Below are 57671 nucleotides of genomic sequence, written 5' to 3'. Positions count from 1 at the left end.
ATCGCCGCCCCGCGACCGCGCTCCAGCGGCCGCCCCGGGTTCGGCGGCTTCCTGCGCACGGTGTGGATGCAGGCGATCGACGCCGCGACCTGGCGGGCGATCGCCCACCTGGCGATCGCGACGATCCTCGGCTGGGTCGTGGTGGCGCTTGCCGGAATCCTCGTGTCGGGCATCGTGCTCGCCTTCGCGCCGCTCTTCGCCGACGCCCCGTCGGCCACGCTCGCTCGCACCGGCATCGCGGTGCCGATCTCGTGGGCGGTGCCGGTGGGCATCCTCTCGGTCATGATCGCGGCGGCGGGCCTCATCGGCCTCGGTGTGCTGCACGGCATCATCGCGCGGGCCATCATGGTGCCCTCGCGCGAGGCGCAGCTGGCGGCCGCCGCGCGGACGTCGAGCCTCCAGCACGCGGGCGCCGTGCGCGCCGCCGATGTGGAGCGCACGCGCATCGAGCGCGACCTCCACGACGGCGTGCAGCCGCGCCTCGTCTCCGTCGGCATGACGCTGGGTCTCGCGCAGCAGAAGATCGACTCCGATCCCGACGCCGCCCGGGAACTCATCGCCGAGGCCCACACCTCGACCAAGGCGGCCATCACCGAGCTGCGGCAGCTGGCCCGCGGCATCCACACCTCCGTGCTGGACGACCGTGGCCTCGACGCGGCCCTGTCGGCCCTGATCGCCCGCTCGGTCGTCCCGGTGCACACCGACGTCCGGCTGGACGGACGCTGCAGTCGCGACACCGAGGCCGCCGCGTACTTCGTGATCGCCGAGGCGCTCACGAACGCGGCGAAGCACTCGCGGGCCACCGAGGTGCGCGTCGTCGTCCGGCTGCGCGAGCCGGGGACGCTCTGGGCCCGCGTCGAAGACAACGGCGTCGGCGGCGCGCGGGTCGTGCCCGGCGGGGGTCTCGACGGCATCGTCAACCGCGTGCTCGCCGCCGGCGGCGAAGCCCGCATCGACAGCCCCGCCGGCGGACCGACGAGCGTGGAGGTGAGCATCCCGTGCGCATCCTGATCTGCGAGGACTCGGCACTCCTGCGGGCGGGCCTGGTGCGCGTGCTGGAGGATGCCGGCCACGAGGTGGTCGCCGCCCTCCCCGACGCCGGCCGGCTCGACGAGACCGTCGACCGCACCGCGCCCGAGCTCTGCATCCTCGACGTGCGGCTGCCGCCGACCTGGACCGAGGAGGGCATCCGCGCCGCGCTCTCGCTGCGGGCGCGCCTGCCGCACCTGGCCGTGCTGGTGCTGTCGCAGTACGTCGAGGAGCGGTACGCCGCCGACCTCATCGCGTCCAGCGGCGGTGCGCTCGGCTATCTGCTCAAGGATCGCGTGGCCGATGTCACCGACTTCCTCGAGGCGATCCAGCGCATCGCGGCCGGAGCCACGGTGCTCGACCCGGAGGTCGTGGCGCAGCTGCTCAGCCGGCGCACGCGCGACGAGCGCATGATGCGGCTCACCGAGCGCGAGTCCGCGGTGCTCGCGCTCATCGCCGAGGGGCGGTCGAACCAGGCCATCGCCAGGACCCTGCACGTCACCGAGGGCAGCGTCGAGAAGCACATCACCGCCGTCTTCCAGAAGCTCGACCTCGAACCCGACGAATCGGGCAACCGCCGCGTCCTCGCCGCGCTCGCCCACCTCGAACACGGCGGCACCACCCCGCCCGCACCGACATCGAGCGGCCGCGCGCCGCAGACAGGAACGAACCGATGAGCACGACCCTGACCCCTCCGCCGCCCTCGGCCGCGTCCGACCGGACGCCCGATGCGCCGCCGCCCTCGGGCGGATCCCGCGTCGTCGCCATCATCGTGATCGTGCTCGGCGGGCTCGTGCTGCTGGGTGCGATGACCTCGGCGGCCATCGCGACGTTCGCCTCGGCATCCGTCTCCACCTCCACGCGCACGCTCGACGCCGCAGGCGTCGACGACCTCCAGATCGACGCATCGGCCGGCACGCTGCGCGTCGAGTTCACCGACGTGTCGGAGGCGGAGCTCGAGGTCACCAGCTCGTGGGGCGCCGACAGCTGGCGGTTCGACCGCGAGGGCGAGACGCTCGTGGTCGCCTCGACCGACCGGTTCGGCTGGTTCGGCTGGCGCGGATGGTTCGGTGACGAGCGGACGGATGCCGTGCTCCGGCTGCCGTCGTCGCTCGAGGGCCTCGACGCCGACGTGTCGCTGTCGGCCGGCGAGTTCGTGACCGAGGGCGAGTTCGGCGAGCTCCGGCTGTCGCTCGCAGCCGGCTCGTTCGACGTCTCGGGCTCGGCGGAGACGCTGACCGCCGAGATGAGCGCCGGCCGCGGGACGCTGGACCTCGAGGACGTGCGGACGGCCGGCCTCTCGGTGAGCGCAGGGTCCCTCGAGGCGAGCCTGACCGGAACCCAGCCCGATGCCGTGGACCTCGACGTGAGCGCCGGGTCGCTGCGCCTCACGGTGCCCGAGGGCGAGTACGACGTGACCTCGGAGGTGTCGGCGGGAGGCTTCGACAACCGCATCGGCTCCACGCCGGGCGCGTCGAGCACTGTCACCGTGCAGGTCTCGGCCGGCGAGGCGGTGCTCTCCGCCGGGCGCTGAACCCGTCACGCCTCGTCCGGTGCGGGCGCGTCGCCAGGCGACGCGCCCGCGCTTCGTGGTCGTCGTGTGCGCCTGCCGTGCCGCGCTTTCGCGTGAGGCGCACTCCCGCTTGCGCTTCGCAGATCGAGCGTGATAATCGATCACCGCGTTTCCGGACTGGGACGCGTGAGGCCCGATGCTCGCCCCGACGGCCCCCGCGAGGAGACGCAGAAGGGAGTGGGGAGGCGAGGATCTGGGGAACCTCGCTCGCGGCGGCGATGACCGACCGGCGCCGCGTGCCACACGTCGACGCCGAGGCTTACGGACCCGAAACGTAGGCCTCGGCGTCGGCATCCCTTCCCGCCGAGCGACCGTCCGCGTACCCCTGCGCGTACGCCTCGTCGGCACCCAGGCGGAACATGTCGCGCTCCAGCGGACGCACGATCGAGCGGGCGCCTGCGAGGTCGAGCGACCCCACGAGGTCGGCTCGCCCCCGGACCACCGCGACCGGGCGCCGCGCCGCCTTGCCCTTGACGAGGTCGGCCGCGGCGGCCAGCTCGTCGGCGACGCACGGCATGGTCACGACGAGCGGGCGGCCCTCGGCATCCGTCCCCCCGCGCAGATCCTCGAAGACCTGCACGCCGCCGGCGCCGATCGCGTGATCGGTCTGGCCTTCTCGCCAGGCGCGGCCGAGGGTGTCGGACACGATGACGCCCACCTCGACGTCGAGCCGGGCGCGCAGGCCGGCCGCCATCGCGCGCGCCGAGGCGTCGGGGTCGACGGGGAGGAGCAGCACGGTGCCCTCGGGCGTGTTCGACGCGTCCACGCCCGCGGCGGCCGACACCATGCCCAGGCGGTTCTGCACGATGCGCGTGGTCGCGCCCGTGGGCGACGTGCGCGAGGCCACCACGCGCACGGTCTCGCCGGTGATGGCGTCTTCGCGATCGTCTGCGACGACGAAGCGGTCCTCGGCCTTCGAGACGATCTTCGAGGTGACGACGAGGATGTCGCCGTCGGCGAGGCTGCCGTCCGCCGCCTGCGCGATGATCTCGACGAGGTCGGCGCCCGCCTCGATCTCGGGGATCCCTTCGAGGGACCAGACGGTGAGCGCGGTGGGAGACGGCATGGGTCCAGTCTTGCGGATGCGCGCGACTCCGGTGGTCGTGAGGCCACGCCGAGCCGCCGCCGCAAACGCCGAGGGGGCGGGCCCGGCGAACCGGACACGCCCCCTCGGCGAAAGCGGATCAGCGCACGAAGCGCACCTCGGTGAGCGTCTCGCCGAGGAACGGCTCGGTGTGCGTCGCGCCGTCGAGCGTGAAGCCGTTGCGCGTGTAGAAGCGGTGCGCGCGCGGGTTGTCGTCGGCGACCCAGAGGTACAGGCCCTCCGCCTGCTCGACCACCGAGTCGAAGAGCTTCTGGCCGATGCCGGTGCCGTGGAACTGGTCGAGCAGGTAGATGAAGTAGAGCTCGCGGAAGCGCGGGGCGTCCTTGTCGCGGGCGGGACCCGACCCGGCGAACCCGACGATCTCGCCGCCGACGAGGGCGGCGTACATCTTGAACTCGGGACCCTGGACGGCCCAGTGCGTCCACAGCTCGGCGAGGCGCTTGGGTGAGACCGCCTCGAGGGCGGCCTTCGAGATGAGGTGGTCGTACGTCTCGTGCCAGCACGTCGCGTGGACGCGTCCGAGGGCCTCGGCGTCGACGTCGCGGACCGGACGGACGACGATGTCGGTCTGGGTTTCGGCTTCCATGGGCGAGACTCTACGCGCGTCGGGCCGAGACCCGAAATCCGCTGGACAGCGGGTGAACGGGGGTTGACAAGCGGATGCCGCGACCCGCGGTGATCCGATCCGCAGCGGCCCGGGTGGCGCGCGGGCGGCGGGGTGCGGGGCTGTCGCGATCCCACAACCGAATGGGTGGTCGCGTCGAGGATCGCTACCATCGCACCTCGTGAACGTGGTGTGGCGAACCCTGATGGTGATGCTGAGCGCGCGCAAGCGCCTTCGTCGGAGCGGGCACCTGGCCCCGACGGGCGTCAGCCGCGTCCGGCTCACCACGCTTCCGACCGACATCGACCTGCTGCGGCACATGAACAACGGCCGCTACCTGTCGCTGTTCGACCTCGGGCGCTGGGACCTCCTGGTGCGCACGGGGCTGTGGGACGTGATGCGCGGCCACGGCTGGTACGCCGTCGTCTCCAGCGAGACGGTGACGTTCCGCAAGTCGCTGAACCTGTGGCAGCGCTTCGACGTCGAGTCCCGCATGATCGGGCACGACGACAAGGCCGTGTACCTCGAGCACCGGGCCGTCGTCGACGGCGAGGTCTACGCCCGGGCGATCATCCGCGCCCGCATGATGAAGCGCACCGGCGGCACGCTGTCGCACGACGAGCTGTTCGCCGCCGTGGGCCGACCGGAGGGCATCCCCGAGGTCGATGAATGGGTGCACGACTGGGCTGCGGCATCCGCTCTTCCGCCCACGCGCGCGGCGGCGCCGAGCGTCTGGAACTGAAGGCCCGCCGTCCGGGAGGGGCGCCGGGGAAGCGGGTCAGCGGAGGATCGCGGTGGCGACGAGCGAGATCGCCGCGACGATGCCGACGTTGATCGTCGTGAGAGCGAGGGTCCAGAAGCGCCCCGGCTGGAGTGTGGTGAGCGAGCGGTGGTCGATCGCGTCCAGTGCCGCGTCGAGCGATCGGTACGTGCCCACGGTGCGGCGACCCCGGGTGGCGACATAGCCGGCGGCGTCGCGTCTGACCTCGCCGACGGCGCGGCCGTTGCGGTCCGCGGTCCACTCGCCACGCCCGGGGTGCGTCCAGTGGACGGTCGAACCCGTGCCGATGTCGTCGACGCGCTGTGTCATGGCCTCGACGGTAGGTCGAGCTCACATCTGCCCGCCGGGTCTTGACAGTCCTGGCGTCGGCGGCTATCCCGCGTTCGCGCCGCCCGGGGAGCCGGTCGGCGCATCCGGCTCGGGCACGAGCGTCAGTCCGCCCGGCGAGTTCGCCGACTTCGTCAGCGCTTCGACCCAGCCCGGGTTGAGCCGCGGCTGCCGGCCGCCGAAGTACTCGAAGGTGAGCGAGACGCTGGGGCTCAGCCAGATCGAGGTGCGGCCCAGGCCGCTGCGCATCGGGTCGGTCCAGGTGAAGGGGAACGACTCGCCTCGTCTCAGCTTGGACCAGATGACCGACTGGAGGTGCGCCAGAACGCGGTCGTCGAACGATGCGGTGACCCGGGAGTCATAGGTGAGCGTGCCCATCGTCTCTACAGTAGTCCGCCGAGCCGCGATCCCCCACGGTCGATCCCGCGCGGGAGCCCGGGACGGCGGCGATCTCGGCGGCCGCGATGCGGCGTGACGCGCATTATACGCATTTCGCGTCGGTCTGTCTGGTGTTGCGGTCGCGGGTACCCTCGTCGACTCTGGTGGCATGCTCAGTACGACCCAGCTCACCCGTGACCTGCGCTCCGCGCTCTCGGCGGGCGAGCTGACCATCGCCTTCCAGGGGCAGTACGACCTGGTCACCGCCGTGCCGACCGACGCGGTGACGCCGGCCGCACCCGTCGCCGTCGAGGCGCTGTGCCGCTGGCAGCACGCCCAGCTCGGCGCGGTGCCGCCCGACCGGTTCATCCCGCTGGCGGAGCAGGGCGAGTTCCTCGACGACATCGACGCGCACGTGTTCGCGCGCGCCGCGGCACAGGTCGCGGCGTGGCGCGACGAGGGCCATGTCGTGGGCCTGGCCGTCAACGCGTCGCCGGCGCACTTCTCGTCCCACTACGCCGACACGATCGTGGCGAGCCTGGACGCGCTCGGACTCGACCCGGCGATCGTGACGATCGAGATCACCGAGGCGCCTCTGCCGCAGCTGCGGCCGGGCATGCTCTCGGCGATCGAGGCGCTGCACGCGATCGGCACCGCCATCTCGGTCGACGACTTCGCCGCCGGCGACACCACCGTGCAGATGCTCGAGGTGCTGCCGATCGACGAGGTCAAGATCGATCGGTCGCTCACGCAGCGGACGGATGCCGCCGCCGACGATGTGATCGCCGCCGTGGTCGAGATCAGCACGGGCCACGGCTGGCGCGTGGTGGCCGAGGGGATCGAGACCCTCGACGACCTGGAACGGGCGCGCACCCGCGGCTGCCACCGCGGGCAGGGCTACCTGTGGGGCATGCCGCTGCCGGCGGAGCAGATGGATCCGCTGCTGGCGTGGGCGTGAGCGGGCGTCAGAGCGCGTCGTCACTCGGGTGAGCGGGCGTCAGAGCGCGTCGTCGCTCGGGTGAGCGGGTGTCAGAGCCCGTGGTCGCTCGGGTGAGCGGGTGTCAGAGCCCGTAGTCGCCGGCGTCGTCGGCCGAGTCATCGGCCGGGGCGGTCGAGTCGCCGACCTCGAACTGCGACCACGTGACGGGCATGCCGGGGGAGAAGAGGATGTCGACGCCGGGGCCGCCGCGCAGCGGCGGGACGTTGACGTAGCCGCCGCCCGCCTTGATCGCCTCGAGGATCTTGCCCTTGAGCTCGGTGACGGGGTCGGGGAGGAAGTAGTCGCGTCCATCGACGGTCAGTCGGTTCACGGTGGCCATGGCCTCAGCGTAACCCAGGCCCGCGCGCCGTAGGATCGAGGGGTGGGCACACTTCACTACGGCTCCCCGCCGGCCTCGTTCAGCATCGACGACCGGACGCTGGCGCACGTCGAACTCGTCATCATGGCCAAGCTGCGCCGTCGCGAGAACCTGTCGTTCGCCCTGGTCGACGAGAAGACGTCGCTGAGGCAGGCGCTGTGGATCTCGTCCGTGACCCCGCTGCGCTTCGAGTACGACGCGCCGATGCCCGAGATCAACCGGCTCTGGCTGCACGAGCTGGTCGACACCGCCAACTCGTCCAGCGGACTGCGTATCGTCCCCGAGCCCGAGCCTCCCGCCCGCTGACACCGCCCGTCGCTCGGGCGGATCACGAGGAGTCACACCGAGACGCGACCTCCGCCGTCGCGCTTGGCGCGGTACATCGCGGCGTCGGCCGCGTCGAGGAGCTCTGCGGGGGTGGTGCCCCGTTCGGCCGCCACGATGCCGGCGGACGCCTTGAGCGTGATCTCCGTGTCGCGCACCACGATCGGCTCGGTGATCGCGGCCAGCGCCCGCCCGGCGATCGCCGCAGCCTCGGCGGCACCGGCATCCACGCACACCACCACGAATTCGTCGCCCCCCAGTCGCACCACGGCGTCGGAGCTTCGCGCGACGCCGCTGAGGCGCCGGCCGACCGCGGCCAGCACCGCATCGCCCATCTCGTGGCCGTAGGTGTCGTTGACGAGCTTGAAGTCGTCGAGATCGAGGAACACCACAGACACCGATCGCTCGGAAGCCTGCAGCAGGTCGTCCAGGCGGTCGTCGAGGTAGCGGCGGTTGTGCAGCCCGGTCAGGGCGTCGCGCAGCGCCAGCTCGGCGAGCTCGGCCTGGGTGCGCGCCGCCATCGCTGCGCGGATCTCCTCGCCCAGGGCGAAGGCATCCTGGGCATGCTCGCCCCACGGCAGGCTGCGGCCGGTCACGCTCTCGCGCCAGGCCGAGAACGACCGGCGGGGGGAGAGCGGGCTGTCGCGGTTCTCCGGCCGCTGATCGCCGAGCCAGTCCACCGACCGCGAGACCTCGCTGCGCACGAAGACCAGCACGTCGCCGTCGGCGCCGAGCGGCACCGTGAGCAGCCCGGTGACGCCGGGCACCTCGATGGCGAGCTCGGGCCGCTCCAGCGGCAGCGCCTCCCACACGAACCGGCCGGCGCCGAGCTCGTCGAGCACACCGAACAGGCGGTCGGGCGCCGGGACGACGCCCACGGTGTGCACGGCGTCGCCGAGGCGCAGCAGCGCGCCGTCGGCCGGCACCACGTCGAGCACGGTGCGCTCGCCGCTCATCAGCACGGGGCCGACGTCGGCACGGCCGTAGAGCGGCGCGATGATCGAGATCCGCCGCTCGCGGGCCTCGAGCTGGCGGCGCAGCCGGCGGATCTGCTCGGCGGCGGCCAGCTGCGCGCCCACCTGGGCGGCCAGCACCTCGATCGCGCGGCGCAGGAGCACCGGGATGCGCCGGGGCGTGCGGTGCGCGCACGTGAACATCCCGACGAGGCGGTCGTCGATGACGATGCCGAACGACACGGTCGAGGCCTGCCCCATGTTCCGCATGAACTGCAGGTGGTGCGGCGAGACCGCGCGCAGCTCGGTCGGCCCGAGATCGATCGGCGCCTCCTCGGGGAGGAGCGTGTGCAGCGCCAGGCCCGGGTCGTCGGTGTGCGCGATGACGCGCGAGCGCTTCTCGATGTAGAGCGCGCGCGCCTGGACCGGGATGTCGGATGCCGGGAAGTGAAGCCCGAAGTAGGGCTCCATGTCGCTCTCGCGCTCGTCCGCGACGATCTGCCCATGCCCGTCGTCGTGGAACTGGTAGCACATCACCCGGTCGTAGCCGGTGATGGCCTTGATCTCGCGGGCCGCCTGCTGCCGGAGCTCGTCGGGGTCGGAGAGTCCCGCCAGACGCTGGATCGCCCCCACCACACCCGAGCGGACGTAGTCGAGCTCGGGGATCACCGGCTCGAGCTCGAGGAGGAGCGGCGACGTGCCACGGTGGGCGATGACGTCGTACTCGATCCCTTCGAACTCGGCCCGGACGGGATCCACGGCGTCGCCGTGGCCGATCGCCCAGGTCAGCATCTCGCTGCCGGCGTCGCGGAGGTCGCGGCCCAGCCAGTGCTCGACGTTCTCGCTGGCGACCACCACCAGGCCGGTGGTCGCGTCGACCCCGAGCAGGGCGCCGTGCGACTGGATGCGCCCGATGATGCGGATCTGCTCTGCGGCGCATTCCTGCAGCCGCAGGAGCTCGGCGTCGTCGCGGGGACGATCGCCGTCGAACGTCAGAGAGGGGACATCGGTCAACGCGTGTCCGTTCGTTGCAAGAGGGGCGGGGGGTCTGCGCTCGCGGGAATCTTCATCCTATGCGCGCAGCCGCCGGGCCGGTGAGGAATGCGCCACAGGCGCCGGAACGAGCCTCTGCGCGCACGAAAGAGCCTCTCGGCGAAACGGGCACGCTGCCTCGGCGTGCCACGCGCGGCTAGCGCACCTGTCCGGGGTGCGCAATGGGTTTGCGCCAGACGGGCCGGCGCGATTGCCTGCTGGGGGTGGCGCCGCACCTGCCGGCGCCGGAGGGAGAAGGAGGAGCCGTGGACACGACCACCCTCATCTGGATCATCGTCGGCATCGTCGTCGTGCTGATCATCGTCGTGGTCGCGTTGCTGCTGACCGCGCGAGGACGCCGCACCCGTCGCCTGGAGCAGCAGCACCAGCGTGCGGAGAAGATGCGCGCAGAGGCGCGCGAGACCGAGCTGCAGGCGCGGGAGCACGAGGCCGAGGCGGCACGGGCTCGCGCGGATGCCGCGCAGGCCGCGGCGACGGCAGAGGCGGCGAAGGCCCGTGCGGCCGAGGCGGCCATCGACGCCGAGCGCCGCGCCGACACCATCGACGAGCACCGCAGCGAGGCCGAGACCCTCCGGGCGCAGCAGGCCGAGACCCTGCGCAAGGCGGACGACGTCGACCCCTACACCGGCGACGACGCGCGCGACGCCTCCGACGCCCGGCGCACCGGCGACGACCGTGCGACGACGCACGACGCGGACGCGGTGGACGACCGCCGCACCGTGGACGGCCGTGCGACGGTGCGAGACACCGATGCCGTCGACGACCGCCGCGCCGCGCGGGAAGCGAACACGACGGACGACCGGGCCACCGTGCGCGACACCGACCGCGACGGCGTGCCGGACGAGCAGATCACGCGGCCGCCGGCACCACCGCGCACCGACCGCGCCTGACCCGCGCCACGACGAAGAGCGCGGCGGTCACGCACGCCCGATAGCGTGAGTGCGTGACTGCCGTGCTCGATGTGCTCCGGACGACGGGCCGCCTGCTGTGGCGGCACTGGCCGGCGCTGCTCGCGTGGTACGCCGCCGGCCTCCTCGGCCGCTACGTCGTGATCGAGGTGGCCGGCTTCGTGGGCGCCTACAACGCCGTCCTCGGCTCCCTCCTCCTGCCCCTCGCGATCCTGTCCCGCCTGGTCGCCCTCGTGGCCATGCTGCTGGTGGTGCGCGACGGGATGCGTGAGTTCGACGCGATCAGCTCGTCGCCCGGCGATGCCGCCGACCGACGCCGGCAGTTCGGCGCCGCGCTGATGGCCGGCATCCTCCCGTTCTTCGCGTTCTACGCCGCGTGGGGGTACCTCCGCGAAGATGCCGCCGCGTACTCGGCGCGGGTCCTCGAGGTGACGTCGGACCTCAACTGGACAGCGATCGTCGACGAGACCGAACAGGCGGGAGACGGCCTCGCGGGCGCATTGACGATCACCCCGATCACGGTCGGGATCCTGGTGCTCGCCTTCGTGCTCCGCTGGCTGCTCAAGCGCTTCCGCGAACGCCTGCCGCGGTGGTCCGGCGTCGTCGCCGCCTACCTCGAAGCGCTGTGGGTGTACTTCGCCGCGCTCGTGCTGACCGACATGATCGCGGTCGTCTCGGAGTGGGTCCAGACGCGGCAGGCGATGGCGTGGCTCGACGACGTCCGCGCGACCATCACGGCCGTCTTGGTTCCGCTGGCCTGGGTCTGGGAGGCCGTCGAGTGGTTCCTGGGCGAAGCCGGCGGCATCATCCTGCTCCCGCTCGCCTGGCTCACGATCGCCGGCGTCGTGTACGGCCAGGCCGTCGCCCCGACTCCCGTGTCGACCGAGGGCCTCGGTGGAGAGGTCGGGGCACGCGTGCGCAGCCGGTACCGGTCGCTCCCGGCACGGCTGCGTGCTCGCCTGGCGGACATCTGGGCGGACCTGGTGTCGCGCTTCACCCCGATCGGCAACGCCATCGTGCTGATGTGGCGGGCCGGTCCGGTGCTCATCGGCGGCTTCGTGCTGCTGTACACCGTGCTGCTGGCCGTCCAAAGGCTGGGCGGAGTGGGGCTTCCTGCGCCTGATCGGCCCGCACGACGTCCAGGATTTCTGGCTGGTGTGGGACCAGGCGCTGTTCCTCGTCGTGCCCCTGCTCATCGAGCCCATCCGCATCGCGCTCGTCGCCGGCGGCTACGACGCGGTCGTCGGCCGCCTGGTCTCGCGGCTGCACGCGCGGGGGAAGACGGCGGACGAGTCGACGGATGCCGCGACCGCCGGCCCGGGTGACGCGCCCGCGTGATCAGGGCTCGACGACGAAGCGCAGGTTCTCGGGCGCGAGCTCGAACGACACGACGTCGACCGCGAACGGGCCGGTGGCGTCGAGCGGCAGCACCCAGCGGGCGTCCAGCGTGTAAGGGGCGGTCGCATCGGACGGACACGATCCCGGGAACTGCGGGTCCCAGTCGGTGCTGAGCTCATCCGTGTCGGCCAGCCACTCGCGCTGGGCGCCGTCGAGCTCGCGCAGGACGGGCTCGCCGCACCCGAATCCAGGGTCGCCCGGTTCGACCGCGATCCGCACGCGGAGCACCTGAGCGTCGGGCGGCGCCAGCGGGTCGTCGATGAACTCCGCCTCGGCCGGCCCCAGCAGTGCATCGCCGTACGGCGCGTCGTCGCCCGGCTCGACGACGACGGGCGCGTCCAGGGCGCCGGCGCTGGACTGGCTCCATTCGTTCCAGACGACCGTCGCCCCGAGTGCGGGCACGAGGAGCGCGAGCGCGCCGAGGGCTACCGCGTTCTGCCGCCACCAACCGGTCACAGTTTCGCCCACCGCGTGTCGGCCAGCTCGTCGCTCTGGGTCGCCGGCACCGAGCCGAAGTCGAATGGCACCACGATCATCGAGTCCAAGCGGCTGTCGGGCTTCAGGGCCAGTTCGAGGGTCGCCTCGCCCGAGTCGAGCTCGGCGGGAAGCTCGAACGCTACGCCTCCCGCGCGGGGAACGCCCGCGGTCAGCTGCTCGTCCAGTAGCGACTCGGGGCGCTCGCTGGCTCCGTAGCGGACGCCGTCGACGATCAGCTCGGCGTGACGCAAACGCACTGCATCCTCCGAAGCCACGGCCGCGACCTCGAGGTCGACGACGACCCAGTTCCCCTCGGCTGACCAGCCTCCGGCGTGCAGCTCGGCAGCGCGACGGATGTCGGTGATGGTGATGACGAGGTTCCGACCCTCCGCCTCTTCGCCGACGGGGACCGTGACCGCCAGTGGAGCTTGGATGGTCTCCTCGTCGGGTGTCCCGAGGGCGACGAACCACGCCGCCACCACCAGCCCGCCACCGAGGACCCATGCCGCCCATCGGTGGACCGCCCGCTCAGCCCTCGGCATCCGTCTCCTCCGCGTCGGCCCCCGCGCCCACGTCCTCGACCTCGACGATCACGACGGCATCGGGTGCCGGGTCCTCCCACGTCTGCCCCTGCGTCACGAACGAGCCGGTGTAAAGCGATCGCTCGTACAGCGTCACGCCGACCTCGTCGCCCTCGGCGAAGAGATCGTCAGGCACCGCCCAGGCGAAGACGATCTGCGCCGGAACGCCCGGCTGCAGCCAGGGGTCTGCCGTGGCATCGTCCAGACGGGCCGCGCCCTCGGCGCTGACAGCGTCGGTTCCTGCGATCGACAGGGTCTCGCCGATCCCCTTGGAGCCGGCGCTCAAGGGGCGGTCCCAGAGGTTCTCGACTTCGGCGACGATCACGAGCACCCGCTCGCCGTCATCGGGCAGGACACGCGTGTCGGGCAGCTCGTCGATGAGCACCGCGCGCTGGACGGCCAGCGAGCGCTCGGCGGTGACGTGCGCCTCGCCCGGCTCGAGCGTCGCGAGCTCGGGCGGTGCGGCCGTCGCCAGACCGCCGAACGCCGCCGTCGCGAGGAGGAACGCACCCGTCGCGATCCCGGCGAACCACCTCGTCGGCACCCGATCGCCCGCGGCGCGCAGCCACGCGAATCGCCGCTTCGGCGCGCGGACGGCGTCGGGCGACTCGGACACGAGCCCAGCCTAGGGGGAGCGCCGGCGACCGACAGAAATCGGGGCTGGCGGTCGCGCCGGGGCGTTTCGTCTCGCGCAGCGGATCCTGAGTAGGCGAGGCACGAGCCGTATGGAAGGGCGCTCAACGAGCGGGCGTCGGGAACGCGTCGCGCAGCGCCCGCCGCACCGCGAGGATGCCGGCGCGCGTGCCCGACGACACGCGCTGCGCCGTGAAGATCTCGCGTGTCGGGCGCCCCGGCAGATCGAGCAGCGACACCGGAGCCGGCGCCCCCGCCCACAGCAGGTCGGGGAGCACCGCCACCGCCTGCCCCGCCGCCACCAGTCGCGCGTGCGCCGACAGGTCGGCGAGCTCGTAGCGCACATCGGGCTCGAAGCCCGCGGCGCGGCACTGCTGCACCGCCCACAGGCGCGCGGCGGTGCCGGCAGGCTCCATGACCCACGGCCGCTCCCGCAGGTCGTCGAGTGCGCGCGCGGGATCGGCGGATGCCACGGCCAGGTGGATCGGGTCGGTTCCGAGCGTCTCGCGCTCGAGGCCGTCGGCGTGTGCGCGCGTGTGACCGGGATACTGCTCGGCGATCACGAGGTCGACCCCGCGCGCCGCGAGCTCGAAGAGCCCGCGCTCGGGCGGCATCTCGACGAGCTCCACCCGCAGGTCGGGCGAGCGCTCGGCGAGCAGCCCGAGCGCGACGGGGACGATGGCGAGGGCCGCGGTCTGCATGACCGCGACGCGCACCGGCGCGAGCGCCCGCGCGCCGGCGCGCACCGACTCGAGCTCGCCGCGCGCCTGCTCGTCGAGGTCGAGCGCGCGCGCCGCGTGCGCGGCGAGGATCCGGCCCTGCTCGGTGAGCCGGACGCGCCGCCCGTCCGGTGCGAGAAGCGCGACACCGGCGTCCTTCTCCAGCTGCGCGAGCTGCTGGGAGATCGTGGACGGGCTGAACGAGAGCGCCTCCGCGACCGCGGCCAGCGTGCCCCGCAGCGCGAGCTCGTGGAGCAGGCGGAGTCGTCGCAGCTCGAACACCGGCATCCCATCGACGATCGTGAACGTTACTGATCATAGATCGTCGCTTTTCACGAATGAACGGATGCCGCACCCTGGACTTCATGACGAGCATCGAGCCCTTTCCGCACATCGAGGTGCAGTCTGGAAGCACACCGTCCACCGACGTGACGACTGGAGTGCCGATGGAAGCCCGATCCGAGCAGCGCCTGGCCGAGGACGCGGTCGCGCTGGCGCAGCGGTGGATCGCCGAGGCCGCCGAGGTGCAGGCCGATCCCGCCGCCGAGCGGCTGGCCGGTGTGCTGAAGGATCCGAACGGCCTGCCGTTCACGATCGGCTTCGTCGACGGCGTCATGCGGCCCGAGAGCCTCTCGGCCGCGGCATCCCATCTGCATCGCGTCGCGCCGCTCGTGCCGGAGTTCCTGCCCTGGTACCTCCGGGGCGCCGTGCGGGTGGGCGGCGCCATCGCACCCGTGCTGCCGTCGCCCGTCGTGCCCATCGCGCGACGCGTGCTGCGCGAGATGGTCGGCCACCTCGTGGTCGACGCGCGCCCCGACAAGCTCGGACCGGCCATCGCGAAGCTGCGCGAGAGCGGCGCGCGGCTCAACCTCAACCTGCTCGGCGAGGCGGTCCTCGGCGAGCAGGAGGCGCTGCGGCGCCTCGACGGCATCCACGAGCTGATCCGCCGGCCGGAGGTCGACTACGTCTCGGTCAAGGTGTCGGCGATCGCGAGCCACATCTCGATGTGGGCGTTCGACGAGGTCGTCGACAAGGTCGTCGAGCGACTGCTGCCGCTGTATCTGACGGCGGCGGGCGCGCCCGGAGGCGGTGCCGCTCCGACGTTCATCAACCTCGACATGGAGGAGTACCGCGATCTCGACCTGACGATCGCCGTGTTCACGCGGCTGCTCGAGGACCCGCGGCTCCGCGCCCTCGAGGCGGGCATCGTGCTGCAGGCGTACCTGCCCGACGCCCTGCCGGCCCTCGAACGCCTCACCGCGTGGGCGCAGCAGCGCGTGTCCGCGGGCGGCGCACCCATCAAGGTGCGCCTGGTGAAGGGCGCGAACCTCGCCATGGAGCGGGTGGATGCCGTCATGCACGGCTGGACGCTCGCCACGTACGACGCGAAGGTCGACTCCGACGCGAACTACCTCCGGTGCCTGCGCTTCGCGCTGCGCCCCGAGCGCACCGCCGCGGTGCGCATCGGCGTCGCCGGCCACAACCTCTTCGACATCGCCTACGCCTGGCTGCTCGCCGGCGAGGCCGGCGTGCGCGACCGGATCGAGTTCGAGATGCTGCTCGGCATGGCGCAGGGCCAGGTCGAGGCCGTCACGCGCGAGGTCGGCCATGTGCTGCTGTACGTGCCCGTGGTGCGGCCCGACGAGTTCGACGTCGCCATCAGCTACCTCGTGCGGCGCCTGGAGGAGAACGCGTCGAGTGAGAACTTCCTCTCGGCCGCGTTCGACCTCGCCGACGACCCCGCGATGTTCGCCCGCGAGCGCGACCGCTTCCTCGCCTCGCTCGAGCGCGCCGACGATCCGCAGCTCGCGACCGGGCCGAAGCGCGAGCAGGACCGCGCGGCGGAGGCCGCGGCGGCGGCATCCCCCGAGGCCGGGGAGCAGCCCGTGACCCGCGCGCGCCTGCGCCGCGCGGCCGGCCCGGGCGACGAGGCGGGGCTCACCCAGGCCGTGATCGGCATCGCCCGCTCCGCCGTCCCCGGCGACACCAGCCCGCTCGAGCGCTCGGTGCCCGAGCAGGTGTTCGGCGCCGACGCGTTCGTCGAGACGGCCGTGTTCGCACCGCGCGAGTCCGGCGCCCCGGCGGCGGGCGCCCCCGGATTCCGGAACGCCCCCGACAGCGATCCGGCGCTGCCGGGCAACCGGGCCTGGGCCCGCGGCATCCTCTCCCGCATCGAGACCTCACGCGCCGGCGACGCGACCGTCGCCGCCGCGCGCGTGACCGACGAGGCGACCCTGCAGGGCATCGTGGCGACGGTACGGGATGCCGCAGCCGCGTGGGGTGCGCTGCCCGCGGCCGATCGCGCGGCCGTGCTGACGGCGGCGGGTCGCGCGCTCGAGGCGCGCCGCGGTGAGCTCATCGAGGTCGCCGCCTCCGAGACGGGGAAGGTGTTCGCCGAGGCCGACGTCGAGGTGAGCGAGGCCGTCGACTTCGCGAACTACTACGCGTCGACGGCGCGCGAGCTCGACCGCGTGAGCGGTGCCGTGTTCGAGCCCGCGCGGCTCACCGTCGTCACGCCGCCGTGGAACTTCCCGGTGGCGATCCCGGCCGGCGGAGTGCTCGCCGCGCTCGCCGCAGGGTCGGGCGTCGTGTTCAAGCCGGCGCCGCAGGCGCGCCGCTGCGCCGCCGTCGTCGCCGAGGCGCTGTGGGAGGCCGGCGTGCCCCGCGAGGTGCTGGCCCTCGTCGACATCGACGAGGGCGGCCTCGGGCAGGCGCTCGTGTCGCACCCCGACGTGGATCGCGTCATCCTCACGGGCTCGTGGGAGACGGCGGCGCTGTTCCGCTCCTGGCGCCCCGAGCTGCCCCTCCTGGCAGAGACGAGCGGCAAGAACGCGATGATCGTCATGCCGACCGCCGACCTCGACCTCGCGGCATCCGATCTCGTCAAGAGCGCGTTCGGGCACGCGGGGCAGAAGTGCTCGGCGGCGTCACTCGCGATCCTCGTCGGCCCGGTCGGCCACTCGCAGCGCTTCGCCCGCCAGCTGGTCGACGCCGCCCGGTCGCTGCGCGTGGGTCCGCCGTCCGATCCGCTCAGCGAGGTGGGGCCCGTCGTCGAGGTGCCCCGGGGCAAGCTCGAGTGGGCGCTCACGACGCTCGAGGAGGGCGAGTCGTGGCTCGTCGAGCCGCGGCCCGTCGACACCAGCCCCGAGTACGCGGGGCGGCTGTGGACCCCGGGCATCCGCACCGGCGTGCAGCCGGGTTCGCGCTTCCACCGCGAGGAGTTCTTCGGCCCCGTGCTCGGCGTCATGCACGCGACGTCGCTGTCGCACGCCATCGAGCTGCAGAACGCCGTGGCCTACGGCCTCACCGCGGGTCTGTACACCCAGCACCCCGACGACCTCGCGCGATGGCTCGACCGGGTCGAGGCGGGCAACCTCTACGTCAACCGGGGCATCACCGGTGCCATCGTGCAGCGGCAGCCGTTCGGCGGCTGGAAGCGGTCGTCCGTCGGCGCCGGAGCCAAGGCCGGCGGACCGAACTACCTCGTCGGCCTCGGTCGCTGGCGCGCGAGCGCCGGCGCGACCGCCTCGGCGACGCTCCACCTGCGCGGTCTCGACACCCGCATCGCGGCGCTCATCGAAGCCGCCCAGCCGTCGCTGGACTACGAGGCCTTCGAATGGCTGCGCCGCGGTGCGCTGTCGGACGCGATCGCGTGGGACCGCGAGTTCGGCCAGGTGAAGGACGTCTCGGGGCTCGGGATCGAGCGCAACCTGTTCCGGTACCGTCCGATTCCGTCTGTCGCGCTGCGGGCGACGGCGGATGCCTCGTGGCAGGCGGTGCTGCGCGTGGTCGTGGCGGGCCTGCGCTCGGGGTCGCGGCTGACGCTCAGCGCGCCCGTCGGGCTTCCCGCCGCCGTGCGGCGCGTGCTGTCGGACGAGGACGTCCCGGTCTACGTCGAGACCGACGACGAGTGGCTGCAGCGCCTCACCGCGGAGCCCGACCTGGTGGCCGCGGCCGCCGACGCCGAGCCCGACCCGCGGCCCTCGCGCGTGCGGCTCATCGGTCAAGCGGATGCCGTGGCCGCGCTGCACCGCCGCATCGCGCAGGCGGTCGACGGCGATCCGGACCTCGCGATCTACGACAACGAGGTCACCACCGCCGGCCGCCTCGAGCTGCTGCCGTTCCTGCACGAGCAGTCCGTGACGATCACGGCGCACCGCTTCGGCAATCCCGACCCCTGGTCGCAGGCCGTCATCTGAGACGCGGGAGCCCGGCGTCGTCGCCGCCGCCCGGGCGCGGCGATCGACACCGGGCTTCCGGTTTCTCGTCACACTTCTACAACGTTGGAACTTTCTCACCGGTTCGGCTTGACATCGGATCGGATGCCGTCGCACACTGTCTTCACCGAACAGTTCCAACGTTGTAAATCAACGAAGGTCAACTCGGTCAGCGGCGATCGATCCACGGGTCCTCCTCCTGCTGACCACACAGCACTACGAGAGGAAACGTGATGAGGAAGTCACGGAAGTCGGTCGTCGCGGCTGCAGCGACGCTCGCGGTCGGCGGCCTGCTGCTTTCCGGCTGCGCCGGTGGCTCGGGCGGCGGCGGCGAAGAGCAGCTGACGTTCATGTTCCGCGGCAGCGACGCCGAGAAGGCGGCCTACACCGCCGCGATCGAGCAGTTCGAGAAAGACAACGACGTCGACGTCAAGATCATCATGACGACGGCCGACGAGTACAGCACCAAGCTCAAGGCGGCGATCACGGGCAAGCAGGTCCCCGACGTCTTCTACATCGACCCGGGCAGCGTCCAGGCCTACGTCAAGACCGGCATCATCAAGGACATCACCGAGTACGTCGAGGGCGACGAAGACCTCGACCTCGACAACGTCTGGCAGTACGGCGTCGACAGCTACCGCTTCGACGGCGAGCTCATGGGCCAGGGCGCGATCTACGCGATGCCCAAGGACGTCGGGCCCTTCTCGTTCGGCTACAACCGGACGATGTTCGAGAAGGCCGGCATCCCGCTCCCGAGCCCCGACGAGCCCTACACGTGGGACCAGTTCGTCGACGTGGCGAAGCAGCTCACGCAGGACACCAACGGCGACGGCACGCTCGACCAGTGGGGCACCGGCCTGAACGTGCAGTGGAACCTGCAGCCGTTCGTGTGGTCCAACGGCGGCGACTGGCTCAACGAGGACCGCACCGAGGTCACCGTCGACAGCCCCGAGTTCGCCGAGGCGCTGCAGTGGTTCGCCGACCTGTCGACCGTCGAGGGCGTCACGCCGTCGACCACCGACGCCCAGACGCTCGACACCTACCAGCGCTGGATGCAGGGCCAGATCGGCTTCTTCCCCGTCGGCCCGTGGGACGTGCCGGTCTACGAGACGCTCGACTTCGACTGGGACCTCATCCCCTACCCGGTCGGCGCGACCGGTGAGACCGCCACCTGGACCGGAACCCTCGGCATCGCCGTCAGCGAGAGCACGAAGGACCCCGACATGGCCGCGAAGCTCGCGATCTACCTCTCGACCGACCCGACCGCGCAGCAGTCGCTCGTCGACGCGGGCGTGCAGATCCCGAACCTCATCGACATGGCCGACGAGTGGGTCGCGTCCTCGACGCTCCCGCCAGACAACAAGCAGGAGTTCCTCGACATCGTGCAGGACTACGGTCGCGCACTGCCGGCGAACACCACGTACAGCCCCGAGTGGTACGACGAGCTGTTCAAGAACATCCAGCCCGTGCTGGACGGCGAGCAGACGGCCGCGGACTACCTGAAGGAAGTCCAGCCGCGCATGCAGGAGATGCTCGACAAGGCCAACGCCGACGCCGGGATCGGCTGAGCCGGCCCACGCCTGATCGAGGACGGATGCCGCGGCCCCGGCGGTCCGCACGCCGCGGTCCGCGGCATCCGTCCCCTCCCCGAAGCTCTCTCGAATCGAGGTCCTCCATGTCGACGACGACACCCGTCCGCCGCTCCCGGCTCCACCGCCGCGAGCACCGCGTGGCGCTGGCGCTGGTCGCGATCCCGGTCGTCGGGTTCCTGATCTTCACCGGCTACCCGCTCGTGTTCTCGGTCTACGCGTCGTTCACGAGCTGGAACGGACTCAGCGAGCCGACGTTCAACGGTCTCGACAACTTCGTCGAGATGGTGGGCGACCGGTACTTCTGGCAGTCGATGGGCAACACGATCTTCTACATGATCGGCATCCCGATCGGCCTGGTCCTGTCGCTGCTGCTCGCCCTCGCGCTCAACCGCAAGATGCGCGGCACCACCTTCTTCCGCACGGTCTACTACGTGCCGGTCATCTCGTCGCTCGCGGCGGTCGCGATCCTCTGGCAGTGGGCCTACAACGGCGACTTCGGACTCGTGAACCAGGTGCTGGCGCTGTTCGGCATCGAGGGCCCCAACTGGCTGCAGAACCCCGAGACCGTGAAGCCCGCGATCATCATCATGTCGGTGTGGAAGGGCCTCGGCTACTCGATGCTGCTCTACCTCGCCGCCCTCCAGTCGGTGCCGCGCCACCTCTACGAGGCCGCCGCGCTCGACGGCGCCGGCGCGTGGGGCCAGTTCCGCCACATCACCGTGCCGCTCCTCAGCCCCGTCACGTTCTTCCTCGTGGTCACGAGCATCATCGGCGGCGCGCAGATCTTCATCGAGATCAACATCATGACCCCCACCGGCGGTCCGGAGTTCAGCTCCGCCTCGATCGTCTGGTACATCTGGCAGAAGGCGTTCAACTACCTGCAGATGGGCTACGCGACGGCGATGTCGGTGGTCCTCGGCCTGCTCGTCTTCGTCGTGACCGCGATCCAGTTCCGGCTCAACCGCCGCTTCCAGTTCTCGATCGACTGAGGCACATCATGACGCTCACCACGCCCGACACCCTGTCCGCCCTCGACGCCGAGGCGAACGGCACCACCCGCCGGCTGCCGAAGCGACGCCTGGGCCGCCCGACCGGCAACCACGCCGGCACCCCGCGGCGCTCGCCGCGATCGCGCAGGATCGTCAACATCGTCCTCACGCTCGTGCTCGCGATCGGCGGCATCGTGATGATCGCGCCGCTGCTGTGGACCTTCAGCACCTCGCTCAAGACCCGCGAGGCCGTCTTCGCGCTGCCGCCGCAGTGGATCCCCGACCCTGTCGTGTGGGAGAACTACGTGCGGGTGTGGTCGGCCGGCCCGCTGCTCTCGGGCATCGTGAACTCGGTCATCGTGTCGGCGACGGTGACGATCATCGGCACGGTCACCTCAATGCTCGCGGCCTTCGCGTTCGCGAAGCTGCGCCTGCCGGCGAAGAACGTGCTCTTCCTGCTGCTGCTGTCGGCGATCATGATCCCGTTCCCGACGATCATGATCCCGCAGTTCAAGCTGTTCGCCGACCTCGGCATGGTCGACACCCTGTGGCCCCTGATCCTCCCGGGCGTCTTCGGCAACATCGTGATGATCTTCTTCATCCGCCAGTACCTCGACTCGGTGCCCGACTCGATCATCGAGGCCGCCAAGATCGACGGCGCCGGCTACCTGCGGATCTTCTTCACGCTGATCTTCCCCGCCATCCGCCCGGCGATCGCGGCGCAGTTCATCCTCTGGTTCATGGCCGTGTGGAACGACTATCTCGCGCCGATCATCTACCTCAACTCGCCCGAGAAGCAGACGCTGCAGCTCGTCATCGCGAGCTTCAACGCGACCTACGCGAGCCAGACCGACTACCCGCTCATCATGGCGGCGTCGTTCATCGCGCTGATCCCGGTGCTCGCCGTGTTCGTCATCTTCCAGCGGCAGATCATCGAGTCGGTCGCCCTCACGGGAGCGAAGGGCTGAGCATGTCGCTTCCCACCGCCCACGCCGCCGCCGACCCCTCGACCTGGGGCGCCCGCAACGCGCACGATCCCACGGTCGTCCGCGGCGACGACGGCCTCTGGTACATGTTCTCGACGGATGCCGCCGCCGGCGTCGACGACATCCCCGCCGGTGTGCACGTGCGTACGTCGCCCGACCTCGTCGAGTGGACGTTCGCCGGCACGGCTCTCGACGGTGTGCCCGCGCGGGCGCGGGCGCACACCGGGGCGCAGGGCCTGTGGGCGCCGGAGGTGGTCCGCTGGCCGAGCGCCGACGGCGCACCGCGCTGGCACATGTACTACTCCGCGTCGACGTTCGGATCGCGCACGTCGGTGATCGGCCTCGCGACCGCCGCGTCGCCGGCAGGGCCGTGGACGGATGCCGGACCCGTCGTCACCACGACCCATGAGAGCGATGCGCACAACGCCATCGACGCCGCGGTCGTGTTCGACCGCGACGGGCGCCCGTGGCTGACCTACGGCTCGTTCTTCGGCGGCATCCACATCCTCCCGCTCGACCCGGCGAGCGGGTTCGCCGAGAAGCCGGGCGAGGTCGGCTCGCTCATCGCCCGGCGCCCGGCGAGCGTCGACGGCGCGGTCGAGGGCCCGTACATCGTGTACCGGCCCGAAGAGGACCGGTTCGTGCTGTTCGTCTCGTACGACTCGCTGTTCGACAGCTACAGCGTGCGCGTCGCGGTGGCCGACGATGTCACCGGGCCCTACCTCGACGTCAACGGCCGCGCCCTGACCGACATCGATCACGAGACTCCGGATGCCGTGGGCACGAAGATCCTCGGCGGCCACCGGTTCCCCGGCGGCACGGCGTGGAGCGCACCGGGTCACAACTCGGTGTTCCGCGACGGCTCGCGGCTCTTCCTCGTGCACCACGTGCGCCGCGCCGACGACCCGGCCCGCCACGAGGCGCAGATCCGGCGCGTGCACGTCACCGCGTCGGGCTGGCCGCTGGTCTCGCCGCACCCGTTCGCCGGCGCCGACCGCGAGCGCCTGGCGCAGGCGGAGGGCGTCGACGGCGAGTGGCACGTCGTGCAGCTGGATCCCGCACGCCGCGGGGTCGAGGCATCCGTCCCGCTCCGCGTGCTCGGCGCCGCCCACACCGACGGCCAGCCGGTGACCACGCCGCTCATCGTGCGGTCGCCGCAGGGCGACGTGGTGCTGGACGCCGTGGTGTTCGGGGCGTGGGATCCGGTGGCCGAGCAGCCGGTGCTCGCGTTCGCGGGACTCGACCCCGAGGGCGTCGTGTGGACCGGCTCGAAGGCGGTGGCGTCGTGATCGCGGAGTACGGCTGGACCGGCCGCGTGATGGCGTGGCTGCGGGTCGTCTCGGCCCTCATCGTCGTCAACCTGCTGTTCGTGGCGGGCACGCTCGTCGGCCTGGTGGTGCTGGGCGCCGCCCCGGCGGCGCTCGCGGCGACGGCGTGCCTGACGCGCCTGCGCGACGGCGTCGAGACGGGGCTCGTGCGCGAGTTCGCCGCGGTGTACCGCGCGCAGTTCTGGCGCGCGAACCTCATCGGGCTGCCCTTCGCCCTGGTCGCCGTGCTGCTGGCCGCCGACACGATGGTGCTCCCGGCGCTCGACGGACTCGCGGCCGCCGCGCTCGCCGGATTCACGTGGGTCGCCGGCGCTGCGGCGCTCCTCGTCTTCGCCTGCGCACTGACCGTGGCGGTGCGCTACGACGAGATCGTCGGCGCCGTGCTGCGGTACTCCGTGGTGCTGCCGTTCCTCTCGCCCGTGATGAGCCTCGCGATGCTCGTCACCCTCGGTGTCGTCGGTGTCGCGCTCACCCTGCTGCCGATGCTCGTGCCGCTCGTCGGGTTCGCCGTCGTGCTGTTCGTCGCGGGCTGGTTCGTCGACCACCGCCTCGCCGCCCTCGACCCGGAGCACCCGCGGGCGGGCGATCGGCACGCCGCCGATGCGAGCGCCGCCATCGACCCCGACACGACCCCCGCCGGAGCGCCCGCCGTCCGCTGAGCGCCCGCCACCGTCCACCCGCTTGCGGCGCACCCGCGCCGGAGAAGTCCTGCCGTGCTGTCCGCAGCCGGCCCGCCCTTGGAGGAGAGAACCATGACCATCTCGCTCGATCCCGTCCGCACCGCGACCGCCCGCGTCGCCGTCGACCGCGATGCGGTCGTCGCCCAGATCGACCGCCGGATCTTCGGCTCGTTCGTCGAGCACCTCGGCCGCTGCGTCTACAACGGCATCTACGAGCCCGAGCACCCCACGGCCAACGAGGACGGCTTCCGTCTCGACGTCGTCGACCTCGTGCGCGAGCTCGGCTCGACCACCATCCGCTACCCCGGCGGCAACTTCGTGTCGGGATTCCGCTGGGAGGACAGCGTCGGCCCGCGCGACCAGCGACCGGTCCGCCGCGACCTCGCGTGGCACTCGCTCGAGACCAACCAGGTCGGCGTCGACGAGTTCCAGCGGTGGCTCGACCTCACGGGCTCCGAGCTGATGATGGCGGTGAACCTCGGCACCCGCGGCATCGAGGCGGCTCTCGATCTGCTGGAGTACTGCAACCACCCGTCGGGCACCACCCTCAGCGACCAGCGCATCGCCAACGGCACCGAGAAGCCCCACGACATCCGCATGTGGTGCCTCGGCAACGAGATGGACGGCCCCTGGCAGACCGGCTACATGACCGCCGACGACTACGGCAAGCTCGCCGCGCGCACGGCGCAGGCGATGAAGGCGGCCGACAAGGACCTCGAGCTCGTCGTCTGCGGCTCGTCGGGGTCGTCGATGCCGACGTTCGGCGACTGGGAGCGCACGGTGCTCGAGCACTCGTACGAGCACGTCGACTTCATCTCGTGCCACGCCTACTACCAGGAGCGCGGCGGCGACCTGGCGTCGTACCTCGCCTCGTCGATCGACATGCAGTACTTCATCGAAACCGTCGTCGCGACGGCCGACCATGTCGGCAACAAGCTGAAGTCGTCGAAGAAGATCAAGCTCTCATTCGACGAGTGGAACATCTGGTACCTCGATGAGCACCGCGAGTCCGACGAGGTCAACCACGAGTGGCGCTACGCCCCGCGCCAGCTCGAGGACGTCTACTCGGTCGCCGACGCCGTCGTGCTCGGCAACCTCATGATCACCCTGCTGAAGAACCACGACCGGGTCGCCTCGGCCTCCCTCGCGCAGCTCGTGAACGTGATCGCGCCGATCATGACCGAGCCGGGCGGGGCAGCGTGGCGCCAGACGACGTTCTTCCCGTTCTCGGTGACGTCGCGCCTCGCGCGCGGCGAGGTGCTGAAGCCCCGCATCGACGCCGGCACGTACTCGACCGCGGTCTACGGCGACGCACCGCTCATCGACTCCGTCGTCACGACCGACGGCAGCGACGCGGCGGTGTTCCTGGTGAACCGCAGCCAGACCGAGGCGATCGAGGTCACGGTGAACGTCTCCGAGCTGGGGGTCGCATCGGTCACCGAGGCCGTGACGCTGTGGGACGACGACGTGTACGCGAAGAACACGCTCGCCGACCAGGAGCGCGTCGGCCTCAAGGCCCTCGAGGGCGTCGTCCTCGACGGCGGCACGCTCACGGTGACGCTGCCGCCGGTGTCGTGGTCGGCCATCGCCCTCGCGTGACGCGCCTGCGGCACTCGCGGGCCGTGGCCGCGGCATCCGCTCTCCTCGTCGTCCTGATGACGGCGGGCGGATGCGCGGCCGCGCCCGCGGCGCCCGAGCTGAGCGGCGACACCCTCGTGCACGACCCGGCGTTCGTCGCGGGGGAGGAGGGCGAGCCGTCGTTCCTGTACTCCACCGGGGACGGGCGGATCGGCGACGGGAACATCCAGATCCGCCGCTCGGACGACGGCGCGGAGTGGGAGGACGCGGGCACCGTCTGGGACGAGAAGCCCGCGTGGCTCGTCGAGGCGGTGCCGGGCGTCGACAACCTCTGGGCGCCCGAACTCTACGAGCACGACGGCACCTGGTACCTGTACTACTCGGCCTCGACGTTCGGCAAGAACTCGTCGCTCATCGCCCTCGCGACCAACACCACGCTCGACCCCGACGATCCCGACTACGAGTGGGTCGACCAGGGCGTCGTCATCGAGTCGGCGGGCACGGACTTCAACGCGATCGACCCCGGCATCGTCGAGGACGAGCACGGCGAGCCGTGGATGGCGTTCGGGTCGTTCTGGAGCGGCATCCGCATGGTGCCGCTGGAGTGGCCGAGCGGCCTGCGCGCCGACGACACGGAGCCCCTGCTCGTGGCCGACCGGCAGCTGCCCCCCAACGCGATCGAGGCGCCGTTCATCCTGCCCCACGACGGCTTGTACTACCTGTTCGTCTCGAAGGACTTCTGCTGCCAGGGCGTCGACAGCACGTACTCGATCGCGGTCGGGCGCTCCGAGTCGGTCACCGGCCCCTACGTCGACGCCGACGGCGTGCCGCTCCTCGAGGACGGCGGCACGCCCGTGCTCGCGACGGACGGTGCGCGGGTGGGCCCGGGCGGCCAGTCCGTGTCGGGAGGCCTCCTCGCCTTCCACTACTACGACGCCGACCTCGACGGCCAGTTCCGGCTCGGCCTGCTGCCGCTCGCGTGGCGCGACGGGTGGCCCCACGTGGCGTGGCCGCCCGCAGCCTGACGCCGCGGCTCCTGCGGTTCCCGGCCGCTGCCGGACCGCCGGCCTCTCCGCGGATGCTGCCCGGGATGCGCGGAGCCGCGGGCGCCGCCGGAGAGCGTCAGCGGGCGACGCCGGGCGCCGACTCGCGCTGCACGATCGCGAAGTCGGCGAGCAGCAGACGCGGAGCCCCGTCGAGCCCCTCGATGCGCTCGCGGAGGGTCGAGACCGCCGTGCGGGCGATCCACTCGCGGCCGGGATCGACGGTCGTCAGCGACGGGATGGAGTACTGCGCCTCGTCGATGTCGTCGAAGCCCATCACCGCGACGTCGTCGGGCACGCGCAGACCGGCCTCCTGCAGGGCACGCATCGCACCGAAGGCGAGCGTGTCGTTGAGGGCGAAGACGGCGTCGAAGTCGACGCCGCGCTCGATGATGTCGCGCATCGACCGCGCACCGTTGGCGCGGTGCCACTCGATCGAACCGCCGATGAGCCGGCCGTCGAACGGGATGCCCCGGGCCTCGAGCGCTTCGCGGTAGCCCTGCAGTCGCAGTGCGGCCGAACCGATCAGCTCGCCCTCGTGGGCGCCGACGATCGCGATGCGCCGGCGGCCGGCGTCGATGAGGTATTCGGTGGCCGCGCGCGCCGCCTCGACGTTGCGCATCGTGAGGTGGTCGTTCGGGCCGTCGAAGATGCGCTCGCCGAGCAGCACCAGCGGATAGTCGACGTCGAGGTGGGCGACGTCGTCCTGGCTCATCTCGAGCGGGCTGAAGATGAGGCCGTCGCTCATCTTGCGGCGCGGGCTGGTCAGCAGATCGAGTTCGCGCTGGCGGCCGCCGCTGCCGGTCTGCTCGATGGTGACGACGAGCCCGGATGCCTCGGCCGCCGCGATGACGGATGCCGCGAGCTCGGCGAAGTAGGCCAGTGCGAGGTCGGGCACGGCCAGCGCGATCGAGCCGGTGCGGCCGGAGCGGAGGCTGCGAGCGGTGAGGTTCGGGGTGTACCCGAGCTCGGCGATCGCGAGCTCGACCCGCTCCTTCGTCGTGGCGCGGATGTGGGGGTAGTCGTTGATGACGTTCGACACGGTCTTGATCGACACGCCCGCGAGGCGCGCGACGTCGTGCAGTGTGGCTGCCATCGCCTCCCCCTCCGGTCGTCACCGCCGACCGCTGCCGACGTGCTCCGAGCCTACAACGTTGTAAGAGGCGCAGGGCTCGGCGCTCCTCATTGTGGAGGAGAGGCGGTCCGGGAAGCAATGTAAAAAATCCTTGACACTGCGATGCGCCTGGTTCTACGGTCGATGTGTCAAACATTCTTTACTCGCTGGGAGAAGCCATGGTCTACGAGGAGCGGAACATCTGGGCGAGCCTCATCGTCAGCGTGATCGGTGTCGCCGTGTACACGGCGCTCGTACTCGCGCAGGCGGACGGCGGCCCGCTCGCCGACGTCGACTGGGTGCCGCTGATGCTGTGGACGATCGGCGGCACCATCGTCGTCGCGATCCTCGTCAGCATCGTGTGGGGCATCCTCGCCGGCATGCGCGACCCCGACGGTGTCGGCAAGAGCGATCAGCGCGACCGCGACATCGCGCACATGTCGACGAGGGTCGGGCAGGCGTTCCTCGTGATCGCGGGACTCGGCGTGATCGTCCTGTGCGCGTTCCAGGCCGACTGGTTCTGGATCGCGAACACCATGTTCTTCGGCTTCGCGCTGTCGTCGATCGTGGGCGGCATCGCCAGCGTCATCGCGTACCGCCGCGGGCTCGTCTGATGGTCAAGCCTACGCGCGTCACCAACTCGATCCGCGCCGTCCGCGAGGCGGCGGGCATGACCCAGGCCGAGCTCGCGCGCCGCGTGGGGGTCACGCGCCAGACCCTCATCGCCATCGAGCAGGGCCGCTACTCGCCCACCCTCGAGCTCGCCTTCCAGCTCGCCCGCGCCTTCGGCGTCGGGCTCGACGACCTCTTCGACTACCCGGAGGAATGACATGTCCGACAACGCCCTTCCGACGCCCGCGGGGCTCCGCACCGACACGATGGCGGCCTGGCGGCAGCACCGCTACGGCGAAGCCGACGCCGTCGCCCTCGAGACCGCGGAGGTCCCCGCGCCGCGCCGCGGCGAGGTGCTGCTGCGCGTGCGCGCCACCGCTCTGAACAACGGCGACGTGCGGGTGATGCGCGGCGAGCCGCTCCTGGTGCGCGCCGCGTTCGGTCTCCGGCGCCCGAAGCAGCCGGTGAGGGGGATGGATGCCGCGGCCACCGTGATCGCGCTCGGCCCGGACGTGGCGGGACTCTCGGTGGGGGACGAGGTCGTCGGCGAGCTGCCCGGCGGCGGCGGGCTCGCGACGTACGCGGTGTGCCCGGCATCCCGCCTCCAGCGCCGGCCGCCGGCTCTGGACGTGGTGACGGCGGTGACACTGCCGCTCGCCGGCGGAACGGCGTGGCAGGCGCTCGAACGCGGGGGCGCGGCATCCGGTCATCGCGTGCTGGTGATCGGAGCCTCGGGGGGAGTGGGCACGTTCGCCGTGCAGCTCGCGGCCCTGCGCGGCGCCGAGGTCTGGGCGCTGTGCGGCGAGCGCAACCGCGAGCTGGTCGAGAGGCTGGGTGCGGCGCGCACGTTCGACTACCGCACCGTGCAGCCGGGGTCGCCCGAACTGGAGCCGGGCTCGTTCGACGTGGTGATCGACATCGCGGGCACGGCGCCGCTCCGGACGCTGCAGGGCCTCGTGCGCGACGGCGGCAGCGTCGTGCTCGTGTCGGGCGAGGGCGGGCGCGTGCTCGGACCGATGGGACGGATCCTGCACGCCGAGCTGCGCTCGATCGGCTCGAAGCGACCGCTGCGTCCGCTCGCCGCGGTCGCGAAGCGCGACGTCCTCGCGGAGCTGCTGGCGCTCGCCGCCGACGGCCGGCTGCGCCCCGTGATCGAGCGGAGGTTCGCGTTCGCCGAGGCGCACGACGCCCTCGCGCACGTCGCCGCGGGGCATGTGGCCGGCAAGGTGGTCGTGCTGGCGGAGTGAGCGGATGCCGCGACCCGGCGTGTCGCGCGACCGCCCCGTGCTCTCCGGTTCCCAGGTCGCTGCCAGGGTCCGTGAGACAATGGACGCGGCGTGCCCGGTTGCCGGCTTCTGCAGCCCCGCCGGGCCTCTGGACAGCGTCCGCCGCGCCTCTACAGGAGCATGATGTCCACGCAGCACACCGCGCCCGCCACCGCATCGGTCACCGCATCCGCCCCCGAGGACGGCCGGATCCAGCAGATCCGCCGGTACCTCATGTGCCGTCCCGAGCACTTCACGGTCAGCTACACGATCAACCCCTGGATGGTCCCGACCAATCCGACCGACACCGCACTGGCCGTGCGTCAGTGGCAGGCGCTCTACGACACCTACGTCGCGCTCGGGCACGAGGTGCACCTCATCGACCCGATCGAGGGCCTGCCCGACATGGTCTACACCGCCAACGGCGGGTTCGTCATCGACAACGTCGCCTACGGCGCCAAGTTCCGCTTCGCGGAGCGGGTGCCCGAGGGGCCGGCGTTCATGGACTGGTTCCGCGCCAACGGCTTCGAGGTCGCCGAGCCCGCCGAGGTCAATGAGGGCGAGGGCGACTTCCTGCTGGTGGGGGACACGATCCTCGCGGGCACCGGGTTCCGCTCGACCGGCGACAGCCACCGCGAGCTCGGCGAGGTCTTCGGCAAGGAGGTCGTGAGTCTGAACCTCGTCGACCCGCGGTTCTACCACCTCGACACCGCGATCTCGGTGCTCGACCCGGTGCAGGGGCCGGGCGGCGTCGAGAAGGCCAACATCGCCTACCTCGAGCAGGCGTTCGACGAGCGCAGCCAGGCGATCCTCGCCGAACGCTACCCCGACGCGATCAAGGTCGCCGACGCGGACGGCGCGGTGTTCGGCTTGAACTCGGCCAGTGACGGCCGGAACGTCATCATCTCGCCGCGCGCCACGGGCTTCGAGGCCCAGCTGCGCGAGCGCGGCTACAACCCGGTGCTCGTCGACCTCTCCGAGCTGCTGCTCGGCGGCGGCGGCATCAAGTGCTGCACGCTCGAGCTGCGTCGCTGACCGAGACAAGGAGAGGACGCCCATGACCACCACCTCCCCCTCGCCCGACGCCACGATGGCCGCCGTCATCGCCGGTGAAGAGGAGCACGTCGCGCACAACTACCACCCGCTGCCGGTGGTGATCGCCCGCGGCGAGGGCGCGTGGGTGACAGACGTCGAGGGCAAGCGCTACCTCGACCTGCTGTCGGCCTACTCGGCGCTGAACTTCGGTCACGGGCACCCGGCGATCGTGGCCGCGGCGCAGGAGCAGCTGACGCGCCTCACCCTGACCAGCCGCGCGTACCACAACGACCGGCTCGGCCCCTTCGCCGCCGCGCTCGCCGAGCTGTGCGGCAAAGACCTCGTGCTGCCGATGAACACCGGCGCCGAGGCGGTCGAGACGGGCATCAAGGTCGCCCGGGCATGGGGCTATCGCGTGAAAGGCGTGAAGCCCGACGCGGCGCGCATCATCGTCGCGCACGGCAACTTCCACGGCCGCACCACCACGATCGTGGGCTTCAGCGACGACCCCGACGCGCGCGGCGACTTCGGGCCGTTCACGCCCGGCTTCGTCTCGGTGCCGTTCGGCGACGCCGCGGTGATCGACGCCGCCATCACCGCCGACACGGTCGCGGTGCTCATCGAGCCCATCCAGGGCGAAGCGGGCGTCATCGTCCCGCCCGAGGGCTATCTGCGGACGGTGCGCGAGATCTGCACCCGCCGCGGCGTGCTGCTGATCGCCGACGAGATCCAGTCGGGGCTCGGCCGCGTGGGAGAGACCTTCGCGTGCGACCGCGAGGGGGTCGTGCCCGACGTGTATCTGCTCGGCAAGGCGCTGGGCGGCGGCATCCTTCCGCTCTCCGCGGTGGTGGCGGATCGCGACGTGCTGGGCGTCATCCGCCCCGGTGAGCACGGCTCGACCTTCGGCGGCAACCCGCTGGCGGCGGCCGTCGGCCTGCGCGTCGTCGAGATGCTGCAGACCGGTGAGTTCCAGGGGCGCGCGAAGCTGCTGGGCGAGCACCTCGCGACGAAGCTCGAGGAGCTCGTCGGCCACGGCGTGACCGGATCCCGCATCGCCGGGCTGTGGGCGGGGATCGACATCGACCCCGCCGTCGGCACCGGGCGCGAGATCGCCGAGAAGCTCATCGCGCGCGGGGTTCTCGCCAAGGACACGCACGGACAGACGATCCGCATCGCGCCGCCGCTCGTGGTGCGGGGCACCGAGCTCGACTGGGCCGTCGAGCAGCTGCGGGTGGTTCTCGCGGGCTGACACCTCGCTGCGCGGCATCCGTCAGTCGAAGACCGAGACGGTGCGCCAGTGCCAGCCGGTCGCGCCGTCGGGGGCGGGAGGAGCGGTCTGCGACGTCTGCACCTCGCCATCCTTGCCGGTTGCACGGCACTCGATGACGTGGTCTCCGGATGTCGCGTTCCACGGCAGGCTCCACTGCACCCAGGTGTCGTCGGAGATCGCGGCGGCGAGGGCCGCCGGCATCCATTCGCCCTCGTCGATCCGCACCTCGACGCCGGCGATGCCCACGCCCTGGTGCCATGCGACGCCGGCGATCACCACGTCACCGGCCTTCAGACCCTGGCTCTTGCGGGGCACGTCGATGCGGGACTGCAGCTTGATCGGGCCGCGCTCCGACCAGCCCCGGGTCGTCCAGTACGCCGTCGCGCGGTCGAAGCGGGTGACCTCGAGGTCGGTGACCCACTTCGTCGCCGACACGTAGCCGTAGAGCCCCGGCACCACCATGCGCACCGGGAAGCCGTGCTCGAGCGGCAGCGGCTCGCCGTTCATCCCCACGGCGAGGATCGCGTTGCGGTCGTCCGTCAGCGCTTCGAGGGGAGTGGATGCCGTGAACCCGTCGACCGACCGCGACAGCACCATGTCGGCCTCGGCGTCGGGCCGGGCGCGCGCCAGCAGCTCGCGGATCGGGTAGCCGAGCCACCGGGCGTTGCCGACGAGCGTGCCGCCCACCTCGTTCGACACGCACGTCAGCGTCGTCCATGACTCCTCGAGCGGCAGCGCGAGCAGCTCGTCCCACGTGAGCTCGAACTCCTCGGCCACCATGCCGTGGACGCGCAGCCGCCAGTCGGCCGGGTCGACCTCGGGCACGATGAGCGCGGTGTCGATCCGGTAGAACTGCTCGTTCGGCGTGACCACGCTCGCCAGTCCCGGCAGGTCGAGCTCGGCACCGGAGGGGACGACGGATGCCGCGACCGCCGCCGCCGGCAGCCGCAGCGCGCGCCGCACCGCCGCCACGCCGGCCGACGCCGTGGAGCGCACGCCGCCGATCGCGATCGCCAGCACGCCGACGCCCGCGGCCACGCCCGCCCACGCGAAGAACGCCCGCCGGCTCGGCGGCGGCGACGGAGAGCGTTTCGTCTCGCTTCGCTCGCTCGACGACCGGTCCTCCGGTTCCCGGCCGTCAGACTCCCGGTCGTTGAGCGAGCGAGGAACGGGCGAGACGAAACGCTCCCGAGCCCCCTCGACGCCAGGCCCGGGTTGCCCAATCGTGGAGGGAGCTTCCGGGCGTGTCGAGATCATCCGTGCCAGCAGCCACAGCGCGACCGCACCGGAGGCGCCCGCGACGACGGCGGGCATCCACGCCATCGAGCCGGCCCCGGGCCGTGTGGCGGCGACGACCGCGCCCGCGACGCCGAACGCCGCGACGAGCACGATGCCCCACGGCGGGAACCGCACCTGGAGCCACCCGGCCAGTACGGCGAGCACGAGCATGATCAGGGCGATGCCGGCGAGGAGCGCGAGCTTGTCGGCGGTGCCGAAGAGCGCGATCGCGGTGTCTTTGGCCCACGACGGGGCGACGTCGATGAGGGCCGAGCCGACCGCGGCGACGGGGCTCGAGGAGGGTCCCACGACGGCGGCCGTCAGCTCGCCCAGCCCCACGCCGAGGAGAACGGCGGCGAGTCCCGCCACCCACGTCAAGGGCGCCGGGATCCTGCGTCCCTCCCGCGGATCCGCCACGAAGCAAGGGTACGTCCGCGGGACCGGGCGGGGCGCGGCGGCGGGCCAGTCCCGGCGCGCATCTCCGCCGCGTCCGGGGCCCGCGTGACCGGTGCCGAGGGTCGCGGCCGGGTCGCGGCATCCGTCGACCACCATCGCCGATGCCGGAAACACGAGCGCAACGAACACCGCATTAGGCTCTTCGCATGGGTGATCTGTTCGACGGCTACGGCTCCACGCTGGCGCCGCGCAAGACGCCCTCGGGGGTTCCCGCGTTCGACGAGATGTTCGGCAGCCCGGCGCATCCGGGCGCTGCGGCCGAGTCGCGCGAGGCCTATCGAGAGCTCTACCAGGCGCTGGCGCAGATGACCCAGGAGGAGCTGCGCGGCCGCACCGATTCGCTCGCGAGCTCGTACCTCGCGCAGGGCGTCACGTTCGACTTCGCGGGCGAGGAGCGACCCTTCCCGCTGGATGCCGTGCCCCGCGTGATCACGTACGACGAGTGGTCGCGCATCGAGGCCGGTGTGAAGCAGCGGGTGCGGGCGCTCGAGGCGTTCCTCGACGACGCGTACGGGCACCAGCACTGCGTGCGCGACGAGGTGCTGCCGGCCGGGCTCATCGCAAGCTCGCAGTACTTCTATCGCCAGGCCGCCGGCATCCACTCGGCCAACGGGGTGCGCATCCAGGTGTCGGGGATCGACCTGATCCGCGACGAGCACGGCGAGATGCGCGTGCTCGAAGACAACGTGCGCGTGCCGTCGGGCGTCTCGTACGTGATCTCGAACCGCCGTGTGATGGCGCAGACGCTCCCCGAGCTGTTCGTCTCGATGCGCGTGCGCCCGGTCGGCGACTATCCCAACAAGCTGCTCGCGGCGCTGCGCGCCTCGGCGCCCGCCGGCATCGAAGACCCCAACGTCGTGGTGCTGACCCCAGGCGTCTACAACTCCGCGTACTTCGAGCACACGCTGCTCGCCCGCCTCATGGGTGTCGAGCTCGTCGAGGGCCGCGACCTGCTGTGCGTCGGCGGCAAGGTCTTCATGCGCACCACCCGCGGCCCCAAGCGCGTCGACGTCATCTACCGCCGGGTCGACGACGACTTCCTCGACCCGCTGCAGTTCCGGGCCGACTCGATGCTGGGCGCGCCCGGGCTCATGCTCGCCGCGCGCCTGGGCAACGTCACGATCGCCAACGCGGTGGGCAACGGCGTGGCCGACGACAAGCTGCTGTACACGTACGTGCCCGATCTCATCCGGTACTACCTCGCCGAGGAGCCGATCCTCAAGAACGTCGACACTTGGCGTCTGGAGGATCCGAACGCGCTCGAAGAGGTGCTCGACCGGCTCGACGAGCTCGTGGTGAAGCCGGTCGACGGCTCGGGCGGCAAGGGCTTGGTCGTGGGGCCGGATGCCTCGCCCGCCGAGCTCGAGAAGCTGCGGCAGCGGCTGCTCGCCGATCCGCGCGGCTGGATCGCGCAGCCCGTCGTGATGCTCTCGACCATCCCCACCCTCGTGGAGGACGGCATGCGCCCCCGCCACGCCGACCTCCGCCCCTTCGCCGTCAACGACGGCGAAGACGTGTGGGTGCTCCCCGGCGGCCTGACCCGCGTCGCGCTGCCCGAGGGGCAGCTGGTCGTGAACTCGAGCCAGGGCGGCGGCTCGAAGGACACCTGGGTCATCGGCGGCTCTGCCCCCTCCCACGTCGAGTACGGCCAGGGCCAGGGCGTGTCGGGGCTCGTCGCCGACCAGGCGGCGACCGTCACCGCGGCGATCCCGATCATCTACGACGGCCAGCCCGAGCCGGCGCACTCGCCCCGCGACCCGGGTCGCGGCGACCGTGCCCAGGCCGAGCAGCAGCAGCAGGAGCACTCGCGGCCCGTGCCCCGCGGTGCGCAGGCCGAACAGCAGCAGCAGGCGGCATCGGTTCGACCTTCTGATCCCGATGTCCCACTTTCAAGCCTGCATGTCCCACTTTCGTTCGCACCGGCGCCCCCGGAGCGACCGAAATCGGGACATGCGGGGCTGAGCGCGGAGGGTGGTGCGCCGTGCTGAGCCGCATCGCTGAAAGCCTGTTCTGGATCGGGCGCTACATCGAGCGCAGCGACGGCACCGCGCGCATCCTCGACGTGCACCTGCAGCTCCTCCTCGAAGACCCGTGGATCGATGAGGACACGGCGTGCCGGTCGCTCCTCAGCGTCATGGGGTCGCTGCCGCCTGAGGGCGTCGACCAGGTGCGCCGGGAGGACGTTCTGGCGCGGCTCGCCGTCGACCGCATGAATCCGTCGAGCATCGCGTACGCGCTCACCGCCGCGCGCGAGAACGCCCGCCGCGCGCGCGAGATCGTCTCGACCGAGCTGTGGGAGACCCTCAACACCACGAACGCGCGGATGCCGCGTCGCCTGCAGGCCGACCGCGTGCACGAGTTCTTCCAGTGGGTGCGCGAGCGCGCGGCGCTGGCCGTCGGCATCGTGGATTCGTCGACGAGCCGCGACGAGGCATGGCAGTTCTTCACGCTCGGCCGCAGCATCGAACGCACCGACATGACCGCACGCCTGCTGGCCACGCGGTCGCTGACCGAGGCATCCGGTCCTTCCTGGACGACCATCCTGCGCTCGTGCGGGGCCTACGAGGCGTACCTGCGCACCTACCGGGGCATGCCCAGCGCGCGCAACGCAGCGGAGTTCCTGCTGCTCGACCGCCTCTTCCCGCGCTCGATCATCTACTCGATCCAGCGCGCCGAGGAGTGCATGAGCGCCATCGACCCGCGTGCCGACCGCGTGGGTCACTCCAACACCGTGCTGCGGGCGCTCGGCCAGATCCGCAACGACCTCGAGTACCGGCCGATCTCCGAGATCCTCGGCGAGCTGCCGGGTCACATGGACCGCGTGCAGCAGGTCACGCGCGAGGCATCCGAAGCCATCCGCGGCCGCTTCTTCCCGACGCAGGCCGAGCCCAGCTGGATCGGAGAGATCTCGTGAAACGACTCCGCATCGAGCACCAGACCGGGTTCAGCTACCAGGGCGACGTGACCGCGTCGTACAACGAGGCGCGCATGCTGCCCGGCTCCACCGACAGCCAGTTCGTGCTCAACTCGTCGCTCGACATCGAGCCGTCGACCTCGGTCAACCAGTACGTCGACTACTTCGGCACGCGCGTCGCCGCCTTCGACGTGCTGTCGCCGCACTCGTCGCTGACCATCACCGCCCGATCGCTGGTGGAGGTGCGCCCGCGCCCGCTCGAGCACATCGACATCACCTGGGACGCCCTCGCGCGCGAGGCGAGCCGCTCACTCGAGACGGTGGAGCAGCTGACGCAGACCGGACGCACCCGCCCCCATGCCGAGGTCGCCGAGCTCGCGCGGTCCATCGCCGCTCAGCACGATCACCCCGGTCGCGCGGCGCACGCCATCGCGGTCGCGATCGGCGACGCCGTCGAGTACATGTACGGCATCACCGGCGTGCACTCGACCGCCGCCGAGGCGTGGGAGGCCCGCAAGGGCGTCTGCCAGGACATGGCCCACATCGCCCTCGGCGCCCTCCGCGAGGTCGGGATCCCGGCCCGCTACGTGTCGGGCTACCTGCACCCGCGCCCGTCGGCCGAGGTCGGCGTCGCCGTGACGGGCGAGTCGCACGCGTGGATCGAGTGGTTCGCGGGGGAGTGGCAGGGCTTCGACCCCACCAACAACATCGAGATCGGCGACCGCCATGTGCTCGTCGGACGCGGCCGCGACTACGGCGACGTGCCGCCGCTGCGCGGCGTGTACGCCGGCCCCTTCAAGAGCAACCTCCACGTGAAGGTCACGATCACCCGCGAGGCGTAGGCCCGTCTGTCGCCGCTGCGCTCGTTGACGGTGTCGGGGGGTCGGTGGTCGGCAGGTTCGGCGCCACCGGGTCGGAGATATCCGCTCAGTCGGCGGTCTGGTGGCGGGAATCTCCGAGTCGGGGGAGATCTCCGACTTCGTGGCGCGGACGTCGGTGGCGGACGGATGCCCCAGCCCGGGCGGGTCTCGTGGCCTCGACCGCTGGGGCCGCCGACGGGTCGCGCCACGGGGTCGGTGATATGCCGTCGGTCGGTCGTCTGGTGGCGGGGATCTGCGAGCGGGGGGAGATCTCCGACGTCGTGGCGCGGATGCCGGTGGCGGGACGGATGCCGCAGCCCGGACGGTCGCGTGACTGCTGGGGTCGACCGGTCGGCGCCATTGTGTCGGCACCAAGGGGTCGGTGATATCTCGTCGGTCGGCGGTCTGGTGGCGCGAAGCTCCGAGCGGGGGGGAGATCTCCGACTTCGTGGCGCGGATGCCGGTGGCGGGACGGATGCCGCAGCCCGGACGGTCGCGTGACTGCTGGGGTCGACCGGTCGGCGCCATTGTGTCGGCACCACGGGGTCGGTGATATCTCGTCGGTCGGCGGTCTGGTGGCGCGAAGCTCCGAGCGGGGGGGAGATCTCCGACTTCGTGGCGCGGATGCCGGTGGCGGGACGGATGCCGCAGCCCCCGGCGGGTCGCGTGGCCTCGACCGCTGGGTTGACCGGTCGGCGCCACGGGGTCGGTGATATCTCGGCGGTCGGCGGTCTGGTGGCGCGAGGCTCCGAGCTAGGCGAGATCTCCGACGTCGTGGCGCGGATGCCGGTGGCGGGACGGATGCCGCAGCCCGGAGGTCGCGTGGCTGCTGGGGTCGACCGGTCGGCGCCATTGTGTCGGCACCACGGGGTCGGTGATATTTCGTCGGTCGGCGGTCTGGTGGCGCGAAGCTCCGAGCGGGGGGAGATCTCCGACTTCGTGGCGCGGACGTCGATGGCGGGACGGATGCCGCAGCCCCCGGCGGGTCGCGTGGCCTCGACCGCTGGGTCGACCGGTCGGCGCCACGGGGTCGGTGATATCTCGTCGGTCGGCGGTCTGGTGGCGCGAGGCTCCGAGCTAGGGGAGATCTCCGACGTCGTGGCGCGGATGCCGGTGGCGGGACGGATGCCGCAGCCCCCGGCGGGTCGCGTGGCCTCGACCGCTGGGTCGAACGGGCGGCGCCACGGGGTCGGTGATATCTCGTCGGTCGGCGGTCTGGTGGCGCGAGGCTCCGAGCTAGGGGAGATCTCCGACGTCGTGGCGCGGATGCCGGTGGCGGACGGATGCCGCAGCCCCGGCGGGCTCTGCCGCCTCCACCTCGGCGGGCTCGTCGCGGCGCGAGCCGTTGCCCAGCGACAGGGTCGCGAGCAGGCCGAGGGTGAGGAAGCCGGCGGCGGCGAAGCTCGCGTACTTGGTGCCCTCGGAGAACGCGGCCTTCGCGTCGTCGGCGAGGGGCGCGGTCTGGGGCGACGCCGCGAGCCCCGCGATCGCGCCGCCGGCGCTGTCGACGACCGACGACACCACCTGGTCGCGCTCGTCGGCCGGGAGCCCGCGATCGTCGAGCTTGGCGGTGAGCGACGTCGCCGTCGTGGAGAACAGGATCGTGCCGAGGATCGCGATGCCGAGCGCCGCGCCGAGCTGCCGCGCGGTCGACTGGGTGCCCGAGGCCTGGCCGCCCTCCGCCGTCGGTACGTCGGCCAGGACGACGCCGGTGAGCTGCGCGGTCGCGAGGCCCACGCCGAGCCCGTAGACGAAGAGCGCGGGGATCAGCGGCAGCCACGAGGCATCCGGTCCGATCACGAACCCGACCGCCGCCACGCCGATGATCTCGGCCACGATGCCGGCACGGACGATCCACACCGGGGCGACACGCCCGCTCAGGGCTCCCGCGACCCCGCTCGCGACGAACGAGCCGATCGCCAGGGCGAGGAGGATCAGCCCGGTCTGGACCGCCTGGAAGCCGAGCACGAACTGCAGCCACAGCGGCAGCGCCAGGATGAGCCCGAACTCGCCGAGCGCCACCACCATCGCTGCGATGTTGCCGTTGCGGAACGACGGGATGCGGAAGAGGCCGAACGCGAGGATGGTGGGCTTGCCGGCACGGCGCCGGTGCAGACCCCAGGCGATGAACGCCGCGAGACCCACCGCGGCGATGACGAAGGCCACGGCGACCGGGGAGACGTCCCACGGCCAGGTCCAGTCGCCGATGGTGAGGTGCTTCTCGGTCGTCAGCCAGCCGTACGTGCGGCCCTCGATGAGGCCGAAGACGAGCGCCCCCACCGTGATGACCGACAGCAGCGCGCCGACGACGTCGATCGACTGAGCGTCGCCGCGCGACTCGTCGACGGTGAGCAGCACGCCGATGACGATGAGGATGCCGAGCGGCACGTTGATGAGGAACGCCCAATGCCACGAGAACTCGGTCGTGAGCCAGCCGCCGAGCAGCGGGCCGACCGCGGCCATGCCGCCGATCGTGGAGCCCCACACCGCGAAGGCGATCGCGCGCTCTCGACCGCGGAAGGTGGCGTTGAGGAGCGAGAGTGTCGTCGGCAGTATCATGGCCCCGCCCACGCCCTGGACGAAGCGGGCGGCGATCAGCAGACCGCCCGAGGACGCCAGTGCCGCCCCGACGGAGGCGAGCGTGAAGACGACCACGCCGATGAGCAGCATCCGTCGTCGTCCCACCCGGTCGGCGAGGCTGCCGAACACGAGCAGCAGCGACGCGAAGACCAGGGTGTAGGCCTCCTGCACCCACTGGACCTCGCTCGAGGTTATGCCGAGGTCTTCGACGATCGCCGGGATCGCCACATTGATGATCGTCGAGTCGACGATGATCAGCGCGACGGCGACGCTGATGAAGACCAATCCCGCCCAGCGGCGGCGCGCACTCGACATCATTTCGCTAGCTTATCTAGCGATTTGCGGACCGCAACCACTCTGGAGGGGCGGGGCCGGGCCGCACCCCGTGAAGGAATCACGCGGGCGGGTTGTCGGGGTCCAGCGTCTCGAGGGTGTCCTGCTCGACGGCGTTGTCGGCCTCGAGCTGCTCCTCGGTGGTCTCGTCACCGCCCACGGGATGCTCGTCGCCCGCGGTGGGCGTGCCGGAGGTCTCTTCGTCGCTGCGCCGTTCGTCCATGGGCACACGCTAACCCCGGGACGGATGCCTCGGCACGGGGCTTGACGGATCGTGCGGCGACGACTCGGCCCGCACCGTCCGCCACGCTGGCGGGGCGGACCCGGCACAGTCCGCCGCCGTCCGCCGGCCCGGCCCGCGGACGCCGGCGTCCGGCCGCGGTTAGCGTCCGGCGACCAGCGCGTTGTCGAGCTCGTCGAGGTCGACGCCGGGGCGCTCGGCCTGGTTCGTGAGCAGCACGAAGGCGACGCCGGCCGTCGGGTGGACCCAGAACTCCGTGCCCGCCCAGCCGCCGTGCCCGAACACGTCGCGATCGATGAGACCCGGCGCACGCGTGCGGAGGTTGAAGGTGAAGCCCCAGTCCTGCCCGCGCTCGGCGGGGTAGGGCTCCAGGCGCGGGAGGCCCGTGGTGAGCGGACGGCGCATCATGGCGAGCGTGGCCGGCTGCACGAGACCGCCCGTTTCGCCCTGCCCGATCCGCAGCAGCGCGGACCCGAGCGCGAGGAGGTCGGCGGCGGTGCCGATCATGCCGGCACCCGGGTTGCGGTGGCCGGCGAAGCCGCGCATGTCCAGGCCGAGCCGCTCGGCGTCGACGACGGTGTGGGGGTCGGCGGACGGATCGAGCGTGAGCCCGGTGGCGCCGAGCGCGGCCGCCCACGTCGAGATGTCGGCATCCCACCCCCACCCGGCGGTGTGCCGCACCAGCGCGGCGATGCCGTCGAACGCGACCGTCGAGTAGCGCGAGGCGGTGCCGGCGGCGAAGTCGCGGCCCGGGGCGAGCAGCGCGGGCCGCAGCCCCTGCGGCGGGTCGAGCGACGGCTCGGGGATGCCGGAGGTGTGGCTCACCAGGTGGCGCAGGCGCACGACGTCGTCGCGGGCGCCGCCGAACGCCGGGATGGCGTCCGACAGCGGCGTTTCGCTCGTCAGGACGCCGCGCTCGATCGCGCGGGCCGCGGTGAGGCCCGTCAGCACCTTGGTGATCGAGAACAGCCAGTACGGGTCGTCGACGCGCGCCGGTCGGCCGGCAGTCGCGCCGAACGCGTCGAGCGCCACGGTGCCGTCGGCGGTCGCGATGCCGAGCACCGCGGTAGGGAGGCGCCCCGCGTCCACGTGACGCCGTGCCCAGTCGAACGCTGCGCCGTATCCGGTCATGTCGTCGCTCCTTGTCGGGGGTGCCGGCCGCACCACGGCTTGGCTGCCTGGCGCCGGGCGCACGGCGTCGCCGCGGGGCGAAGCCGTGCTGTCGTCGCGAGGGTGTTCACTCGCCCCGCGGCTCGTAGCGGACGGGCGAGACGGATGCCGCGACCACCTGCCGCAGGCGCTCCAGTGTCGCGTCGGCCCCGAACCAGCCGTGGGCCCGCGCCTGCACGAGCACGTTGCCGAGGGCCGTCGCCTCGACGGGGCCCGCCAGCACCGGGAGCCCGGAGCGATCGGCGGTCGCCTGGCACAGCAGCCGGTTGAGAGCCCCGCCGCCCACGACGTGGATCACGTCGATGTCGCGGCCGGTGAGCCGGCCGGCGGTCGCGACGGCGCCGGCGAACGCCTGCGCGATGCTCTCCACGATCGTGCGGGCGAACCCCGTGCGCGTCGCGGGCGCCGTGGCGCCGGACTCGGCGAGCACGGCGGCGATGCGCGCCGGCATGTCGTCGGGGGCCGACAGGCGCGGGTCGTTGGCGTCGAACAGCGGGACGTCGCCGTCGACGGCGGCTGCGGCATCCAGCAATGCCGGAAGGTCGATCGGTGCGCCGTCCTCGGCCTCCCACGTCCGCACGGCCTCGCTCAGCAGCCACAGGCCGGTGACGTTGTGCAGGAAGCGGACCCGCCCGTCGACCCCGCCCTCGTTGGTGAAGTTGGCGGCGCGTGCGGCGTCGGTGAGGACGGGCTCGTCGAGCTCCACCCCGACGAGTCCCCACGTGCCGCAGGAGATGTACGCCGCGTCGGGCGTGCTGAGGGGCACGGCGACGACGGCCGAGGCGGTGTCGTGCGAGCCGACGGCGATCACCTCGAGAGGTGCGCCGATGCGCTCGCGCGCTTCGCCGTGGAGGGTTCCGATGGCGGCACCCGGGTCGACGAGGGAGGGGAGGACGGATGCCGGGATTCCGAGCCGCGACGCGAGCTCGAGGTCCCACTCGCCGGTGCGGACGTCGAGCAGCCCCGTCGTCGAGGCGTTCGTGCGCTCGGCGACGTGCGCGCCCGTCAGCAGGAACGCGACGAGGTCGGGGATGAGGAGCGCGACCTCGGCATCGCCGAGGCCCTGCTCGACGGCGTACTGGTACAGCGTGTTGAACGGTAGGAACTGCAGGCCGTTCCGGCGGTAGAGCTCGTCGAACGACGCGACGGCGTGCACCGTCTCGACGCCGCGCACGGTGCGCTCGTCGCGGTAGTGGAACGGCTCGCCGAGCAGCTCGTCGCCGTGGACGAGCCCGTAGTCGACCGCCCACGAGTCGATGCCGATGCTCGCGATGCCGGGCTCACGGCGGAACGCCTCCGTCAGCCCGTCGACGATGTGGCGGTAGAGCGCCGTGAAGTCCCACCGCAGCGAGCCGTCGGGCCCGGGCACGGGGCCGTTGGGGAAGCGCGCCACCTGCTCGAGGCGCAGCATCCCATCCTCCACGTACCCGAGCATGACGCGCCCGCTGGTGGCCCCGAGGTCGACCGCCGCGACGACGCCGCCCGAGGTCATCGGCGGCCTCCAGGCGTTTCGTCTCGGTCGCTGGCGCTCCCTCCCTCAACGACCGGGCTGAGCGCCCGGTCGTTGAGCGAGCGAAGCGAGACGAATGGCTCGGAACGCGGCGTCATCGCAGGAACGCGGCGGCGACGCCGGAGTCGACGGGGATGTGCAGGCCCGTGGTGCGGCTCAGCTCGGGGCCGGTGAGGACGTAGACGGCGTCGGCGACGTTCTCGGGCACGACCTCGCGCTTGAGGATGGTGCGGTTGGCGTAGAACTGGCCGAGGTCCTCTTCCTTGACGCCGTAGGTCGCGGCGCGGTTGGCGCCCCAGCCCGAGGCGAAGATGCCCGAGCCGCGTACGACGCCGTCGGGGTTGATGCCGTTGACGCGCACGCCGTGCTCGCCGAGCTCGACCGCGAGCAGGCGCACCTGGTGCGCCTGGTCGGCCTTGGTCGCCGAGTACGCGATGTTGTTGGGGCCGGCGAAGACGGAGTTCTTCGACGAGATGTAGATGACGTCGCCGCCGAGCTTCTGCTCGATGAGGATCTTCGCGGCCGCCTTCGACACCAGGAACGAGCCCTTGGCCATGACGTCGTGCTGGAGGTCCCAGTCCTTCTCGGTGGTCTCCAGCAGCGGCTTCGACAGCGACAGGCCGGCGTTGTTGACGACGAGGTCGACGCCGCCGAAGGCCAGCACCGCGGCGTCGAAGGCGGCCTGGATCGCGTCGGCATCGGCGACGTTCGCCGCGACGCCGATCGCGACGTCGCTGCCTCCGAGCTCGGCCGCGGCGGCCTGCGCCTTCTCGAGGTCGAGGTCGGCGACGACCACGCACGCGCCCTCGGCCGCGAGACGGACGGCGATGGCCTTGCCGATGCCGGAGGCGGCGCCCGTGACCAGTGCGATACGGCCCTGGTGGGTCTTGGGCTTCGGCATGCGCTGCAGCTTCGCCTCTTCGAGGGCCCAGTACTCGATGCGGAACTTCTCGGCGTCGGAGATGGGCGTGTAGGTCGACAGCGACTCGGCGCCGCGCATCACGTTGATCGCGTTGACGTAGAACTCCCCGGCCACGCGCGCGGTCTGCTTGTTCGCGCCGTACGAGAACATGCCGACGCCCGGGATCAGCACGATGAGCGGGTCGGCGCCGCGGATCGCGGGGGACTCGGCGGTGGCGTGCGCGTCGTAGTAGGCCTGGTAGTCGGCGCGGTACTCCTGGTGCAGCTCCTGCAGGCGCGCGACGGATGCCTCGACCGAGGCGTCGGCGGGCAGGTCGAGGATGAGCGGCTTGACCTTGGTGCGCAGGAAGTGGTCGGGGCAGCTGGTGCCGAGCGCGGCGAGCTCGGGCGCCCGCTCGGACGCCAGGAAGTCCAGCACGACGTCGGCGTCGGTGAAGTGCCCGACCATCGGCTTGTCGGTGGAGGCGAGTCCGCGGATCGTCGGCGCGAGGGCCGCGGCCTTCGCGCGACGCTCGGCGTCGGGCAGCGCCTCGTAGCCGCTGCGGACGCCGCCGAACGGGTCGGCCTTGCCGTTCGCGTCGATGTAGGCCTGCGCCGTCTCGATGATCCAGAGCGAGTTCTGCTCGGCCTCGTCGGAGGTGTCGCCCCACGCCGTGATGCCGTGGCCCCCGAGGATCGTGCCGATCGCCTGCGGGTTCTTCGCCTTGATGGCGGCGATGTCGAGGCCCAGCTGGAAGCCAGGGCGGCGCCACGGCACCCACACGACCTTGTCGCCGAAGATCTTGGCGGTGAGCTCCTCGCCGTCGGCGGCGGTCGCGATCGCGATGCCCGAGTCGGGGTGCAGGTGGTCGACATGCGCGGCGTCGACGAGCCCGTGCATGGCGGTGTCGATCGACGGAGCCGCGCCGCCCTTGCCGTGCAGGCAGTAGTCGAACGCGGCGACCATCTCGTCCTCGCGCTCGACGCCCGGGTAGACGTCGACGAGGGCGCGCATGCGGTCGAGGCGCAGCACCGCGAGGCCCTGCTCCTTCAGCGTGCCGAGGTCGCCGCCCGAGCCCTTGACCCACAGCAGCTCGACGGCTTCGCCGGTGACCGGGTCGGTCTCCAGGCCCTTCGCCGACGTGTTGCCGCCGGCGTAGTTGGTGTTCTTCGGGTCGGCGCCGAGGCGATTCGACCGGGTGATCAGGTCGGTGACGGCCGGGTTGGTCATGATGTGTCCTTTGTGGGTCTGAGATCTTGCGAGTCGCCACGACACGCCGAATGGAGCGTCAGGCTACCGGCGTGTTCTGGCGAGTCGAGGGAGAAGTGAGGGGGTGGGGCGCGGGGCGTGACGAGGCAACGGTGAGGGCGGCGAGGCGGGTCACGAACCGGTCGATGGTGACGGATGCTGCGACCTCGTGCGGGCGGTTCAGATGGCCGTGCTCGGTACCGGTCTCGGTCACCACGTCGACGGAGCGGCCGGCGGCGCGGAGCGCCGCGGCGAACGCCTCACCAGAGACCCGGAGTTCGTCGACGTCGCCGTTGACGATGAGGGTCGGCGGGAACTGCGCGAGGTCGACGGGGCGGGCGAGGCCCGGGATCGCGCCCAGCGGCGCACGGTCGACCGGACCGCCAAGGTAGTTCTCGTACATCGCGCGCACCATGTCGGCGCCGAAGCGGTCGGCCTCGGGCTGCGCGTCGAGCGCGGCGCGCAGGGCGGGATCGGGTGCCGGCTGCACGGCGAGCAGCGTCGGGTAGGCGAGCAGCACGAGGGCCGGCAGCGCGGCGCGGCGCTCGATCAAGCGCAGTGTCGCTCCCGCGGCGAGGTTGCCTCCGGCGCTGGTGCCGCCGAGGGCGATGCGGTCGCCGTCGATGCGGAGGCGGCCGGCGTTGTCGACGACCCACGACCAGGCGGCCAGCATGTCGTCGGAGGCGGCGGGGTAGTGGTGTCCGCCGGAGCGGCGGCCCGCAGCATCCCATCCCTCCGCGACCGGGGCGAGCCGGTAGTCGACCGACGCGACCGTCGTGCCGCGCGCGGCGAGCTGGGAGGCGACCCAGTCGGACTCGGGCATGTCGAGGTCGCCGAAGGCGAACGCGCCGCCGTGCGCCCACACGAGTCCGGTGCCGTTGGGCTCGCGCGCGGGGTAGACGCGGACGAGTCCGTCAGCGGCGGAGTAGGGCTCGCTCATTCGGATCCTTCGGGTTGGTGGCCAGCAGCGGTGCCGGGATCGAAGTGGTGCACCGGAGGCTCGAGGATCGGCATCCCGAGCCTCCGGTGGGCTTGTGCGTCCGGGGCTTACGCGCCCCAGCCGGCCTGCGTGCCGCCGACGCGGTCCGCGGCGATCCGCTGCTGGTAGCCGGATGCCGCGTACGCCGCCATCGGGTCGGCCGCGAGTCCGCGCGACTCGCGCCACTCCGCGAGTGCCGGGCGCACGTCGGTGTAGAACGCGTCCATGAAGACGGCGTTCGCGCCGAGCACGTCGTTCGCCTGCTGCGCCGCGGCGAGCGCGTCGCGGTCGACGAGCAGGGCGCGCGCCGTCATCTCCTGGACGTTGAGCACGGAGCGGATCTGTCCGGGGATCTTGTCCTCCACGTTGTGGCACTGGTCGAGCATGAAGGCCACGTCGGGGTTGTTGAGGCCGCCGCCGCGCACGACTTCGAAGATGATGCGGAACAGCTGGAACGGGTCGGCGGCGCCCACGATGAGGTCGTCGTCGGCGTAGAAGCGCGAGTTGAAGTCGAACGAGCCGAGCTTTCCGAGGCGCAGCAGCTGCATGACGATGAACTCGATGTTGGTGCCCGGCGCGTGGTGGCCGGTGTCGAGGCACACCATCGCCTTGTCGCCGAGGCTTGCGACCTGGGCGTACGAGGTGCCCCAGTCCGGAACGTCGGTGTGGTAGAACGCCGGCTCGAAGAACTTGTACTCGAGCACCAGACGCTGCTCGTCGCCGAGACGCTCGTAGATCTTCTGCAGCGAGTCCTGCAGGCGGTCCTGGCGGGCGCGGATGTCGGTCTGCCCCGGGTAGTTCGAGCCCTCGGCGAGCCAGATCTTGAGGTCGCGCGAGCCGGTGGCATCCATGATGTCGATGCACTCGAGGTGGTGGTCGATCGCCTTCTGGCGGATGCGGTCGTCGTGGTGGGTGAGCGCCCCGAACTTGTAGTCCTCGTCCTGGAAGGTGTTCGAGTTGATCGTGCCGAGCTCGACACCGAGGTCTTCCGCGTGGCGGCGGAGGTCGGCGTAGTCGTCGACCTTGTCCCACGGGATGTGCAGGGCCACGCTCGGCGCGAGCTTCGTGTAGGCATTGACCTGCGCGGCATCCGCGATCTTCTCGTAGGGATCGCGGGGCGTGCCGGGCGTGGTGAACACGCGGAACCGCGTGCCGGAGTTGCCGAAGGCCCAGCTGGGCAGTTCGATGCCCTGGCCCTCGAGTGCGGTGAGGATGTCGGGTGACAGCGTCGTCATGATGTGGTGCCTTCTTCGTGAGCGGGGTCTGTCGGGGAAGGGTGCTCGGATGCCGCGCCCCGGGCGGCGGTGAGCTGGTCGTCCAGGTGGAAGATCTCGGTGAGGGGAGTGGCGGCCTGATCGGGCCGTCCGTCGAGGGCGACGAAGAAACGGCCCATCTCCGCCTCCCAGCGTGCGGCCACCTCGGAGCGGGCGAGGTACTCCTGGGCGGCGGCGTCGTCGTCGGTCTCGTAGTAGCCGATGAGGCGTCCGCCCTCGCCGAGGAAGAGGGAGTAGTTGCGACGACCCGCTGCCTCGATCTCGGCGAGCATCTCGGGCCACACCGGCGAGTGCCGCTCGATGTACTCGTCGAGCAGTTCGGGGTGGATGAGGAGCTGGAAGCAGACTCGGGTCGTCGCGGCATCCTTCGTCATGACGACTCCTCCGGTCTCGTCGAGGCCGTCACGGGATGGACAGCGCTGTGAATCGTTTCAACGATAACGCGGGGCACGCGATACCGCAAGCGGAGAACGCTTCCCGGCCCGGTGAGCCCCGTGACGGGGCGCAGACGGTAGCGTGTGCCCGAGGAGGTGTGCGCATGGTGGTGAGTGTGCGAGATGTCGCGGCTGCGGCATCCGTCTCCGTCGGCACCGTGTCGAACGTGCTGAACCGGCCCGAGAAGGTGGCCCCGGCCACGGTCGAGCGGGTCACGCAGGCCATCGAGGAGCTGGGCTTCGTGCGCAACGATGCCGCCCGGCAGCTGCGCGCCGGCCGCAGCCGCAGCATCGCGCTCATCGTGCTCGACGCGGGCAACCCGTTCTTCGCGGAGGTCGCCCGCGGCGCAGAGGATCGCGCGGCCGAATCCGGCATGAGCGTGCTGCTCGGCAACAGCGACGAGCGGTCCGACCGCGAGGACGCCTACCTCGAGCTGTTCCGCGAGCAGCGGGTCAACGGCGTGCTGGTGACACCCGTCGGCGACGACCTCGCCCGGCTGGAGCGTCTGCGGCGCAGCGGGGTGCCGGTCGTGCTCGTCGACCACGAGGATGCGGAGCTGGATCTCGGCTCGGTCTCGGTCGATGACGTCGAGGGCGGCTACGTGGCGGTGTCGCACCTGCTGTCGACCGGGCGGCGTCGGGTCGCCTTCCTCGGCGGCCCGCGGACGATCCGTCAGGTCGCCGACCGCCTCGAGGGTGCCCGGCGCGCCGTGGCCGAGGTGGAGGGTGCGACCCTCGAAGTGGTCGAGATGTCGGCGCTGTCGGTGCTGCAGGGCCGTGAAGCCGGCGAGCTGCTGCGCGCCCGGCCGGCGGCCGAGCGGCCCGACGCGGTGTTCGCGGCGAACGACCTGCTCGCCGTGGGTGCGCTGCAGGCTTTCACACTGATGGCCGACCTGCGAGTGCCCCGCGACATCGCGCTCATCGGCTACGACGACATCGACTTCGCGTCGGCCACCGTGGTGCCGCTCAGCTCGGTGCGCCAGCCCGCGCATCTCATCGGCTACACCGCCGTCGACCTGCTGCTGAAGGAGCTCGACGATCCCGGCGGCGACCACGAGCGCACGGTCCGCTTCCAGCCGCAGCTCGTCGTGCGGGAGTCCACGGGCGGCTGACGTGTGGGGCCAGGGCGGCGTCCCGCCGTCCGGGCCTGCGTCTCGATGTCGATTCCGGCCGAGTCGCCGGGACCCGCGCTGGTCCCGGCTCGGTGGGGATCAGCCCTGGGTGCCCGGGGCCGGAGCTGCCGGCGGGGGCACCGGGGTCGCGGGCGGGGCCGGCGCCGGCCGCGGGGCGCGGCGCACGAGCTCGCCGGGCGGCGCGGCGAACCCGCCCCCGGGGTACACCTGGTTCGCCACGTGCTGGATGTCGCGCGCGATCGGGAGGCGGATCGTGGACAGCTGCCGGCCGTTGTAGGACGTCCGGAAGACGTCGCCCACGCCGATCGCGTTGCCCGCCCACACGGCGGTGGTCACGCGGGTGCTGGACTCGACCAGCCACGTCTGGATCTGCTCGTGCGTGCCCGTCTTGCCGAGCATGGGGGTGCCGTCGTTCGGGTTGCCGCCTGACCCGGTGCCGCCGGGCACCATCACGCCCTGCAGAGCGAAGGCGGCGGCGGCAGCGACCTGCGGGCTGATGACCTGCGTGCACCGGTCGCCCGGAACCGGGAGCTCCATGCCGTCGGCGTTGACCACGCGCTCGATCGCCCGAGGGATGCAGTGGACGCCGTTGTTCGCGATCGTCGCGAACGCGGCGGCCATGGCGACCGGAGCGATGTTGTTCGTCCCGATGATCGCCGCGGCCCCGTCGATGTCGATGGGCGCGCCCGAGCCGCGCGTCACACCCATGCGCGTGGCGACCTGCTCGATGTCGCAGAGGTCGAGCTTCTCGGCCATGCCGAGGAACCCGCTGTTGAGCGACTGCGCGGTGAACTGCATCGGCGTGCCGGTGTAGCCCGGGACGTTGCCGAAGTTGCGCACCACATGGTTCTCGCGGTTGATCCACGTGCCCTCGCAGCGGTCCTGGAGGCGGGGGATGGCGCGGAGGCTGCCGTTCACGCTCTCGAAGAGCGAGTGGCCCTTCTCGAGCCAGTCGACGAGCGTGAAGAGCTTGAACGTCGACCCGGTCTGGAACCCGTCCGAGACGCCGTGGACCGCATCCCCGGCGTACACGAGCGAGGTGTACGCCGGGTCGGTCGCGGCGAGATCGCGATCCTCGGTGAACCGGTTGTTCTGGCCGATCGCGAGGATGCGCCCGGTGCCGGCCTCGACGCTGACAGCGGCCGAGCCGAACGCCATGCCCGGAACGCTCTCGGGCGCGTACTGGCGCATGGCCTCCTGGGCCGCGTTCTGCAGCCGCCAGTCCAGCGTCGTGTAGATGTTGAGGCCCTCGCGCGTGAGGGACTCCTGTCGCTCCTGGGCCGTCTCGCCGAAGGCGGCGGCGTAGTCGGGGTCGAGGCGCACCGTGTTGACGACGTATTGGCAGAAGAACGGTGCGGTCGAGGCGGCGCAGCCCTTCGGTGCGGGATTCAGGGCCGGCGCGATCGGCTCGATCGCGGCGGCGACGTACTGCTCGGCGGTGATGCGTCCGTCCTCGCGCATGCGGTCGAGCACGTACAGCTGCCGCCCCTTCGTGGCGCTGTATGCGTCGCCGGCGGCGAGGTACTGCTCCTGGGTGATGGTGCCGTCCGCGAGGAGGGTGTCGAGGCCGGCGAGGGTGCCGGGGGTGACGTCCTCGACGGACGCGTCGGCGGCCTTGTTGAAGCGCTGGCCGTCGCTGCCGAAGATGGAGCCGGCGGGCCGGTCGATGCGGAACGTGTTGGGGTTCTGCACGATCCCGGCGAGGGTCGCCGCCTGGCCCAGTGTGAGCCCGGCCGCCGTCGTGCTGAAGTAGAACCGGGCCGCCGCCTCGACGCCGTAGGTCGTGCCCCCGAAGTTCGCGATGTTCAGGTAGCCGAGCAGGATGTCGTTCTTCGAGTACTTCTGCTCGAGGGCGATGGCGAAGCGCATCTCCTGCAGCTTGCGTGTGTAGCCATCGTTGCCCTTGGCGGTCGTCGCATCGGTCCAGCACTTCAGCAGGACGTCGTCGCGGGTCATCTCGACGACCGGCTCGCCGTCCTCGCCGATCACCGGCTCGCCCGCCTCGTCGGTCTGGTAGACGGTGTCGGCAGCCTTCTCGCACTTCTGGATGAGGACGTTCTTGACGTACTGCTGGCTGATCGACGAGCCTCCCTGGGTGACTCCGCCCTGGGCGTTCTTGATGAGCGCCCGGGTCGTGCCGAGGATGTCGATGCCGCCGTGCTCGTAGAAGCGGGGGTCCTCCGAGGCCAGGATCGCGTCGTACATCACGGGCGCGACCTGGTCGAAGCTGACCGGCTCGCGGTTCTGGTCGTAGAACGAGGTCAGCTCCACGTCCGCACCGCTGGCGGGGTCTCGCGCGTAAATCGTCGTCGGCAGCATGAGGCGGTCGATCTCGAGATAGCTCGGCATGCCGTCGAACAGCGAGACGGCGTTGCGGGCCGCGTGCCCCGAGAGCGCGAGGACGGGTGCGAGCGGGGCCACCACCAGCAGGCCGGCGATCACGCTGAGGACCACGAGCCCCACGAGACCGCCGAGGACCCCGGCGAGGGTGCGGCGGTACGGCGGCACCAGCTCGACCTGTGGCGGAACCCCTGGTGATGGTTTCACGGCGGCGTCCAATGTCCGGTGGGGGACAGCATGCCAGACGGCCTCGGTTTGCGCGACGGGTGAGCGCCGAGGCGTTCGCCGCTGAGCGTAGGTTGGATCCGTGGCGCGCAACTGGGCTGGAACGTACGAATACACCGCGCCGCGGATCGTCCAGGCGACCTCGGTCGACGACGTGCGACGACTGCTCGCGGCGCCGGGCCGCGTCCGCGCGCTCGGCACCCGGCACTCGTTCACGGACCTCCCCGACACCACCGGAACCCTGGTGGACGTGACCGGGTTCGCGCCCGAGTTCGAGCTCGACGAGGCCGCGCAGACGGTCACCGTGCCCGCCGGCATCCGCTACGGGGTGCTCGCGGTGTGGCTCGACGAGCGCGGCTGGGCCCTGCGGAACATGGGCTCGCTGCCGCACATCAACGTCGGCGGCGCGACCGCGACCGCGACGCACGGCTCGGGCGACGCGAACCCCGTGCTCTCGGCCTCCGTCCGCGCGTTCCGGTACGTCGGCGCCGACGCGGAAGTCCACGACGTGCGGCGCGGGGATCCGGACTTCGACGCGCTCGTCGTGGGGCTCGGCGCCTTCGGCATCATCGTGTCGCTGACCCTCGACGTGCAGCCGACGTTCCGCGTGCGGCAGGACATCTACACCGGCGTCACGTGGGATGCCGCGCTCGGTCGCTACGACGAGCTCACCTCGGCCGGCTACAGCGTGTCGGTGTTCTCGCGCTGGGAGGATCCGGGCGTCGGCTACGTGTGGGTCAAGACGCGGCTCGACACCGACGACGACCCGGTGGCCGACACGCTCCTCGACGGCGTGCGCGCGGTCAGCGGCGAATCGCCGCTCGGGGTGGAGGACAACGTCACCGAGCTCGCGGGCGTCCCGGGACCCTGGATGCTGCGCCTGCCGCACTTCCGGCTCGACGCGCAGCCGTCGTTCGGCGACGAGATCCAGAGCGAGTACTTCGTCGCCCGCGCCGACGCGCCCGCCACCCTGGACGCGGTGCGCGCCCTGGGCGACGGCATCCGTCCTCATCTCATCTGGACCGAGCTGCGCACGGCCGCCGCCGACGAGCTGTGGCTGAGCCCCGCCTATCGGCGCGACGCCGTGATCATCCACTTCACCTGGTACAACCACGCCGACGCGGTCGCCGCGGCGGTGGCCCGCATCGAGACGGTGCTCGAGCCCTTCGGCGCCCGCCCGCACTGGGGCAAGCTGCACGGCTTCGACCGCCGCCGCATGGAGCGGGTGCACCCGCGCCTCGCCGACGCGCGCGCGGTGTTCGAGCGCCTGGATCCCGACGGCCGCTTCACGAACGCCCACCTCGAGCGCGTCGGGGTCCGCGAGCCCCGCTGACCCGCGTGCGCAACCGCGGGGATCCTCGCCGACACGCCGGTTGACGGATGCCGCACCCGGCGCGGCTGCGGAGATCCCCGCGGGGGTGCGCAGTCCGTGAGGGGGTCAGCTCGCGCGGGCGCGCAGCTCGGGGTCGTCGTCGCGGGGAAGCCGGATGGGCGTCGTGCCGGCGACCTCGTCGCTGAACTCCTCGGGGGCGACCACCGTGAGCGGGCGCGTCTCGTCGAGTGTGAGGCGGAAGCGCTTGCGCTCGTGGCGGTGCAGGCGGCCCGACACGAGCAGCCAGGTCGCGCCGATCGCGAACGCCACGAAGGCCGCGGCGGCGCCCACGAGGATCGCGATCCTCGGGCCGAACTCGCCCGCGACCCAGCCGACGATCGGCGCGCCGATCGGCGTGCCGCCCATGAGGATCGCCATGTACAGCGCCAGCACGCGACCGCGGAGGACCGGGTCGGTCGTCGTCTGCACGTAGCCGTTGGCGGTCGTCATCATGGTCACGACGGAGAAGCCCGTGAATATCAGGGTGACGGCATACAGCCAGTACGTCGGCATGAACGCCGACACCACCGCGGCGGCGCCGAACATCGCGGTGCCCACGATGAGCACCCGCAGTCGGGCGCGGTCGCGGCCGGCTGCCATCAGTGCTCCGGCGACCGAGCCGATGGCGAGGATCGAGCTCAGCAGCCCGAAGCCGTCGGCCTCCTTGCCGAACTCGACCGCCATCGTCGAGGCGAGGATCGGGAAGTTCATGCCGAACGCGCCGATGAGGAACACCATCGCGAACGTCACCATGAGGTCGGGGCGCCTGCCGACGTACCGGAATCCGTCGGCCAGCCGTGACGACTGCGGCGCCTTGACGCGCGGCACCAGCTCGTGCGTGCGGATCAGCACGAGCGCGGCGAGCATCGCGAGGAACGTCACGGCGTTGGCGACGAAGACCCAGCCGGTGCCGATCGCGACGATGACCACGCCCGCCACGGCGGGGCCGATCATGCGGGCCCCGTTGAACGAGGCCGCGTTCAGGGCGACCGCGTTCGAGGCGTTCTCGCGGGCCACGAGGTCGGACACGAACGCCTGGCGGGCGGGGTTGTCGAAGGCCGCCACGACGCCGAGCGCGAGGGCGAACGCGTACATGATCGGCAGCGTCATCACGCCGGCGAAGATCAGCACGCCGATCGCGAGGCCCAGCACGAGCAGCAGGCTCTGCGTCACCAGCAGCAGCTTGCGGCGGTCGAACCGGTCGGCGACCAGACCCGTGACGCCCACGAGCAGCAGCGGCGGGGCGAACTGGAGCGCCATCGTGACGCCCATCGCGGCGGCGTCGTTGTCGGTCAGCTCGGTGAGGACCACCCAGCTGATCGCGGTCGCCTGCATCCACGCGCCGATGTTCGACACCAGCGCGCCGATGAACCAGACGCGGTAGTTGAAGGCCGAGAACGAGCGGAACATCGCCGAGCTGCCGGGCTGCGCCGCGGGCGGGGTCACCGGGCCACCATCCGCTGCATCAGCTCGGCCGCGGCCGACAGTGTGTCGCGTTCCGCGGGGGTGAGCTCGCCCAGCGCGGCCTCGACCCACGCGTCGCGGCGCCGCGCGGTCTCGTCGACGACGGCGTCGCCTTCCGGTGTCAGCGAGATCACGACCTTGCGGCCGTCGCGCTCGTCGGCGGCCCGGGCGATGTACCCCGACTCCTGCAGGCAGTTGACGGTGCGGTTCATCGACGGCGCCGACACGCGCTCGCGGTCGGCCAGCTCGCCCAGGGTGTGGGGGCCGTGGACGCGCAGGGCCGCCAGCACCGCGAACTGTCCGTCGCTCATCGAGTCGACGGCGCGCTGCGTGCGCATGCGCCGCGCGAGCCGGAACGTCGCGATGCGCAGCTGCTGAGCGGCAGGGGAGAGGTCGGGATGGGGGTCGGCGTCGATCTGGGACTCGTTCATCAAAGTTCCGTTGCTGCTCATCCGACTCGTTAGCATAGCTCATTAGTCTTGCTAAAGAAAATCGGGGAGCGGATGCCGCGGCTCTCGGTTCCTCGTCGCAGGGCCGCTCGTCCTAGACTCGCCGCATGCCCTCGCTCCCCGACGAACGGTCCTTCGTCGATGCCCACGGCGTCACGATCGTCTACGACGTCTACTCCGCCGAGTCCGCCCCGCGCGGGGTCGTGCAGCTGCTGCACGGGGTGGGCGAGCACGCGGGGCGCTACCGCGCGCTGATCGGCGCACTCACCGCCGCCGGGTACATCGTCTACGCCGACGACCACCGCGGACACGGCCGTACCGGCATGGGCCAGCACGGCGGCGACATCGCGAAGCTCGGGCAGCTCGGGCCCGGCGGGCTGCGCGCCACCATCGCCGCGCTGTGGCAGCTGACGCAGCAGATCCGCGACGAGCACCCCGGGCTTCCGCTGATTCTGCTCGGTCACTCGTGGGGCTCCTTCATGGCGCAGAAGCTGATCAACGCGCACCCCGAGGCGTACGACGCGCTGGTGCTGTCGGGCTCGTCGCTGCTGTGGCCGGGCTCGCTCAACTCGGGGCCACTCAACAAGCCGTGGAGCGGCCCGCAGGCGACCGGCGTGGAGTGGCTGTCATCCGACCCCGCCGTGGGCGAGGCGTTCCTCACCGACGGGCTGACGACCAGCGAGACGCTGCCGAAGCTCTTCGGCGTGGTCGACACGCTGCGGCTGATCGGCAAGCCGCGGAAGAACCTCGGCCGCGACATCCCGGCTCTCCTCATGGTCGGCCGCGACGACACCGTGGGCGGTCCGCGCAGCGTGCACCGCCTCGCCGATGCGTACCGCACGCGGTCCGGCTTCACCGACGTGACGACGCTCGTCTATCCCGGCGCACGGCATGAGATCTTCAACGAGGTCATGCAGGCGGAGGTGCGCGCCGACCTCCTGGCCTGGCTCGACGCCCGCGTTCCGGCCCGGGGCTGACACGGGCCGCCGGGCGACCGCAGCGCCCCGACCCGCCGGGGCGACGGCAGCGGCGCCCGAGGGGCTCCGCCCGGCGGCGGGGTGCCGGCCACGCGCCGTGGCGCCTGACTGGCGGTAGCGGCCGCGAGAAGTCGACCCCCGTCGACGTTGACGTCTACGCGTCCGTGCGCGATGCTGGCCGCAGTGATCACCGTGGGAGCGCTCCCACGTCGGAATCGGCATCCGTCGATCCGGCGTCGCGCGCACGGTGCCGCTCCCCGGGCGACGACGCCCGGCGGTCGACGACGACCACAGGAGAACGCATGATCCCCCTTCCCACCCGACCGCGCTCGCACGCGGCACGCCGCGCCCTCGCCCTCGGCGGGGCCGCGGCGCTCGCCGTCGGGCTCGCGGTGCCCCTCGGTGCGAGTGCCGCCGCGGCAGCACCCGAAGAGCCCCTCGGTCTCGCGGGCTCGCAGCTCTACGTCAACCCGTGGAGCACCACCCTCGAGGCGGCGCAGTCCCTCAGCGGCCAGGCCCGCGACGATGCCCAGCTGCTCGGCTCGATCCCCTCGGCCGACTGGTTCACGTCGGGCACGCCCGCCGAGGTCGAGGCGGCCGTCGACGCCGTCGTCACCGCGGCGGCCGCGCAGGGCCGGATGCCCCTCCTCGTCGCCTACAACCTGCCCTTCCGCGACTGTGCGCAGTACTCCGCGGGCGGCGCTGCCGGCACCGCCGAGTACCTCGCGTGGATCGACGGGTTCGCCGCCGGCATCGGCGACCGCCCGGCCGCGGTGATCCTCGAGCCCGACGGCCTGGGCATCATCCCGCACTACGTCACCCTCGACGGGGTCGCCGAGTGGTGTCAGCCGGCCGAGGTGCCCGCCGACACGGCCGCGGCCGACCGGTTCGCGCAGCTCAACGGCGCGGTGGATGCGATCGGCGCGCTGCCGGCGGCATCCGTCTATCTCGACGGCACGGGATCGAGCTGGCTGAACGTCGGCGAGATCTCGGACCGCCTGCTCAAGGGCGGCGTCGAGCGCGCGGACGGCTTCTTCCTGAACGCCTCGAACTACCAGTTCACCGCGAACTCGACGGCGTTCGGCACGTGGATCTCGCAGTGCATCGCCTACGTCACCCAGGTGAACCCCGGCGACTTCGGCTCGTGCGGCAACCAGTACTGGGCCGGCGGACCGGCGAACAACTGGGGCGGCGACTGGCCGGCCGGCTTCGGCGGCGCGCTGTCGCCGTACGGGGAGTGGAGCGCGGATGCCGCAGACCCCGCCCTCGACACCTCCGGGGTGCAGTCGCGCTACGAGCTGATCCTCGGCGGCGTCGAGCCGACCACGCGCTTCGTCATCGACACGAGCCGCAACGGGCTGGGCCCGTGGCAGTACCCGGTCGGCGTGTATCCGGCGCACGAGGACTGGTGCAACCCGCCGGACCGCGGCCTGGGACTGCGGCCCGACACCACGACCGGCGTCGCGCTCGTGGACGCGTACCTGTGGATCAAGGTGCCCGGCGAGTCCGACGGCAAGTGCTACCGCGGGACGACCGGACCGCTCGACCCGGAGCGCGGCATGGAGGACCCGGCGGCCGGGCAGTGGTTCGTCGAGCAGGCGCGCGAGCTCATCGCCCTCGCGA

51 protein-coding genes (2 of these 51 running past the window's edge) are annotated in these 57671 nt (G+C 71.8%); 28 read left to right on the top strand and 23 right to left on the bottom strand.

What is annotated here, in order from left to right:
* The 3 genes in view from R8Z57_RS04815 to R8Z57_RS04805 are tightly spaced (each overlapping or abutting the next) and all read left to right on the top strand, a layout consistent with a single transcriptional unit that may run on beyond the window.
* A protein-coding gene (locus R8Z57_RS04815) for a sensor histidine kinase (protein ID WP_318352603.1) crosses the window boundary here: on the top strand, window positions 1-1011 show its 3' portion. 255 nt of this gene lie to the left of the window's left edge; 1011 of the gene's 1266 nt are visible here — the last part of the coding sequence; its start codon lies beyond the left edge, outside the window; its stop codon occupies window positions 1009-1011.
* Complete coding sequence (locus tag R8Z57_RS04810; RefSeq protein WP_318352602.1) at window positions 999-1706, top strand: response regulator transcription factor; 708 nt, start codon at window positions 999-1001, stop codon at window positions 1704-1706. Before R8Z57_RS04815 ends, R8Z57_RS04810 begins: the two co-directional genes overlap by 13 nt.
* Window positions 1703-2563, top strand: a complete 861-nt coding sequence (locus tag R8Z57_RS04805; protein ID WP_318352601.1) for a DUF4097 family beta strand repeat-containing protein — start codon at window positions 1703-1705, stop codon at window positions 2561-2563. The genes R8Z57_RS04810 and R8Z57_RS04805 overlap by 4 nt, the downstream gene beginning before the upstream one ends.
* 298 nt (window positions 2564-2861) lie before the next feature.
* Here R8Z57_RS04805 and cofE read toward each other — a convergent pair whose 3' ends face one another.
* On the bottom strand, window positions 2862-3668 hold the full coding sequence (cofE, locus tag R8Z57_RS04800) for a coenzyme F420-0:L-glutamate ligase (protein ID WP_318352600.1): 807 nt from the start codon (window positions 3666-3668) through the stop codon (window positions 2862-2864).
* A gap of 118 nt (window positions 3669-3786) precedes the next feature.
* Complete coding sequence (locus tag R8Z57_RS04795; protein ID WP_318352599.1) at window positions 3787-4293, bottom strand: GNAT family N-acetyltransferase; 507 nt, start codon at window positions 4291-4293, stop codon at window positions 3787-3789.
* 199 nt (window positions 4294-4492) lie between these two features.
* Between R8Z57_RS04795 and R8Z57_RS04790 the strand changes: the two genes are divergently transcribed.
* On the top strand, window positions 4493-5053 hold the full coding sequence (locus R8Z57_RS04790) for a thioesterase family protein (protein ID WP_318352598.1): 561 nt from the start codon (window positions 4493-4495) through the stop codon (window positions 5051-5053).
* Between the two features lie 36 nt (window positions 5054-5089).
* Here the strand turns inward: R8Z57_RS04790 and R8Z57_RS04785 are convergent, their stop codons facing one another.
* Both R8Z57_RS04785 and R8Z57_RS04780 read right to left on the bottom strand, forming a co-directional pair.
* Entirely contained in the window at window positions 5090-5401 is a 312-nt protein-coding gene (locus R8Z57_RS04785) for a hypothetical protein (RefSeq protein ID WP_318352597.1), read from the bottom strand.
* Window positions 5402-5464: 63 nt separating this feature from the next.
* Window positions 5465-5797 carry an ATP-dependent DNA ligase gene (locus R8Z57_RS04780; RefSeq protein ID WP_318352596.1) on the bottom strand — a complete coding sequence of 111 codons (333 nt, stop codon included), beginning with the start codon at window positions 5795-5797 and terminating at the stop codon, window positions 5465-5467.
* A gap of 169 nt (window positions 5798-5966) precedes the next feature.
* Between R8Z57_RS04780 and R8Z57_RS04775 the strand changes: the two genes are divergently transcribed.
* Complete coding sequence (locus R8Z57_RS04775) at window positions 5967-6755, top strand: EAL domain-containing protein (protein WP_318352595.1); 789 nt, start codon at window positions 5967-5969, stop codon at window positions 6753-6755.
* Window positions 6756-6858: 103 nt separating this feature from the next.
* Here R8Z57_RS04775 and R8Z57_RS04770 read toward each other — a convergent pair whose 3' ends face one another.
* On the bottom strand, window positions 6859-7116 hold the full coding sequence (locus R8Z57_RS04770; protein ID WP_318352594.1) for a hypothetical protein: 258 nt from the start codon (window positions 7114-7116) through the stop codon (window positions 6859-6861).
* Between the two features lie 42 nt (window positions 7117-7158).
* Here R8Z57_RS04770 and R8Z57_RS04765 point away from each other — a divergent pair, with 42 nt between their 5' ends.
* Entirely contained in the window at window positions 7159-7461 is a 303-nt protein-coding gene (locus tag R8Z57_RS04765; RefSeq protein WP_318352593.1) for a hypothetical protein, read from the top strand.
* Window positions 7462-7493: 32 nt separating this feature from the next.
* On the opposite strand, the gene R8Z57_RS04760 is transcribed toward R8Z57_RS04765, so the two are convergent.
* Window positions 7494-9446: a diguanylate cyclase domain-containing protein gene (locus R8Z57_RS04760; protein WP_318352592.1), complete on the bottom strand. Its 1953-nt coding sequence runs from the start codon at window positions 9444-9446 to the stop codon at window positions 7494-7496.
* Window positions 9447-9730: 284 nt separating this feature from the next.
* On the opposite strand from R8Z57_RS04760, the gene R8Z57_RS04755 reads away from it, so the two are divergent.
* Complete coding sequence (locus R8Z57_RS04755; protein ID WP_318352591.1) at window positions 9731-10375, top strand: hypothetical protein; 645 nt, start codon at window positions 9731-9733, stop codon at window positions 10373-10375.
* A 53-nt stretch (window positions 10376-10428) separates the two neighbouring features.
* Entirely contained in the window at window positions 10429-11718 is a 1290-nt protein-coding gene (locus tag R8Z57_RS04750) for a hypothetical protein (RefSeq protein WP_318352590.1), read from the top strand.
* Window positions 11719-11731: 13 nt separating this feature from the next.
* Here R8Z57_RS04750 and R8Z57_RS04745 read toward each other — a convergent pair whose 3' ends face one another.
* From R8Z57_RS04745 to R8Z57_RS04730, 4 genes are all read right to left on the bottom strand, one after another.
* Window positions 11732-12247 (bottom strand): hypothetical protein, encoded by a 516-nt coding sequence (locus tag R8Z57_RS04745; RefSeq protein ID WP_318352589.1) that lies wholly within the window; start codon window positions 12245-12247, stop codon window positions 11732-11734.
* Window positions 12244-12810 carry a hypothetical protein gene (locus R8Z57_RS04740; protein WP_318352588.1) on the bottom strand — a complete coding sequence of 189 codons (567 nt, stop codon included), beginning with the start codon at window positions 12808-12810 and terminating at the stop codon, window positions 12244-12246. The genes R8Z57_RS04745 and R8Z57_RS04740 overlap by 4 nt, the downstream gene beginning before the upstream one ends.
* Window positions 12797-13465 (bottom strand): hypothetical protein, encoded by a 669-nt coding sequence (locus R8Z57_RS04735; protein ID WP_318352587.1) that lies wholly within the window; start codon window positions 13463-13465, stop codon window positions 12797-12799. Before R8Z57_RS04735 ends, R8Z57_RS04740 begins: the two co-directional genes overlap by 14 nt.
* A gap of 121 nt (window positions 13466-13586) precedes the next feature.
* Window positions 13587-14483 (bottom strand): LysR substrate-binding domain-containing protein, encoded by an 897-nt coding sequence (locus R8Z57_RS04730; protein WP_318352729.1) that lies wholly within the window; start codon window positions 14481-14483, stop codon window positions 13587-13589.
* Between the two features lie 164 nt (window positions 14484-14647).
* Between R8Z57_RS04730 and R8Z57_RS04725 the strand changes: the two genes are divergently transcribed.
* From R8Z57_RS04725 to R8Z57_RS04690, 8 genes are all read left to right on the top strand, one after another.
* Window positions 14648-18400, top strand: a complete 3753-nt coding sequence (locus R8Z57_RS04725) for a bifunctional proline dehydrogenase/L-glutamate gamma-semialdehyde dehydrogenase (protein WP_318352728.1) — start codon at window positions 14648-14650, stop codon at window positions 18398-18400.
* A 251-nt stretch (window positions 18401-18651) separates the two neighbouring features.
* Window positions 18652-19986, top strand: coding sequence for a sugar ABC transporter substrate-binding protein (locus R8Z57_RS04720; protein WP_318352586.1), 1335 nt, complete (start codon window positions 18652-18654; stop codon window positions 19984-19986).
* 107 nt (window positions 19987-20093) lie between these two features.
* On the top strand, window positions 20094-20999 hold the full coding sequence (locus R8Z57_RS04715) for a sugar ABC transporter permease (RefSeq protein WP_318352585.1): 906 nt from the start codon (window positions 20094-20096) through the stop codon (window positions 20997-20999).
* 8 nt (window positions 21000-21007) lie between these two features.
* Entirely contained in the window at window positions 21008-21967 is a 960-nt protein-coding gene (locus R8Z57_RS04710) for a carbohydrate ABC transporter permease (protein WP_318352584.1), read from the top strand.
* A 2-nt stretch (window positions 21968-21969) separates the two neighbouring features.
* Window positions 21970-23274 carry an arabinan endo-1,5-alpha-L-arabinosidase gene (locus R8Z57_RS04705; RefSeq protein ID WP_318352583.1) on the top strand — a complete coding sequence of 435 codons (1305 nt, stop codon included), beginning with the start codon at window positions 21970-21972 and terminating at the stop codon, window positions 23272-23274.
* Window positions 23244-23972, top strand: a complete 729-nt coding sequence (locus R8Z57_RS04700) for a YesL family protein (protein ID WP_318352582.1) — start codon at window positions 23244-23246, stop codon at window positions 23970-23972. The genes R8Z57_RS04705 and R8Z57_RS04700 overlap by 31 nt, the downstream gene beginning before the upstream one ends.
* 93 nt (window positions 23973-24065) lie before the next feature.
* Window positions 24066-25592, top strand: a complete 1527-nt coding sequence (locus R8Z57_RS04695) for an alpha-N-arabinofuranosidase (protein WP_318352581.1) — start codon at window positions 24066-24068, stop codon at window positions 25590-25592.
* Window positions 25589-26596: an arabinan endo-1,5-alpha-L-arabinosidase gene (locus R8Z57_RS04690; RefSeq protein WP_318352580.1), complete on the top strand. Its 1008-nt coding sequence runs from the start codon at window positions 25589-25591 to the stop codon at window positions 26594-26596. The genes R8Z57_RS04695 and R8Z57_RS04690 overlap by 4 nt, the downstream gene beginning before the upstream one ends.
* 97 nt (window positions 26597-26693) lie before the next feature.
* On the opposite strand, the gene R8Z57_RS04685 is transcribed toward R8Z57_RS04690, so the two are convergent.
* Window positions 26694-27710, bottom strand: a complete 1017-nt coding sequence (locus R8Z57_RS04685; RefSeq protein ID WP_318352579.1) for a LacI family DNA-binding transcriptional regulator — start codon at window positions 27708-27710, stop codon at window positions 26694-26696.
* Window positions 27711-27874: 164 nt separating this feature from the next.
* On the opposite strand from R8Z57_RS04685, the gene R8Z57_RS04680 reads away from it, so the two are divergent.
* The 5 genes from R8Z57_RS04680 to rocD all read left to right on the top strand — a co-directional run bounded on the left by R8Z57_RS04680 (window position 27875) and on the right by rocD (window position 31889).
* Window positions 27875-28342: a hypothetical protein gene (locus tag R8Z57_RS04680; RefSeq protein WP_318352578.1), complete on the top strand. Its 468-nt coding sequence runs from the start codon at window positions 27875-27877 to the stop codon at window positions 28340-28342.
* Complete coding sequence (locus tag R8Z57_RS04675) at window positions 28342-28557, top strand: helix-turn-helix transcriptional regulator (RefSeq protein WP_318352577.1); 216 nt, start codon at window positions 28342-28344, stop codon at window positions 28555-28557. The genes R8Z57_RS04680 and R8Z57_RS04675 overlap by 1 nt, the downstream gene beginning before the upstream one ends.
* A 1-nt stretch (window position 28558) precedes the next feature.
* Window positions 28559-29587, top strand: a complete 1029-nt coding sequence (locus R8Z57_RS04670; RefSeq protein WP_318352576.1) for an NAD(P)-dependent alcohol dehydrogenase — start codon at window positions 28559-28561, stop codon at window positions 29585-29587.
* Window positions 29588-29749: 162 nt separating this feature from the next.
* Entirely contained in the window at window positions 29750-30640 is an 891-nt protein-coding gene (gene ddaH / locus R8Z57_RS04665) for a dimethylargininase (protein WP_318352575.1), read from the top strand.
* A 22-nt stretch (window positions 30641-30662) separates the two neighbouring features.
* Entirely contained in the window at window positions 30663-31889 is a 1227-nt protein-coding gene (gene rocD, locus R8Z57_RS04660) for an ornithine--oxo-acid transaminase (protein WP_318352574.1), read from the top strand.
* A gap of 21 nt (window positions 31890-31910) precedes the next feature.
* Here the strand turns inward: rocD and R8Z57_RS04655 are convergent, their stop codons facing one another.
* On the bottom strand, window positions 31911-33605 hold the full coding sequence (locus R8Z57_RS04655; RefSeq protein WP_318352573.1) for a molybdopterin-dependent oxidoreductase: 1695 nt from the start codon (window positions 33603-33605) through the stop codon (window positions 31911-31913).
* A 185-nt stretch (window positions 33606-33790) separates the two neighbouring features.
* Between R8Z57_RS04655 and R8Z57_RS04650 the strand changes: the two genes are divergently transcribed.
* The 3 genes from R8Z57_RS04650 to R8Z57_RS04640 are packed head-to-tail and all read left to right on the top strand — an operon-like array spanning window position 33791 to window position 37400.
* Entirely contained in the window at window positions 33791-35632 is a 1842-nt protein-coding gene (locus tag R8Z57_RS04650; protein WP_318352572.1) for a circularly permuted type 2 ATP-grasp protein, read from the top strand.
* Window positions 35626-36558, top strand: a complete 933-nt coding sequence (locus tag R8Z57_RS04645) for an alpha-E domain-containing protein (protein WP_318352571.1) — start codon at window positions 35626-35628, stop codon at window positions 36556-36558. The genes R8Z57_RS04650 and R8Z57_RS04645 overlap by 7 nt, the downstream gene beginning before the upstream one ends.
* Entirely contained in the window at window positions 36555-37400 is an 846-nt protein-coding gene (locus R8Z57_RS04640) for a transglutaminase family protein (RefSeq protein ID WP_318352570.1), read from the top strand. Before R8Z57_RS04645 ends, R8Z57_RS04640 begins: the two co-directional genes overlap by 4 nt.
* A gap of 1254 nt (window positions 37401-38654) precedes the next feature.
* Here the strand turns inward: R8Z57_RS04640 and R8Z57_RS04635 are convergent.
* From R8Z57_RS04635 to R8Z57_RS04600, 8 genes are all read right to left on the bottom strand, one after another.
* Complete coding sequence (locus R8Z57_RS04635) at window positions 38655-40316, bottom strand: MFS transporter (RefSeq protein WP_318352569.1); 1662 nt, start codon at window positions 40314-40316, stop codon at window positions 38655-38657.
* A 76-nt stretch (window positions 40317-40392) separates the two neighbouring features.
* Window positions 40393-40554, bottom strand: coding sequence for a hypothetical protein (locus R8Z57_RS04630; RefSeq protein ID WP_318352568.1), 162 nt, complete (start codon window positions 40552-40554; stop codon window positions 40393-40395).
* Between the two features lie 159 nt (window positions 40555-40713).
* A complete protein-coding gene (locus tag R8Z57_RS04625) occupies window positions 40714-41703 on the bottom strand; it encodes a serine hydrolase domain-containing protein (RefSeq protein ID WP_318352567.1) in 990 nt (329 codons plus the stop codon).
* Between the two features lie 106 nt (window positions 41704-41809).
* A complete protein-coding gene (locus R8Z57_RS04620) occupies window positions 41810-43234 on the bottom strand; it encodes a rhamnulokinase family protein (protein ID WP_318352566.1) in 1425 nt (474 codons plus the stop codon).
* A gap of 112 nt (window positions 43235-43346) precedes the next feature.
* Window positions 43347-45383, bottom strand: a complete 2037-nt coding sequence (locus R8Z57_RS04615; protein WP_318352565.1) for a bifunctional aldolase/short-chain dehydrogenase — start codon at window positions 45381-45383, stop codon at window positions 43347-43349.
* 58 nt (window positions 45384-45441) lie between these two features.
* Window positions 45442-46341 carry an alpha/beta hydrolase fold domain-containing protein gene (locus R8Z57_RS04610; RefSeq protein WP_318352564.1) on the bottom strand — a complete coding sequence of 300 codons (900 nt, stop codon included), beginning with the start codon at window positions 46339-46341 and terminating at the stop codon, window positions 45442-45444.
* A gap of 107 nt (window positions 46342-46448) precedes the next feature.
* Entirely contained in the window at window positions 46449-47615 is a 1167-nt protein-coding gene (gene rhaI / locus R8Z57_RS04605; RefSeq protein ID WP_318352563.1) for an L-rhamnose isomerase, read from the bottom strand.
* Entirely contained in the window at window positions 47612-48028 is a 417-nt protein-coding gene (locus R8Z57_RS04600; RefSeq protein WP_318352562.1) for an L-rhamnose mutarotase, read from the bottom strand. Before R8Z57_RS04600 ends, rhaI begins: the two co-directional genes overlap by 4 nt.
* A gap of 164 nt (window positions 48029-48192) precedes the next feature.
* On the opposite strand from R8Z57_RS04600, the gene R8Z57_RS04595 reads away from it, so the two are divergent.
* A complete protein-coding gene (locus tag R8Z57_RS04595; protein ID WP_318352561.1) occupies window positions 48193-49200 on the top strand; it encodes a LacI family DNA-binding transcriptional regulator in 1008 nt (335 codons plus the stop codon).
* Between the two features lie 99 nt (window positions 49201-49299).
* Here R8Z57_RS04595 and R8Z57_RS04590 read toward each other — a convergent pair whose 3' ends face one another.
* On the bottom strand, window positions 49300-51768 hold the full coding sequence (locus R8Z57_RS04590) for a transglycosylase domain-containing protein (RefSeq protein ID WP_318352560.1): 2469 nt from the start codon (window positions 51766-51768) through the stop codon (window positions 49300-49302).
* A gap of 100 nt (window positions 51769-51868) precedes the next feature.
* Here R8Z57_RS04590 and R8Z57_RS04585 point away from each other — a divergent pair, with 100 nt between their 5' ends.
* Window positions 51869-53119: a D-arabinono-1,4-lactone oxidase gene (locus tag R8Z57_RS04585; RefSeq protein ID WP_318352559.1), complete on the top strand. Its 1251-nt coding sequence runs from the start codon at window positions 51869-51871 to the stop codon at window positions 53117-53119.
* 105 nt (window positions 53120-53224) lie between these two features.
* Here the strand turns inward: R8Z57_RS04585 and R8Z57_RS04580 are convergent, their stop codons facing one another.
* Both R8Z57_RS04580 and R8Z57_RS04575 read right to left on the bottom strand, forming a co-directional pair.
* Window positions 53225-54568 carry an MFS transporter gene (locus R8Z57_RS04580; protein ID WP_318352727.1) on the bottom strand — a complete coding sequence of 448 codons (1344 nt, stop codon included), beginning with the start codon at window positions 54566-54568 and terminating at the stop codon, window positions 53225-53227.
* 32 nt (window positions 54569-54600) lie between these two features.
* Window positions 54601-55053: a MarR family transcriptional regulator gene (locus R8Z57_RS04575; protein ID WP_318352558.1), complete on the bottom strand. Its 453-nt coding sequence runs from the start codon at window positions 55051-55053 to the stop codon at window positions 54601-54603.
* A gap of 125 nt (window positions 55054-55178) precedes the next feature.
* Here R8Z57_RS04575 and R8Z57_RS04570 point away from each other — a divergent pair, with 125 nt between their 5' ends.
* On the top strand, window positions 55179-56048 hold the full coding sequence (locus tag R8Z57_RS04570; RefSeq protein ID WP_318352557.1) for an alpha/beta hydrolase: 870 nt from the start codon (window positions 55179-55181) through the stop codon (window positions 56046-56048).
* Window positions 56049-56350: 302 nt separating this feature from the next.
* Window positions 56351-57671, top strand: partial view of a glycoside hydrolase family 6 protein gene (locus tag R8Z57_RS04565; RefSeq protein ID WP_318352556.1) — the 5' portion only. It continues 305 nt past the right edge of the window; 1321 of the gene's 1626 nt are visible here — the first part of the coding sequence; it begins with the start codon at window positions 56351-56353; its stop codon lies beyond the right edge, outside the window.

This window comes from Microbacterium sp. M3 (genome assembly GCF_033548675.1).
Classification (GTDB): domain Bacteria; phylum Actinomycetota; class Actinomycetes; order Actinomycetales; family Microbacteriaceae; genus Microbacterium; species Microbacterium arthrosphaerae.
The sequence above is the reverse complement of the archived record's forward strand: the minus strand, read 5'-3'. Positions and strand labels throughout refer to the sequence as shown.

Excerpts from the sequence above, each read along its gene's own strand:
- R8Z57_RS04805 (WP_318352601.1), top strand. The coding sequence starts at position 1,703 with ATGAGCACGACCCTGACCCCTCCGCCGCCCTCGGCCGCGTCCGACCGG.
- cofE (WP_318352600.1), bottom strand. The coding sequence starts at position 3,668 with ATGCCGTCTCCCACCGCGCTCACCGTCTGGTCCCTCGAAGGGATCCCC.
- R8Z57_RS04795 (WP_318352599.1), bottom strand. The coding sequence starts at position 4,293 with ATGGAAGCCGAAACCCAGACCGACATCGTCGTCCGTCCGGTCCGCGAC.
- R8Z57_RS04785 (WP_318352597.1), bottom strand. The coding sequence starts at position 5,401 with ATGACACAGCGCGTCGACGACATCGGCACGGGTTCGACCGTCCACTGG.
- R8Z57_RS04780 (WP_318352596.1), bottom strand. The coding sequence starts at position 5,797 with ATGGGCACGCTCACCTATGACTCCCGGGTCACCGCATCGTTCGACGAC.
- R8Z57_RS04775 (WP_318352595.1), top strand. The coding sequence starts at position 5,967 with ATGCTCAGTACGACCCAGCTCACCCGTGACCTGCGCTCCGCGCTCTCG.
- R8Z57_RS04770 (WP_318352594.1), bottom strand. The coding sequence starts at position 7,116 with ATGGCCACCGTGAACCGACTGACCGTCGATGGACGCGACTACTTCCTC.
- R8Z57_RS04740 (WP_318352588.1), bottom strand. The coding sequence starts at position 12,810 with ATGCCGAGGGCTGAGCGGGCGGTCCACCGATGGGCGGCATGGGTCCTC.
- R8Z57_RS04725 (WP_318352728.1), top strand. The coding sequence starts at position 14,648 with ATGGAAGCCCGATCCGAGCAGCGCCTGGCCGAGGACGCGGTCGCGCTG.
- R8Z57_RS04720 (WP_318352586.1), top strand. The coding sequence starts at position 18,652 with ATGAGGAAGTCACGGAAGTCGGTCGTCGCGGCTGCAGCGACGCTCGCG.
- R8Z57_RS04715 (WP_318352585.1), top strand. The coding sequence starts at position 20,094 with ATGTCGACGACGACACCCGTCCGCCGCTCCCGGCTCCACCGCCGCGAG.
- R8Z57_RS04710 (WP_318352584.1), top strand. The coding sequence starts at position 21,008 with ATGACGCTCACCACGCCCGACACCCTGTCCGCCCTCGACGCCGAGGCG.
- R8Z57_RS04705 (WP_318352583.1), top strand. The coding sequence starts at position 21,970 with ATGTCGCTTCCCACCGCCCACGCCGCCGCCGACCCCTCGACCTGGGGC.
- R8Z57_RS04695 (WP_318352581.1), top strand. The coding sequence starts at position 24,066 with ATGACCATCTCGCTCGATCCCGTCCGCACCGCGACCGCCCGCGTCGCC.
- R8Z57_RS04685 (WP_318352579.1), bottom strand. The coding sequence starts at position 27,710 with ATGGCAGCCACACTGCACGACGTCGCGCGCCTCGCGGGCGTGTCGATC.
- R8Z57_RS04675 (WP_318352577.1), top strand. The coding sequence starts at position 28,342 with ATGGTCAAGCCTACGCGCGTCACCAACTCGATCCGCGCCGTCCGCGAG.
- R8Z57_RS04670 (WP_318352576.1), top strand. The coding sequence starts at position 28,559 with ATGTCCGACAACGCCCTTCCGACGCCCGCGGGGCTCCGCACCGACACG.
- ddaH (WP_318352575.1), top strand. The coding sequence starts at position 29,750 with ATGTCCACGCAGCACACCGCGCCCGCCACCGCATCGGTCACCGCATCC.
- rocD (WP_318352574.1), top strand. The coding sequence starts at position 30,663 with ATGACCACCACCTCCCCCTCGCCCGACGCCACGATGGCCGCCGTCATC.
- R8Z57_RS04650 (WP_318352572.1), top strand. The coding sequence starts at position 33,791 with ATGGGTGATCTGTTCGACGGCTACGGCTCCACGCTGGCGCCGCGCAAG.
- R8Z57_RS04635 (WP_318352569.1), bottom strand. The coding sequence starts at position 40,316 with ATGATGTCGAGTGCGCGCCGCCGCTGGGCGGGATTGGTCTTCATCAGC.
- R8Z57_RS04630 (WP_318352568.1), bottom strand. The coding sequence starts at position 40,554 with ATGGACGAACGGCGCAGCGACGAAGAGACCTCCGGCACGCCCACCGCG.
- R8Z57_RS04625 (WP_318352567.1), bottom strand. The coding sequence starts at position 41,703 with ATGACCGGATACGGCGCAGCGTTCGACTGGGCACGGCGTCACGTGGAC.
- R8Z57_RS04620 (WP_318352566.1), bottom strand. The coding sequence starts at position 43,234 with ATGACCTCGGGCGGCGTCGTCGCGGCGGTCGACCTCGGGGCCACCAGC.
- R8Z57_RS04615 (WP_318352565.1), bottom strand. The coding sequence starts at position 45,383 with ATGACCAACCCGGCCGTCACCGACCTGATCACCCGGTCGAATCGCCTC.
- R8Z57_RS04610 (WP_318352564.1), bottom strand. The coding sequence starts at position 46,341 with ATGAGCGAGCCCTACTCCGCCGCTGACGGACTCGTCCGCGTCTACCCC.
- rhaI (WP_318352563.1), bottom strand. The coding sequence starts at position 47,615 with ATGACGACGCTGTCACCCGACATCCTCACCGCACTCGAGGGCCAGGGC.
- R8Z57_RS04600 (WP_318352562.1), bottom strand. The coding sequence starts at position 48,028 with ATGACGAAGGATGCCGCGACGACCCGAGTCTGCTTCCAGCTCCTCATC.
- R8Z57_RS04595 (WP_318352561.1), top strand. The coding sequence starts at position 48,193 with ATGGTGGTGAGTGTGCGAGATGTCGCGGCTGCGGCATCCGTCTCCGTC.
- R8Z57_RS04580 (WP_318352727.1), bottom strand. The coding sequence starts at position 54,568 with ATGTTCCGCTCGTTCTCGGCCTTCAACTACCGCGTCTGGTTCATCGGC.
- R8Z57_RS04575 (WP_318352558.1), bottom strand. The coding sequence starts at position 55,053 with ATGAACGAGTCCCAGATCGACGCCGACCCCCATCCCGACCTCTCCCCT.
- R8Z57_RS04570 (WP_318352557.1), top strand. The coding sequence starts at position 55,179 with ATGCCCTCGCTCCCCGACGAACGGTCCTTCGTCGATGCCCACGGCGTC.